Origin of the sequence: Blautia intestinihominis, assembly GCF_040096655.1 — a bacterium.
Classification (GTDB): domain Bacteria; phylum Bacillota; class Clostridia; order Lachnospirales; family Lachnospiraceae; genus Blautia_A; species Blautia_A intestinihominis.
In genome coordinates, this window is sequence record NZ_JBBMEI010000025.1 from 1 (window position 1) to 50,424 (window position 50,424).

Genomic DNA, 50,424 nt, shown 5'->3' on the forward strand with positions numbered 1-50,424 from the left:
TCTCGGCAATGGCTGTGGATGCGGTAACAATGACAACTGCTGGATCATCGTGGTTCTGCTTCTTCTTTGCGGCAACAACGGCTTTGGCTGCGGTAACGGCTGCGGAGGATGTGGATGCTGATCCCGCCCCTTTCAACAAACTACAGTCTGCAGACAAAAAGCAGAGGATCATTTCCTCTGCCTTTGTCTGTTTCTTTCTGCCCGTCGCTCTTTTTCTCTCTGCATATTTTCCCTTCTATGCTTAAGACATTCCAGGTCCAGTTCATAAAAAGCATTTCCGTCCAGCACAAGCTTTTCTTTTTTGTTTTCCATGGTTGCTGCCTTTCTGATCTTTCTTACTATTTATCTTATGTCAAATCATCCTCCCACGTCATAATCTAAAAGCAAAAAGCATATCTTCGTAATAAAAAAAGGAGCTTTGCCTTATGGAAGAGGAAATTATCGCTCAGACAAAATTCGACCAGCTCATTTCCGACGACCAGTCGCAGATGCTGAAAGCTTTTATTCCTTATCTTTCCCCGAGAGGCCAGCAGCTTCTCTCCGTGTTCACCAAAACCAGAGAACTCTCAAACACCTTGGCATTATTCCGCGGCAGACAGCCTGATATGCAGATCTGCAGTTCTTCTGTTTCCAGTCCTTCCGAACTTCTGGATGATCTTCGGAAATTCAGCTATGGCAGGAGCCGCAGGCAGCTTGACCAGATCAGCAACTTTCTTGTCATGATGCAGCTGATACAGGTTATGAGCCACTCTGACCAGGAAGAAGGTGATCCAAATGACCCAGGAATGGCAGAATGACCCCAAACTCCAAAATATCGATCCGTCAAAACTTGCCCTCCTACAGAACCTCGCAGACCAGAGCGGAGGCAGATCCCCGTCTGATATGCTTCCATTTCTGATGAGTGCCGCTGCACAGGGGCGGCAGAACGGACTTCAGTTCTCGTCTGATGAGATCGGAGCAATCCTGAATGTCCTCAAAGCCGGAAAATCGCCAAAAGAGGCGGCAAAGCTTGATCAGATCGTCAGCCTGATGCGGATGATCCGATAGGCAGCAGACACACCACTGACATCTTCTCAATAAATCAGACAAAAAAATCCCCCACTGTCCAGCTCAACAGCGGGGGATTTCTCATATGGATCTTAATTATTTTCCTTATCAGCGCGTTCCATCATGCAGTCGCGTAAGAATGCCAGTCCGTGTGCAACGGTCTGTTCTCTCACTCTTGCACGGTTGCCCTGGAAATGGAATTCTCTTACCTGCGTGCAGCCCTTATAGGAGCATCCCATAAAGACGGTTCCGACCGGTTTTTCTTTTGTTCCACCGCCCGGGCCTGCGATCCCTGTCACGGAAAGGCAGATATCTGTCTTGGAGGCTTTGCGGCCTCCCTTTGCCATTTCTGCTGCACATTCCTCGGATACAGCTCCGTGTTTCTTAAGTGTGGACTTACTGACATCGAGGCATCTTCTCTTGGCTTTGTTGCTGTAAGTAACCATGCCCTGCAAAAATACCTCAGAAGCACCTGACACATTGACGATCCTTGCGGCGATCGCACCGCCTGTACAGGATTCTGCCAGAGAAAGTGTCATTTCCTGTTCTTTCAGCATATCTACCACAGCTTCCTCCAGAGACTTGGATTCTTCTGTCGCAAAAATGTTTCTTCCGAATCTTGCCTTAAGTTCTTTGACAACAGGTTTGATGAGTTTCTTACATTCCTTCTCATTCTTGCCCTTGGCGGTAATGCGAAGATGTACCTCACCGGTCTTGGCATATGGTGCGATCGTCGGATTGGTCTGGCTTTCGATCAGATCCTCAATCTCCTCTGCAACCTGACTCTCACCGATCGAGCAGATCTTCACCATCTGGGAATAAATGATCTCCGGCTGTTTCTTGCGAAGATATGGAAAAACGGACTCCTCAAACATCGGTCTCATCTCACCTGGAGGTCCTGGAAGAAGGATGGCTGTCTTGCCTTTTTTCTCAAGGACCAGTCCCGGTGCGGTGCCATTGTGGTTATCGAGAACGATCGCTCCCTTCGGGACCATTGCCTGCTTGTAGTTGTTGGCTGTGATCTTGCGCTGAGGGTTGTTTTTCTTATACTGCTCGAGGTATGCTTCCATCAGTTTCCTGCTGTGGCGATCCTCCACCAGTTTCATTCCCATGACTTCAGCGGTAACTTCCTTCGTCAGATCATCCTCGGTAGGTCCAAGTCCACCTGTGAGGATCACTATATCAGAACGGTCCAGTGCCGTCTGAATGGTCTCGCGCATACGTGTCTCATTGTCTCCCACAACTGTCTGATAATAGACAGAAAGCCCAAGCTCTGCACATTTTTCGGAAAGATATGCGCTGTTGGTATTCACAATATTTCCAAGAAGTATTTCTGTTCCTACAGAAATCAGCTCTGTTATCATTTGATATCTGCCTCCTGATTATAAAAACGGATTACTCCTGCATGGACAGAACGGAACGGTTCTGCCAGATATAAGTGATCAGTGAAATGATGGTCAGTGCAAGAGAGATCCAGATAAAAATCTGCTCCAGGATCACAAATGCAGCAATGTTATCAAAATGCAGGATCAGCAAAATGATCATGACCATCTGTGATGCTGTCTTGAATTTGCCCCAGTAATTCGCTGCGATGACAATGCCATTCTCTGCAGCGATCAGACGAAATCCACTGATAATAAATTCTCTTCCTATAATAATGATAACAAACCAGGCCGGAAGTCTGCCAAGTTCGATCATACAGATCATTGCAGAACACACAAGAAGTTTGTCCGCAAGAGGATCCATAAATTTACCAAAATTTGTTACTAAATTATTTTTACGGGCCAGGTATCCGTCAAACCAGTCTGTGATGCTGGCTGCTGCAAAGATAACGAGAGCGATATAGCGATTTGCCTCTCCGCCCCATCCTGTCAGCAGAAATACAACAAGAAACGGAACCATGATCATTCTGGCCACTGTCAGTTTATTCGGTGTATTCATCAGCTAATTCTCCTATTAAATCGTATTCCAGCGCACCTGTCACACGGACACGTGCAAAGTCACCTGTCACAAGAAGTTCCCCTGTCTGAACAAAGATATATCCGTCAACCTTCGGCGCATCTGCATAAGTTCTCGCAATATAGGCGCTCTCGCCGGATACTTTACCCTCGATCATAACAACAAGTTCCTGTCCGATCCGCTCATCACCCTTCTCCAGAGAAATCTCCTGCTGGAGAGACATGAGTTCATCTCTTCTCTCTTCCTTAACTTCCTCCGGAACCTGTCCTTCCATGGTTTCTGCCGGTGTTCCTTCCTCCGGTGAGTAAGTGAACACGCCGAGACGGTCGAATTCCATCTCATCCACGAATTCCATCAGTTCTTCATGATCTTCCTGGGTCTCACCCGGGAAGCCAGTGATCAGAGAAGTACGGAGCACAATGTCCGGGATCTCACGGCGAAGTTTCGCGATAATGTCTTCGAGCTGCTTCCTTGTCGTGCGGCGGCCCATTCTCTTAAGGATACGGTCGCTTGCATGCTGGATCGGAAGGTCAAGATAATTGCAGATCTTCTTTTCTTCTTTCATGACCTGGACCAGCTCATCGTAGATCTCCTCCGGATAACAGTAGAGAACACGGATCCAGCGGATTCCTTTGATCTGACAGAGCTTCTTAAGCAGGATGTGGAGTGTTTTTTTGCCGTAGAGATCTGTACCGTAAACGGTGGTCTCCTGAGCTACAAGGATCAGCTCCTTGACTCCCTGAGATGCCATGTATTCTGCCTGTGCAAGAAGTCGTTCTTCCGGAACACTTCTGAATCTGCCACGAAGGGACGGGATGATGCAGTAGGTGCAGTGCTTGTCACAGCCCTCTGCGATCTTGAGATAACCAAAGTGGCCGCCCGTTGTCAGCACACGTCTGCCGGAGTCCTCCGGAAGTTCATTGATATCGCGGAACTCCTGGAAAACATTTCCTGCCTGTGCTTCGTTTAATGCCTTTACAATGTCGCCGTAAGATGTGGTTCCGAGAACGGCATCCACCTCCGGGATCTCCTGTGTGATTTCTTCTTTGTAGCGCTGTGCCATGCAGCCAGTTACAATCAGTGCTTTGCAATTGCCTGTTTTTTTATATTCTGCCATCTCAAGGATCGTATTGACACTCTCCTCCTTGGCATCATGGATAAAACAGCAGGTATTGATCACGATCGCATCTGCTTCCTCCTCGGAATCCACGATCTCATGCCCGCTTCCGGTAAGAAGTCCGAGCATTTCCTCTGAATCCGCAAGGTTCTTGTCACAGCCCAGTGATATAAATAAAATTTTCATATAATCTCCTGATACACATAATCAGAAGACAAGCTGTCTTCTGATCATGGTAGTTTACTGGTTATTTTCTTCGGTTGTTTCTTCTGCAGCAGTCTCTGCTGTCTCCTCTACAGCTTCTTCGGAAGCAGCCGGTGTGGTTTCCTCTGCTTCTTCCTCAGAGGTTGCTACGATCTTAACTTTGCCTTTGTATAACTCGTCGATCGCGATCGCAAGCGGTTTCTTGCCTGCCGCACCATCAACAAGCGGTTCTGCTCCTGCGATCAGCTGTCTTGCTCTCTTGCTGGTTGCAAGTACCAGAGAATAACGGCTGTTGAGCATCATTGTGTTGTCGTCTTCCTCTGCGTTGTTGTTGATTGCCTGAATCAGTTCTGTATATGACGGATGTATCATATTAAAATTCTCCTTTCATGTTTCAGTTTATATTATAAGGGTGACCTTACTTACTTAATTAAAAAATTCCCGGGATTCCTTCTGGATCGTTCGGATAAATTCCTCGTTACGACTTGCGCGGCGGCGCTCACTCAGGATGATCTCATGAAGTTCATCCACGCAGTCCTCCACAACGTCATTCACAAGAAGATAATCATAAGACTCGATTCCCTCTGCTTCCTCAGAAGCTCTCTTAAGACGTGATTCGATAACTTCCTGTGTCTCGGTTCCTCTTCCTACCAGACGGTCTTTCAGCTCCTGGATCGTCGGCGGTGTCACGAAGATAAGGACTGTATCCGGGATCTTCTCCTTGATCTTCATTGCCCCCTGGATCTCAATCTCCAGGATCACATTCTTGCCCTTGGAAAGCATCTCCTCTACGTAAGAGCGCGGAGTTCCGTAATAGTTCTCTACATACTGCGCATACTCCAGAAGCTCATCAGCCTCGATCATCGCCTCTACTTCTTCTTTTGTCCTGAAAAAATAATCCCTGCCGTCCACTTCACCTTCACGCGGTTTCCTGGTAGTAACAGAGATAGAAAGTGCACAGTCGTCATACTTCTCAAGAAGACGCTTCATCACTGTGCCCTTGCCGGCTCCGGAAAATCCGGACACTACTGTCAAAACTCCCTTACTCATGTTCTTCTTCCCTCTCCTCATAATCATATGCCTCTGCAAATCTCCTGGCTATCGTCTCCGGCTGGAGTGCTGACAGAACAATATAATCGTCGGATGTGACGATCACTGCCTTCGTCTTGCGCCCCTGTGTCGCATCGATCAGCGAACGTGTGCCCTTGATGCTCTGTATCATTCGCTTTACCGGTGCGGCATCCGGACTGACCACTGCCACGATCTTGCGGGAATTTACCACATTACCAAATCCTATATTAATTAACTTAGCCACAAAAACTCAGCTGCCTCCATTACTCAATATTCTGAATCTGCTCACGGATCTTCTCGATCTCTGTCTTGAGTCCGATCGCGATATCGGAAACTTCAAGATCACTGGATTTCGACAGGATCGTATTCGCCTCACGGTTCATCTCCTGCGCCATGAAGTCCATCTTGCGTCCCACGCCTTCCTGTTCATTCAGGATCTTCTTCATTCCAAGGATATGGCTGTGCAGGCGGACGGTCTCCTCATCATTGCAGATCTTGTCAGAAAAAAGGACCACCTCTGCCGCGATACGGTTATCGTCGATCTGGCTGTCCTCCAGAAGATCATGAACCTTCTGCTCCAGCTTCTCACGGTACGCACGGACTACTTCCGGTGAACGGGTCTCTACTTTGCAGACCATTTCATCCAGACCATCCAGCTTCGCAAGAAGATCTTCTTTCAGATGTGCACCCTCTCTGGCACGTGTCTCCACAAATTTCTCGCAGGCTTCGCGAAGCGGCTCCTCCAGAGATTTCCAGAGTTCCTCCTCATCTACGGACTGTTCTTCCATCGTCAGAACTTCCGGATAACGGGAAAGTGTTGACACCCGGATATCATTCTCAAGCCCGAACTCCTCTGACATCTGTTTCAGATAGCCGAGATAAGCGGCTGCCAGATCATGATTATATTTAAGGGCAACATTGCCTCCTGTATAATCCTCATAGGTAATAAAAACATCTACCTTGCCACGCTGCATATACTGCTTCATCAGGTTACGTACCTGTCCCTCCAGCATATTGAATTTACGCGGCATCTTGATGTTCAGATCCAGATATCTGTGATTGACAGATTTCAGTTCTACTGTGATCTTCTGCTGCTTTGTTACTTTTTCTGCATGGCCAAAGCCTGTCATACTTTTTATCATAGGTTTTCTCACTTTGCAAGTCTTTTCTACATACAGATTTATTATAGTGCATTCTAAAATTCTAGTCAATTCGTTTTTTTTATAAATATTTTATCAACTACCGGCAGGTGCGTTGACATTTCCATCTTTAAAAGGTTACAATATGGCTATATCGTACTTAATTCACGGAGGAGATAAATACAAAAATGAATGAAAAAATCAAACACTTTTCGCTGCTGACAGGAAGCACCCTGATCATGGCAGTCGGTACTTATTTTTTCAAATTTACAAACAACTTTACCTTTGGCGGCATCACAGGTCTGGCGGTCCTTGTCGCTGATAAGACAAACATTTCCGCCAGTGACTTTTCTTTCATTGTAAACATGCTGCTTCTTGCACTCGGTTTCGTCGTGCTTGGACGTAAATTCGCTGCCAAGACAGCCTACTGCAGTATCCTGCTTTCCGTAGCACTGTCTTTCCTCTCACGTGTATGTCCGATGGAGCATCCGCTGACTGACCAGACGATGCTGGAACTTTGTTTTGCCATCGCACTTCCTGCACTTGGTTCTGCGATCCTTTTTAACATCGGTTCTTCCAGCGGCGGTACGGATATCATTGCGATGATCCTCAAGAAATACAGCAGTTTTGATATCGGCAAGGCACTTCTCGTGACAGATATCATGATCACGGTTGCAGGCTGCTTCGTGTTCAACATTGAGACAGGTCTTTATTCTTTCCTTGGTCTTGCGGTCCGTTCTTTCATGATCGACAACTTCATCGAGAGTTTCAACCTTTCCAAGTATTTCAATGTCGTCTGTGACAACCCGGATGATATCTGTGACTTCCTTGTTCACGATCTCAACCGAAGCGCAACTGTGGTCCACGCACAGGGTGCTTTTTCCGGAAAAGACAAATACATCGTCTTAACCGCACTTAACCGTCCTCAGGCAGTCCGTCTGAGAAACTACATAAAAGAAAATCAGCCAACCGCCTTTATTCTGATCTCCAACACCAGTGAGATCATCGGTAAGGGATTCCATAATGTCTGATTTAACTAAAGGAGATTTTTATTATGGCTTTTGATGGAATTACCATTGCCGCAATGGTTCAGGAATTACACCGTAATCTCGATGGAGGGCGTTTCAACAAGATCGCCCAGCCTGAATCAGATGCTCTTATGATCACAGGAAAGGGAGCAAACGGACAGTGCAGGCTTCTGATCTCTGCCAGTGCCTCTCTTCCTCTGATCTATTTCACTGACAAAAACAAACCAAGTCCGCTCACCGCGCCGAACTTCTGTATGCTTCTCCGTAAGCATATCGGCAGTGCCCGTATCAGCAGCATCCGCCAGCCCGGCATGGAACGTGTTGTAGAATTTGAGCTGGAACACCGCAATGAGATGGGCGATCCCTGTAAGAAGTTCCTGATCGTAGAACTGATGGGCAAGCACAGCAACATCATCTTCTGCGACGAAAACCGCATGATCCTCGACAGTATCAAGCACGTTTCTTCTCATATGAGTTCTGTCCGTGAGGTTCTTCCTGGAAGAGATTATTTTCTTCCGCACACACAGGAGAAATCTGACCCGCTGACGATCACAGAGACAGAATTCATCGAAACGATCTGCCATAAACCATGCAACATATCCAAGGCACTCTACACCTCTCTCACCGGCTTAAGCCCGCTGATCGCAGAGGAGATCTGCTACCGTGCCTCCATCGACGGAAGCGATGCCGCACAGTCTCTGAACGAGACTGCTGCCACACATCTCTACCACACTTTCCGCCGGCTGATGGATCAGGTCGTAGAAGGAGATTTCACACCGAACATCATCTACCGTGACAACGAGCCGGTAGAATACGCTGTACTTCCTCTGACACAGTACGGAAGCGAATACCACAGTGAAACTTTCCCGACCGTTTCTTCCATGCTGGAAACCTATTACGCATCCCGCGATACCCTGAACCGTATCCGTCAGAAATCTTCTGATCTTCGAAGGATCGTACAAACTGCCCTGGAGCGTAACCGCAAGAAATACGCCCTTCAGCAGAAACAGATGAAAGACACTGCCAAGAAGGACAAATACAAAGTCTACGGCGAACTCATCAATACCTACGGCTATGGCCTGGAAGAGGGATGTAAATCCTTCAAGGCACTGAATTATTACACCAATGAGGAGATCACGATCCCTCTTGACCCGACCCTGACTCCTCAGGAAAATGCAAAGAAATATTTCGACCGCTACGGCAAACTCAAACGTACTGAGGAAGCTCTTACCGAACAGCTTGCCGATACAGAATCCGAGATCGAGCATCTGGAATCCATCTCCAACGCCCTTGATATCGCCCTCGCAGAGAGTGACTTGAGCCAGATCAAGGAAGAGCTGACCGAATATGGCTACATCAAAAAACATTATTCCGGCAAAAAAGGTGCAAAGGCGCAGACCAAGTCCAAACCATTCCACTATGTTTCCAGTGACGGATTTGATATCTTCGTCGGCAAAAATAACTTCCAGAATGATGAGCTGACTTTCAAACAGGCAACCGGAAACGACTGGTGGTTCCACGCCAAAAAGATGGCAGGCTCCCATGTCGTTGTCAAAACTCCGGACGGAGAACTTCCGGACCGCACTTTTGAGGAGGCAGGCCGCCTCGCAGCCTATTACTCCAAAGGCCGCACTGCCCCAAAAGTCGAGATCGACTACATTCAGAAAAAACATGTCAAAAAACCGGGCGGTGCCAAACCGGGATTTGTCGTTTACTACACGAACTACTCCCTGATGGCAGAGCCGGATATCACAGGAATCCAGGAAGTTCCTTCCGGGAAATAACCAGAAAAAAGGCTGCAACTCAGATCATTTCTCTGAGTTACAGCCTTTTTCGCTGCATGGCGTGTCTCCTGAACAGTTATAGTATCTCACAATGTGGAAAATATAATATCAGTCTGAAAATGTCTTTTTCCTGACTGACAGTGCATTTGCCTCCCATTTTTGTCATCATGTTTTTGATACTCTGGATTCCCACACCTGTACTTTCCTGAGGATCTCCTGTGCAGGAGATCCTGTTTTCAAAATAAAATCCTCTCATGCCATTACGTCTGGCTGTTCCTATTGTAACTGGTGCTTTTTTATCTGCATATTTCTGAATATTGGAAGTGATGTTATCCAGGATGCGGGAAACATAGTCCGTTGATACCTGCATTCTGGAATCTGACCATTCTACCTGAAAATCCACCTGGAACCCCTGATGTTCTAGATAACTGATCGTCTCCGAAAACAGATCATAAAACAGAATTTTTTCGCTTTCAGGCTCTTCCATGGAGATTTCCTGATCACTGCTTACCAGTGAATACTCAAACAGATTGTCTGTGAGCTGTTTCATCCGTCTTGTTTTGCGGTGGATTTTTTTTATATACTCGCAAAACTGTTCCTCGTCTTTATAGGTTCCCTTTTCAAGAAGTTCTGTATACAGCATGATCGAAGTCAGAGGAGTCCGCAGATCATGGGACATCTGTGTGACTATTTTCTGATTTTCCTTCACGATCTCTGCTTCCTGCTGCACCTGTTTCTTAAAAGATTTCCTCATGCATTCCAGCCCCTGTGCAAGAGCTGTAAGTTCATCTTTCCCGGAAACAGTAACAGAATAGTCAAGGTCGCCCCCTTCAAGGATCTCAATTTCCCTGCTCAGTTTCCAAATGTAATTCATCTTTTTTCGAATCCCCATCAGGACGAGAATAACAAATACTACCGCTGAAAGAGCCAGTGCTGCAAATATCATATAATTGTACAGCTGGTAATCATAGACTCCTGAGAGGGAAATTTCTGCCTCCCCATCTGAAAACTGTACAGAATAAAACGCATTCCATCCGTAATAGTTCTTGGGGATTTTTTCATTGCGAATATTCAGCTCTTCCGGATAATCGGAATCATAAACCAAGATATCATCCTTAAACACCAGCATGGAACTCAGCACTTTCTCTTTATCCATCCATTTTGACAGTACCAGAACGTCAGACGTACTTAATTTTTCCTGTGAAACATACTCCTGCAGTCTCGAAACATACAGTTCATCTTTTCGCTCGGAATAATCAGAATTGACATAGTACTCATAAACCATTTCTTCGCCAATCCAGTCTGCCCCATAAAACACGCCTACTGCAGCCAGCATGGAAAACAGTAGCAGGATCAGAAGCTGAAAATAGAGAGAATTTCTTCTAGGAATACCTTGCGTCAAATTTATACCCCTTTCCCCATATGGTCGTTATATATCTGGGATTCTGAGGATTCTTTTCGATCTTTACCCGGAGTTTCCGGATATGGACCATCACAGTACCGTTGCAGGAATAAAAATATGGTTCGTTCCAGACACTTTCATAAATGTTCTGTGCAGAAAATATTTTACGCGGATGTTCCATCAGAAGAAGCAGGATCCGGTACTCAAGTTCCGAAAACTCTTTCTCCTTTCCATCCACAAATACTTCATTATAATTGCGGTTGATCCGTATATTGCCGATCTTTATGTAATTATCCTCCTGACCCTCTGATGTTTCATTTTTGCCCATATAAACTTTATATCTCCGAAGGAGTGCCTTGACTCTCCCCAGAAGTTCTGCATAGGAGAACGGCTTGGTAAGATAGTCATCTCCTCCGGCCATCAGTCCGATCAGCTTGTCAGATTCCTGTACTTTAGCCGTCAGGAATAACACCGGGACATTCGATATCTTTCTTATTTCCTCGCAGGTACGAAGTCCGGAGATTCCCGGCATCATAATATCCAGAATGACAAGATCTGTGTCATCCCGAAGATTCTCAAGCCCCTCTCTGCCATCCTCTGCCTCATCTACCATATAATCTTCACTTTCCAGAAGGATCCGGACACCCTCTCGGATATCTGCGTCATCCTCAACGATCAATATTCTCTCTTTACTCAATGTTCAGCTCCCCGCCTTTACTTTCTTTTTTGCCTGTTTTTCTGCATTTTGCGCCGCCTCCCGGTACTGTATCAGAGATTCATTCCAGGATCTGTATGTACTTTCACTTTTTCTGCTCTTTAGATGATACTCTTTTTTCAGGTATCTGCCAAGATAATCTGATACTTTTACAGCCCCAAGTATGTTCAGATGATCACCTTTATCAAGGCTGTCCTCCGACCAGTTTATACCCAGTTCTTTAATTTTCAGGTTCAGATCCAGATATTTAAGTCCGTTTTCTCTCGCATATGCTTCCATGGTATTATGTTTCCGGAAAGAGTAGTTCTTCGGAGACGGCGCACTGTACAGAAAGAGCTGGATATTATTTTTTCTGCACAGGCTGACGATCTGATCCATCATAAATCTTGTAATGCGGGACATCCGTTCCGTTTTGGCGGTTTTTTTCATATAAGATCCACCTGTATAGGCTTCCACAACATCTCTGAGAACAAATCCTTTATAAAACGTCTGACTCCTTTTGTCTTCTCCTGTCACCCATGCTTTCCAGGAATTATGAAGACGGAATACAGGGAAATAATAAAGCATCGTCTGTACCAGAGTCTCTTTGATACCACGCACTGCGCTCTGCGGTCGGAATATCATATTTGTCTCGATCGCGACAACTTTGGGTTTCTGGGTTTTGAGTGCTTTTTTGAGCATGTAGTAGCTCTCCTGTATTTTCTGACCGGTCTGCCCGCCTACATAGGAAGGAATGCCTTCCTTGTCCCAGATTTCCATTGGAGAAACGGTTGTATAGCTCTCACTGTCTCCGATCACAAGAACATCGATCGTGTCTGCCGGTTCATTTTCCAGCTCAACCATACTCTTGTTTCTGTTCTGTACCAGATCTGTATTTGTCCGTGCCAGAGCAGACATCACCGCAGAAGCTGCCATCAGAAGGCACAAAAGAATCGCACAGAAAGCCACCGGCCTTACTATTTTTTTCCTAAAATCCTGCATAGATCAAATCTACCTGCTGATAACCGGTGCCATATGCTCCAAACAGAATTACTGCAAAAATAAGTACATAGTACAAAAGCCACCGTGACGGAACTTTCATCTGCTGCAGTTTTGACCAGTTCAGCATTTCCCTTTCTTTCAGAATATCATAAACAGTGACCACAAGGATGCCCACGACAGTAATTCCAAGGTCAGGTACAGACAGACCTAAGCGAAGCAGACTTCCATCCCAGAGTCTGTGCAATTCAAATCCATGAAAAATACTTCCAAACATATGCAGACCCGCTCTCAGTCCATTTGCCCGGAAAAACATCTCTCCTGTAAAAATGATCACCCAGGTTTTTAATATCTGCGGAACTCTCCAGTACAGTGCCTTTTCGTTCAGGTTAAACTTCTTAAGGATTCCTTCCCTGACAGGTGCCACCGCTTCTCCTGCAAGCAGGATCACAAAATAATACATTCCATAAAAAATATAATTCCACTGTGCTCCATGCCACAGACCGTTACTGAGCCAGACCGGAAACAGCGTCAGGGCAAAAATGCCCATCTTTGTAAGATATTTTCCTGCATGTTCTCTTCCAAAATGATTCCATTTTTTTACGATCCCGGAGACAGAAACCGGATAAAACACATAGGCTTTGAGCCATGCGCCCAGAGTAATGTGCCATCTTCTCCAGAATTCCGAAGCATTTCCAGAAAAAAATGGCTGACGGAAGTTTTCGGGCAAAGCCACACCAAACAGATTTCCGCTTCCGATCACAATATCCATGCAGCCGGAAAACTCCATATAAAGCTGCAGCGTATAGGAAACTGCCCCGACCAGGATCATCACGCCATGGTAATTCTGATAATGTTCAAAGATCATCTGTACGATCATATAGAGTCTGTCTGCAACTACGATCTTCTTGAACATTCCCCATACAATACGTATGGCTCCCTGTGCAAGATTTTCCATGCGTACTGGTGCACATTCCCAGAGTGCATCAGCAGTCTCATTCCACGTACCGATCGGTCCCTCCATGATCTGCGGAAAAAATCCAAGAAACAATGCTATTTTTGCCCAGTTTTTCTCCGCATGGATCCTGCCCCAGTACACATCTGCCATGTATCCGACAGCTTCCAGTGTGTAAAAAGAGATTCCAATCGGAACCAGCAGTGTCTGCGGCTGAAGGAAGACTGATCTTCCTGACATTTCAAGGATATGATTTATATTTGTCACAAAGAAATTACAATATTTCAGATATCCAAGGATCCCCAGAAGGAGCAGGATCCCTGCGATCAGCGTTCTTTTTTCTCTGGACTTATACTGCTTCTTTATGAAAGTACGGGGCTCTCTGGCTCCCTGTTCTTTTGCCTTCTTTTTTCCCTCAGCTTTCAGATGATCCATATGACGTCCGATTCCATAGATCAATGTCGTTACTCCGATCAGGTAAACGACAAGCCAGCGGCTGAAAGACCAGAAAAAGACGTATCCTGCCAGTATCAGGACCGCACGCCGGATTTTCCTGGGAGTCAATGCATAAACAAGTACAACAAAAGGAAGAAAGCAGAACAGGTAGATTCCCTGATGATATGCCATATTAGTTATCCTCCATATTTAAAATCGCAAAAGTTCAGTATGTCATGTTTCTAACTTTCACCTGCCCTTACGTGTCATATTTTTACACAGTCTCTTTAACATTTCCTGAATCATTTCTTAAAGTTTCTTAATTTTCCATCTTTCCCCATAAAAAAATATCCTGCACAGACCACACTGCTCAATAAAACAGAGGATCTGTCAGGATATCTTTTATTATTACTTCGTTATTTGATTATAGTTTATTCTCAGTGGATTCCAAGGATGTCCTTAACTGCTGCCGGCATATCCGGTGCATCTACAACTCTGTCATGAAGGACAGGTGCTGTACGGATCTCCTCTACTGCTCTCGGGATCTTGACACCGGAGATCTTGGTCAGCTCATCTGCCAGTGCGAAGTCATCCAGTCCCTCTCCCTTGTTGGAGATTGCAGCCATAACACTTCTTGTGAATTTGTACGGGCTTGCTGTGGATGCGATCACAGTCGGAAGAGTGTCATCTGTGTCTTTGACATATTTCTTGTAAACGCCTGCTGCAACTGCTGTATGCGGATCGATCACATAGTCTGCCTTCTCAAATGTCTCATGGATCGCTTCTTTGGTCTCTGCTTCGCTGCAGTAGTTTCCGTAGAAGTCAGCAAGTCCTGCTTTCATTTCGTCTGTGATCGTGTATTCCCCACCCTGACTTAATGCCTGCATCAGTTCTGCACATTTCTCTGCATTCTCTCCTGTGAGACGGTAGATCAGACGCTCCAGGTTACTGGAGATCAGGATATCCATGGATGGAGAAGTTGTAAGGATAAAATCTCTCTTTCTGTCGTAAGTTCCTGTACGGAAGAAATCAAACAGGACTTTGTTTTCATTGGAAGCACAGATCAGTTTGTGGATCGGAAGTCCCATCTGTTTTGCATAGAATGCAGCAAGGATGTTTCCGAAGTTTCCGGTAGGAACAACAACATTGATCTCATCTCCTGCCTTGATGGCACCTTTCTTGACCAGTTTCGCATAAGCATATACATAATATACGATCTGCGGTACCAGACGGCCGATGTTGATGGAGTTTGCGGAGGAGAACTGGAAGCCTGCCTCATTAAGCTCTGCGGCAAGTTCCTTATCGTTGAACATCTTCTTGACTGCGGTCTGTGCGTCGTCGAAGTTTCCTGTGATACCTACAACGGCTGTGTTGGCACCTTTCTGAGTTACCATCTGCTTCTCCTGGATCGGGCTTACACCGTGCTTCGGATAGAATACGATAATCCTTGTTCCCGGAACATCTGCAAAACCAGCCAGTGCAGCCTTACCGGTATCTCCGGAAGTTGCAGTCAGGATCACGATGTCGTTCTTGACCTGGTTCTTTCTCGCTGCTGTTGTCATAAGATGTGGAAGAATGGACAGTGCCATATCCTTGAAAGCGATGGTAGAACCGTGGAACAGTTCCAGATAGTAAGCTCCATCTGCCTCATGAAGCGGTGCGATCTCTGTGGTGTCGAATTTCTCATCGTATGCATTTACAATACAGTTCTTCAGCTCTTCTTCTGTAAAATCTGTAAGAAAACGGCTCATAACTTCATAGGCTGTTTCCTGATATGTCATCTGAGCAAGTTTCTCTACAGGAACATCCAGTTTCGGAATAGAAGTAGGTACGAACAAACCTCCGTCTTCGGAAAGTCCTTTCAAAATAGCCATAGACGCTGTTACTGTCTCGCCTTTGCCTCTGGTGCTCTTATATAATACCTGCATGTATCCTTCCTGCCTTTCTTTGGTTCTTTTTTGATTTTTGTCATAGTATACCACGGTAACGTGTAAAATTCCATAGTAAAATTCAAAAAGCTCCGAAAGATTCTCATTCTCTCGGAGCTGTATACGTTGTCCCTGTATTCTAGTGTGCTGCAAGCACCTCATCCGGATATGTATAAAATTCATGTACACCGTGCTTGAACAGCTTCTTGAGGTTCTTGTCAAACCAGGAGATATTGTCCCTGGCCGCGGCTGATTTCTGGATAAAGAACAGCGCACCCTGGGAATAATCCGTTCCCTCAAGGACCTGTCTGACGGCATCCTTCGTCTCCTGTGAAACAGTGACTTCTGAAATCCGTCCGTCCTCGACCGGCGAAAACTGAGCTACGCCATTATCATACTCCCAGATGACATCTGTGACATTATCTGGAAATTCACTGTATTTCACACGATTCATGATCACATTGGCAACCATGATCCTGCCCTTGATATCCTCTGTTCCTGCTTCTGCCTCCACGATCTGCAGAAGGTTCTGATAATCCTCATCGGACATCATCTTCGCAGAAGATACGACCTTGGAATCAAAATCGTCGATGGTCGTTGCCATGGATTCACTGACATTCATCTCAACTGCCTGGCTGGTGATCTTCTGTACGCGCTGGCCTACGATCACGTCCTCGCAGGAAGTTCCGATACGGTTGATCGTCATTCCCGCAGAAGGAGTCCCACTCACGCCGGAAGCCACACCTGCGATCCCTGATGGCAGATCATAATTCGCACCTTCATAAATACTGCTTCCTGTGCTGTCTGCTGCCGCATAGACTCTGTTCTGCTTATTAAGGCTGTCCGCGATCTTAAGACCGCCGGATACGGTCAGTACGGTAGCGGCACATACGCTCAGTGAAACAAAGGCTCTCAATGAGGCTGGCAGTCTCTTCCTGTTGTTCGTCTTATTCTTACCCTTAACGGGCTCCGGGTTCTGATTCTCTGATAATTCTGATTTCTTCATACTCTTATAATCCTTGCAATTTCATTATGTCTTCTTTTCTGAAATTATTTTTTCTGTAATATTTTCGTAATTTATAAGAAAATTATATTTAATAATCGTGCTCCTGTCAAGTATTTTTTCTTGATAGGGCTTTGGAAGACTTGGTTGTTATGGATCGATCTGCAGATATCATTATTATAAGAGTATTCTCTGCGAGGGTCAACAATTTTCGTTCGACACGATTTTTATCGCTGTTTAACCTGAATAGCGAAGTGCGTCGATCGGCTTTTTCTGGCTGCTTTGTTGGCCGGGTACAGGCCGAAGATGATACCGATCAGACCTGTAAATGCTACGGAGACCCATACCACACGCATATCCATCGTAAACTGCATGGACGGGGTAAAAATCCCCACAAGCTTCAGGATCACCCACGAAAGTCCGATTCCGGCGAAGCAGCCCATGATACTGACGATCAGCGCTTCCAGAAGAAACTGCATCATGATCGTTCTCTTGCAGGCCCCGATCGCTTTTCGGATTCCGATCTCCCTGGTACGCTCTGTCACGGAGACCAGCATAATGTTCATGATCCCGATGCCGCCGACCAGAAGGGAGATTGCTGCAATACCACCGATCATCAGTGCCATCGTGCTGTTGACACTTTCCATCGTATCCATGATCTCCGACTGATCTGAGATAGAAAAAGCATCCTCATCGTATTCAAACCGCTCCATAAGGAGCTTTGTCAGGGCATTTTCGGCTTCATCCAGAGTCTCCTCGCTGGTCGCAGAAGCACAGAACTGTGTCACATTCAGGATATTATCTGCAAGGCGTGTCATGGTAGAAAACGGAATGTATCCTTCAAGGACCACGGAACTGCCGGAATCCTCGTCGTCAGAACTGCTGCTCATCATATTTGTTCCCTTTGTAAGTGAAGAGGAACTGTCCTCCGTCAGCACTCCGATAACCAGGAAGCTTTTGCCGTTGAGAGAAATCTTTTCGCCTTCGACATCTGCCCTTCCCAGAAGCTCTACCGCTGTATCGTAAGTGAGGACCACGACATTGGTGTTGTTTTCCACATCAGCGTTTTTGATAAAACGTCCGTATTGTATCTCCATCTGCTGGATGTCCAGATAGCTGCCCGTTGTTCCGATCAGGGTCATGGATTCGCTTGTGTAGCCGCTTTTTGCTGTCACGCTGGTTCTTGCCATCGGTGCAGCCGCATCCACTTCATCCGGCTCGGCAAAACCGGAAATCTCACTTAATTTGAGTGGATTTTCCTTGTCATCGCTGATCGTAACGGTCAGGTAGCTGGAGCCCATCCCGGAAATCTCATCGGTAACAGAGGTTGTCGCGCCGTCCGCAATGGACACCAGGATCACCAGTGCAACCACACCGATCATGATCCCAAGCATTGTCAGGAAAGTACGGAGCTTATTTGTGGAAACTGCATACCATGCCATCTTGAAAGACTGCAGAAGTCTCATTTTCCGTCACCTACTTTCCCGGTCCGCCCTGACCGCCTCCGCCGCCAGGACCTCCACTCATATCACCACCGCCGTTTCCGTCCATCTGCGGCATACCGCCGCCATCCATGCCGCCCCCGCTCATATCCGGCATCTGCATGTCTGGCATATCTGTACTGCTGCCGGAAGAGCTGCTCTCTGAACGGAGATAATACACCGTCGTACCCTCTTCCAGTCCGTCTGTGATCTCCACGGTACTTCCATCAGAAAGCCCCGTCGTCACTTCTGTCTCGCCGAAAAGATTTCCATCGTCATCTTTTTCGGTATATACAAAGGTGCGGTCCCCTTTTTCCTGCAGTGCATTCATTGGAAGGGTAAGGACATCTTCACGGTCTTCGATCGTGATCGTCGCGGAAGCGTTCATGCCCTGTTTCATTTTGTCATCTTTTGGAATTGTGATCGTGATCGTATATTTGGCAACTCCGCCGCTGACGCTTGCCGTGTTTCCGATCTTTGTCACTTCGCCTTCAAATTCCTGATCCTCGATCGCGTCAAAAGTCACGACTGCTTTCTGACCGTGTTCTACAGAGTTGATATCGAGTTCATCCACACTTACAGAAAGAAGTCTGTTCTCGTCCGGTGAGATCGTAAAAGCTGTGACATCGGTGCTGTACTGACTGGCGGAATCTACAGCGTCCTCCGTGCTGTCTTCTTTGGATGTGGAAGTGCTGTCTGCTGTGCCTGCAGTTCCACTGGCACTTGCACCTGTGCTTCCGGTGCTTTGCCCCGCCTTTGCACTCTGGCTGTTACCGTTTCCTGCTGCGGCTGAATTTTGTGTAGTGCTGCTGTTTTCGTTATTCTGTGTGCTGCCTGTTGTATCCTGCTGTTCATTTGACTGCTGTTCATTCGATGAACTCTGTGATGTACTTCCATCTGTTACAGTCGAATCTGATTCCTGTCCGGAATTACCATTATCGCCGATCTGGTCACCTGAATTATTGTTTTCCGCTGCTGTTTCCGGAAATACCATCTGAAATTCCAGTGTTTTTCCATTATCAGAGATCTGCACACCGGATACTGTTCCTGTCTCAATCCCCTGAATGCTTGCCATGGTAAAGCAATAGCCCTCTGCTGCCGAAAGAACGACCAATGCCTTATATCCTGTCCCTGCTGCAAAGACACTGTCAGCCGGGTTCCAGGTGATCACTCCCGAATAGATACCGCCTGAAGCAGAAATGTCTGTCACTGGTGTCTGACCGGTCACCGGCGCCGGAATCACTGCAAGAGAGCCTGTCGAGTTTCCACTTCCCACTATGGAAAAAGCAATCTGCTGATCCTGTACGGTATCCTGCGTGTCATCGGAATTATTTTCTGTTTCCTCCACAATGACCGGTGTTGTCCCGTCATCAAAAGAGAGCTGTGTAAAGGTAAGATCCGAAAGATCCTGCCCTGTATATGCCATCTGTGATGCATTTCCCGCACCGCTGGTGGTACTGCTCTGCGCAGAAGATTCTGAGGAAGTCGTTCCGCTTGCTGCCACATTTACGTCCTGTACGATTCCATCCTGCTCTGCAATGATCTGCGGCGATCTGGCAAGCTGTGCAAGTTTCTGTAGTGTTTCTGTCCTTGCTTTACGGACAAGCAGCAGTTTTTCATATTCCGCACTGCTCTCCGTCCCTTCCAGGACCAGAAGCTCATCATCTGCACTGACGGATGCATTTTCGGTCACAGATACCGAAGATACGGTTCCTCCTGCCGCTGTGACTTCAAATGCCTGATGAATATAAAGTGTACCACTTCCAAGCACATTTCCGTTACTGTCAGATACACTCACCTCATCACCCAGAGTCGTCCCATTATCTGTGACGGTAATGATCGTACTGCCACTTTCCTGTGTATCTACAGTTCCTGTAACTACGGTTCCGTCGGATAAAGTTACCGAAACGCTGTCTCCTGCCGCTACAGAATCTGTTTTTTCGATAGATACTGCCATATATCCGTCCAGTGACAGCTCTATCAATGCGCCTTTTTCTGTTATGATATCTGCAACATCCGATCCTTCTTCAACATAGATCGCCTTCACTCTGCCTGACACCGAGCTTACAACTGCATTTGCATCCTCGTCTTCCTGGCAGGTGCGGATTTTCTCATCCAGCTCCTCCAGTTCGCTCTGGATCTCATCTATTGCAGTCTGTACGGATGCGCTGTCAACGTTTGCCAGAACCGTTCCCGCCGAAACGTAGTCTCCGCTTTCAACCAGAACGTCTCCAATCGTCAATCCTGATGGGATCGACACCGCCTCTGCATCATCCAGCTCCAGATTTCCGGTTCCTGTGATCGTATTTGAGATATTTCCTTTTTTTACTTCTGCTGTCTGTACCTTGCTGACTTCTGTGGCTGCTGCCACCGGCCGTCTCACTTTCCTGTAGACTACCGCTCCTGACGTTCCTGCCACTGCTACGACAACGATCAGACTTATTATTTTTTTCTTTTTGGATTTTTTCACTTTTCTTCCCTTATGAAACATCTTTACCCTCCAAGCCGTCCGTGTGATCGGATCTCCTGTTCTCTGTCTCTGGGATATACTTTAGCAAAAAGGTGTGTTCACTTATTGTGCGATCTGTGAAAGCCCGGTGAATTAAACTTAAATGAACCTTAAAATTCATTTTTTCTATCTGATTTATTTAATTTATACAAATAATTTTCAATTTATTTTTAGTGTATTGTAGATATTTTCTAACTATTATGTTATAATATTTACAAAAAAGAAAGTCCATCGAAAGGAGGATTCACTATGAGTAAACGTATTATCACAATCAATCGAATGTATGGAAGCGGTGGACATGCGATCGGCAAGGCTCTCGCAGAAGAACTTGAAATCGGTTTTTATGATAAAGAACTGATCGAGATCGCAGCCAGGGACAAGAATATTCCTTTCGGCGATCTTGCTGATGTGGATGAGAAACGGCCAGGGGCATGGAGTTTTCCTGTAAATCATGAGATTCAGATAAGCCAGGATTACCGGGCAATTCCGATGAATGATGTTCTGTTTGAACTCCAGCGCGATATCATCCTTTCCCTTTCGGACAAGGAAGACTGCGTGATCGTAGGAAGATGTGCCAACCATATCCTCCAGGATCGTACTTTAAGCGTATTCATCTACGCACCGTTTGAGACCCGTGTCAAAAATGTCATGGAGCGCCTCGACCGTGAAGAAAAGAGTGCCCGCAAACTGGTCAAGAGAATGGACAAAGAACGTAGATCCTATTACGAATTCTTTACCGATGAGAAATGGCTGGATATGGGACAGTATGATCTGTGTATCGACAGCAGTAAATTTACTACGGAAGAGATCGTGAAGATCCTTAAAGAAGCTTATGAAAGATAGTTAGATTGTCAAACGCGTCATTGGTGTTTTCCTGATATGTAATGTAATAATGTGGGGGAATGTAGCTGCATTCCCCCATAGATTTTATTTTGAGATATATTCTTTTAGAAATTCATAGATCTGGTTTTCGGTCGGCGGGCAGCCTTCTGCATGATGTTTGAAGTTTCTGGTGCAGTGTCCGACTCCGAGTTCTCCGCTCTTGCCTCTGTATCCCTGTCCGATGCAGATTTTTTCATGCAGTTTTTCAAGAAGCCCTTCCTGTTTGAGCATATCCAGTGCCGGGATGAGGTATCCGTAGCAGGCACTACAGGAATCTACTTCCTCGACAGCATCAGCTACTTCTACAACTTTGCGGCGTTCCGGGATGTTCTGCTGAACATTTTCACCCAGTACGTGGATGTCCGCTTTGGAAATGTCGGAACAGCCAACGCCAAGTTCTCCGGCAAGTTTTACATAGGGAACGTCAGAAACCTTGTAGTGGAGCTGCTGACAGACATAGGCATCTACGAGTACCGGATCCATTGCTGTCCAGATGCGGTTCATCACAACCGGATTTCCACCATCCTCAAAATCCAGGTCGCCGCAGATATTGTCGACTACGATAAAATCCTGATGGATGCCTGTATTTAAGTGCGCGATTGGTTTGTGCAGCCCCATGGAATGGAAATGACGTTTTTCTGTGTTCGGGATCAGTCCCTTCATATTCTTGAGGGCACAGGTAATCTTGGTCTGGCAGTGTCCTTTCATGACCGGTACATTGATCAGGAAATCGACATCCTTTACGCTGTTGCAGATCTTGAGTTCCAGACCGCTACAGTCTTTTGTAAAACTCTTGTCTTTCTGGGTGTCGTGGAATTCCACGTCATAGTCATCGCAGATCTGCTGATAACCGCATACTTCAAATACATCCGAAGTACGGTCCCCCACCCAGGATCCCTCAAGGATCATCATCCTGCGGAAACCGTGTTCCTTGAGGTATTCAAGGATTCCAGCGATGATCTCTGTATGCGTCGTTGCACCATTGGACGGGTCAGATGCCGAAACCATGTTCGGCTTGATACCAACCATCTTGTCCTTATCACCGATCAGCTCCGCAAGATTGCTCTCCTCCAGAAGTTCTTTGGTGATTTTCTTGTATTCCGTGCCAGTTTTTATGAAAATTTGGTTTTTGTTCATGAATGACCCTCCTGTTTGTGTAGTTCTGTATATTTCTCTTTTTACAGGATAACGCATTTTGGGGAAATGTGCCAGTTAATTATTTTAAGAGGAGGAGTAGTTTTTCTTTTATGTTGCTGCAGTTATTTTTTAATTTCATCATCATCCATTTTAATTTAGTCATTTTGGCCTATTATGACCAAATTAAGTTAGTCTAAAGTAACATGTGTTTTTTCCTTTTCCCTCTTTTTTCAGTTCACCTGCAGCAACCAGTTTTCTTAAAGCTCCCTCAATAGAACTGTCACTGAGTGTAGGACACAATTCACGAATATCCTGTTTATTAAAACGTCCGATCTTATTTTGGCTTGCTCTGCGTACCATCTCAAGTGCAGGAAGTTTCGTTTCAACCAGGCTCATTCTGTCTTCAAAATCCTTATAGGCAGCAAGGATCGTTCCAAGGAGATATTTAATAAATGGCACTACATCTTCTGTTCCTTCGCGCCAGCCTGTCTGCGATGCAGCAAGCGCAGAATAGTACAAATCCTTATTCTTTGCAATCTTCGCTTCCAATGAAACATACTTTCCAACATAAAATCCATTTCTATATAAAAGCAATGTTGTAAGAAGACGGCTCATTCTGCCATTTCCATCATTAAAAGGATGTATACACAAAAAATCATGAATGAAAACAGGAATAGCAATCAATGGTTCCAACTCCATATTTCCTATGACTCGATTATATTCTTCACAAATCCTGTCAAGTGCCTCCGGCGTTTCATATGGTGCAAGTGGTGTAAAAAGGACTTCAACATGACCATCTGGATAAGTCGCACTGATATAATTCTGCACATTCTTTGTCTGTCCTGCGATCGGATTATTCATATGGCTATACAGTATCTTATGAAGCTGCAGAATATAATTTCTTGTGATGGGAATGGCATCAAAACTATCATGTATAATATTCAAGACGTCACGATATCCTGCAATTTCCTGCTCGTCACGATTTTTCGGCGTAGTTTTTTCTTCGACAAGCTGTCGGATTCTCGTACTGGTTGTAACAATTCCCTCAATTGCATTAGATGCCTCCGTACTTTGTATTTTGGCAATCTCCACTAACTTTTCAAGTTCCTCCGGACGCTGCTTCAGATATAATTCCTGTTTTCCAGCTTCTTTATAAATCGCAGCAACCAGCCCCAAGACTTCTGAATCCCATTTTTGCTCCTTGATCGCTGAATAATTAAAGTCTCGCATTCCCTTACCCCTCCTTCCTTTCCCTTAAATAATAGTATAAAATAAGGGAATATTCAATAATTTAAGCGAATATTCCCTTATTATTCTACCCCAATTACGAGAATGATATGCACGAGTAAACTCGCATAGATGATTTCCACTTCCGGACATCTGATTTCCAAATTTCCGGAAGTGCGATCTCATCGCACAAGAATATCCATCCTGCTCCCCTTATCTTCAACTCGTGACAATTTGTCACAGTTTATTACCTTCATTTTATCATTTTTCTTAAAGCATTTTATTTTCTTTGTACGATTCGAATATATATGAAGGATTTTCATAATATACACTGCTGTTATAGTCATCGATCTTAGCGCTGATAAACGAATTGTAAACTTTAATTAATGCATCAATAATACTTATATTTTCGTACTCTGCTACCTGTTTTATAAGACGCTTATATACTTTTCCGATATCCCAATGAGATGGAATGGAATATTTACATTCTCCAACATTGTCAAATGTACCAATACCTATCTGTGCTTCTTCTATAAAGTCACCACTTACTCGATCAATGTTATCACAATGATAAACATCTGCAAGATCATATATCTTTTCCAACCGTTCTTTGCCCAGCTGATTCACGATATATGCACGGATATTCTTAGTCTTTCTTGCAATATAATCAATCAAACTACAGGTAAAAAACAAATCGTTATCCTTCTGTGTTTCTCTTCCGATTCCAATCATTAAAGCACCTCACAATCTCGATATTTTAAGCATTTCAGCGCTGCCTCTGTACAGAATACAATTTGATGTGTCGGATATTTGAATTTAGCAAGAACCCAGAATTGTTCTCGTGTGATCACACCATCTATATAATCTGAAATAAAGTTATAAATCTGATCATCAGCCATAGCACCGATGACAATGTCATAGTCATGTTCCTGTCCACTTCGGCATGAAATAATAAAATCAAGCCACTCTTCTGTCATTTCCTTAAATTCTTTTATCTTCAGATTGGAATTCAAGCGTACATTATAAATCGAAACTACCTTAGTGTCGTAACGTCTCGCCCATCTTTGCGCCTGTTCTTTAATAATGGTACAGTAAAATCCTGTTCCAAAATCTTTTGTGTTGCGTCCTTTTCGTATTTCCGGTTTTTCTACCGGCTGATAGCCACCGTGATATACTGTCATCATTGCCATTCACAAATTACCTCATCAACAATTCAATTTTGTCATCATCCATTTTAATTTAGTTAACATCAAAAAATCATTTCATTTTCCACAGAAACTTTTATTGGAGAATCTAATTGGATAAATTTTATTCTATTAGATCCCGTTTGTTCAATCACAAACTCTTTTCCAAACATATTAAATAAGCTAATCACTAATTGTTCATATGCATATTGATTATGATAATAAATTGTAATTTCAGAGACATATTTACCATAAAAAAACTCTTTTAATATCTCCTTGTCTGTCATACCAAGAGAGTGTCCCATTATAAACACCTTAATCGGGGCATCTTCTACAGATCTACGTATTTGTGGTATCCATGCTTTATAAAATGCACCTGTTCGTTTCTGAATTCTTTGAAAGAATTTTTGAAAATATATATAATCCCAATTTTCAAATGCATCATCTCTTACTCCCAATACCATATCATCTTGTTGAAGAGAGCCATGAACTTGATGATGCTGATTTATGTTTCTATTTCCATATATAATATCATTCAATTCTTCTAAATTTCGACTATTTAAATTAGCAGCATGATTTGCAAAATCTTGTAATGCCCTTTGTGTCAACCTTCCATTTTCACCTAAGCTTACACTGAATGTTTCTCTCTCAACTTCATTTTCTGTTTCTTCTATTTTGATGTTATTCCTATATAACGTCCAAAACTCTGCCCAGTTTTCAACTACAACCAAAAAATCTGTATATCTTGTTGGCAATTTATGATACAAATCAAATCCATTGCCAATTATTAACACATCATTATTCATAATACCTTCCTATCTTTCTACCTTTAAATGACCGAATATTGTATATCATTACTCTCGGCATAGTCAATTACTTCTTTTCTCATCTCCACTGTACACTTTCTACCTATAATTATTCTTGAAATACTCAATTCAAAATCTGTATATGATTTCGCAATTCCTTTATATGCTTTGCGTTCTTTTATATTATATTGAATCTGACCACCATTAAACTCAGCCAAATCATATGGACAATACAGCATCCTTACTTCTTTTTCTTTCGTGGAATCTAATTTTGCAGTTTCATTATACGGATTTTTCACTACCCATGGAATAATCGACAATTCAAAACTCTTTCTTTTCAATGCATTTATAATCATTTTCGTAAAATCAAGTGTATTTTTTTCGCAATACTCTACAGGATATAACTGATCATAATTTCCAACATTATATACTACGCAAATACCATTGCCTTCTGACGCATACGCATCCCACATATACTCTTCATATGTATATGTAAGCGAAAAAACATCATACATTTCTGTAAGATAATTAATGATTAACTCTATATATCCTTTTTTATACCCTGTTTCATTAACAATTTTCTTTATTCTATAATCAATCTGAAATTCTGTCTCATCATTTAAAGTTTTATAAAAAGAAAACCATATTTTTCCTTCTTTTAATGTCTTAAGCTTTGTTTCTGCATTTTTTTGAAATGATATAAATTTATAAACTTCATTATTTTTTATAAGCTTCTTTAAATATGCAATTTTATATGGTGTAGCTAAATCTGGTTTATCCCTTAAATTTCCTAATCGTGTTATGTATTCATCATAAAATCCGATTCCGTACATATAGCCTCTCTTTTCAATACAATTTATAGCTTTTGCCAACACTTTATCTACTATTCATTAATCCTTTATATCCAGATTAATGAATAGTAGAATATTAACAGCATCATCCCAACAACGGAAGAATATTTTCCATCAATTCATTTTTGAATTCCCTTACAACAGACTGCTTAAATTGCAATTTTGTCATAGGATGATCAACGCTTACCTTATACTCGGAGTATTGCGCCTCCTCTTTTAGATTTGTTTCGTTAGCAATAATTCCGTTTTGGAAATGTTGTACATGATACCTCACCTTTTCCGGACTAATAAACCATTTCTCTGCAAAAGCTAATATCTCTTTATTAATTGCTTCATCTCTCATACGGTTAATAATTGCTGAAATATCCTGTCTAAAATATTTACGGCTGTCATTTTCTATTTCCTCAACAATTATACTCAACAGATTTCCCATTTTCTGATTGGACTGTGAAAATTCATTGACCATTTCACGAATTTCTTTTATTTTATCCTGAAAATCTGACTGTTTTTGGTTATTTGTTTCAGGATGTAGGGAATCTACAAATCCCTGTAAAAGTTCAACAAGATATTCAAAATCAATTTTTATTTTGTGGTATGCAATCAAATCATAATCATTCACAATTGGCTCATCACCAGTAGACGGATCTCTTTCCGATCGAAGTTCCTCTACTACATTTCTATACATAGCTGCATAATCTTCATATTCCTCTTCTGAAAACTCATAACTATCCAATATATCTTCAGAATATCTGGAAAATGCTTTTAAATGAGCAAAGTCATGATCCAATGTACGGAATAAATGCACAAAAGATTGTTTTTGTTTTTTGGATAATGAACTAACATCGGAAGGTTTTTCCGCCAAAGCATGAACAGCATTTACAGATATTTTAAAATCCTGACTGACCTTTTCCCAGTCTTCTGAAAGGGCTACATCTGCACCGTCTTTTTCAAGAGAATAGAGTCTCAAAGCATAATCAATTGCAGATTTAAAGTCATTTGGTGACTGAAAAGTCACAATCTGTCCATACTGTTTTGTATCATCCAGAAGTCTGTTGGTTCTTGAGAATGCCTGTATAATATTTTGAGGTTTCATTGGTTGCTTGTCTATAAACAAAACCGATAATTGCGGAGCATCAAACCCTGTCAGCAATCGCTCTACTACAATAACCAAATCAAGCTGCTGACTTCTTTCCAGATATTTTTTCTCTTTTCGTGCCAGTCGATTATTCAAATTTTTATTATAAGTAGCAATCTCTTCAATTTTATAATAAGTTCCAAACATATCTCCATAATCCTTGAGAGATTCCTGCATTTCAATCTGATTAACTTCAGACCCCTCTTTATTTTCAGACAGAGAATATGTAATGGCAAATTTAGGAAAATCCGGCAATGCCTGATGAATTTTATCAGAAATTTTCAATTCATCATTTCCTTCTTTTATGCGTTTCAATAACTTATAGTATTTTTGAGCAATTGGAATAGATTTAACTGTTAAAATTCCCTCAAAAGTTCTACCCTTTCCTTTTTGAAGTCCAAATTTAGAGGCCGAGCGATTAAGAATAATATCCAATACCTGTCTCATATGAGTTTCACTTTCGAATACTGCTGAATCCTCAACGTTTTCTTTTGGTCCGAGATTCTCAACCATAAATCCAAGTACAGCTTCATCATGAATAGCTTCTTTGATTGTGTAACTATGAAGACATTCACCGTATAGCTGTTTCGTAGTCTGTGGAAGATCTCCTTTTTTCTCATAAGGATTTTCATCCGTTATAGGCGTTCCAGTGAAACCATACCATAAAGAACGACTGAAAAACTCTTCGATTTTCCTTTTCGTGCCAGGGGTTACTGCCCTGTGACATTCATCCACAACAAAAGCAATACGAAGATTTCTTATTTTCTGATAAGCCCTATCGCCTTCTTTTAAGCGTCTTTTTATCATGATTTGCAGTTTTTGTATAGTAGTAACAATCATCTGACGATTTCCATCAGTAAGCCGATTTATTAATGCATTAACATTATCGGTATCGTCAACATCGATTGTATCATTATCTGCGTATGACTGAAACGCCATTTTTGTTTGTGTATCTAAGTCTTTTCTATCAATCAGAAAAATCGTCTTTTCTATAGCCGGAATATCCATCAAAAGATTTCGTGTTGCTTTATAAGAAGTCATAGTCTTTCCTGATCCGGTTGTGTGCCAGATATATCCAGATTTTCCTTCTTGTGAAGCAGCACGCATAGCTTCTATGGCATGAATCTGATATGGACGAAGTAGTAACAATCTTCTGACCTCATTATCCAGTACGGTATACTGAGCAACCATCTTGTGAGCCTGAGGTATATGTAGTACAGAATCTGCAAACTCTATATAATTACAAACGGGATTATTCTTTTTATCCAACCAGCCACTAATAAATTTCTTATTTAATTCCGTATCTCTGGCTGCTGAAAAATATTTGGTGTCTACCACATTGCTTACCACAAACATCTGTATATTAGAAAAAATACCGTGGAATTTTCCTTCAGATATATATTTTTTGATTTGACGGTATCCATCCATATAGGAATGATTTTTGTTTTTCAGTTCTATGTGAATCACAGGAATACCATTTATAAGCAGAGTAACATCAAATCTTCGATTACGAATATCCTCATCCTCACCAGTTGCAAAAGCCTGATATTGATTAATTACTTCATATACGCTTGTACCACCACATATATGCTCATTGTTCATTACCAACAAATGCAGCATTTCATTCCCACGTTGTATATGCACATATACTTTTCCGTTTTCACCAACAAGCCACTTTCCTGCTTCATAAAAAGAAGCATGGGAAATGTCATTTTTTATCTTGGCAAATTCTGATTCTGATAATGGAACATCATTTAACTTGGCTTTATTATTCTGCTCTAATATATATTTGAAGTTATTCCAGAGTTGTTCCTCTGTTTTTATATCTGCTCGATAAGTCCATTGTGATTTATCGTGACATAATTTATCAATCAGACTTTTCTCAATAGCGGATTCTAATTCTGCCATAGTTTATCCTTTCTGCGGAAACATATTCTGCAACATGTATTTTTTTAGTTCCTTAAGTTCGGTACATTTACGCTGGTGAAGAGTGATGAGGTGATCCAAAGACTTAAAGTACGTACCGATTTTCTTTTGTTCTTCTAATGATGGTATAAAAAACTCAGTCTTTAAAAAGTTGTCATTATACAATCTTTTTATTGTACTTCCTTCGATACCTTCCCATTTTACGATTCTATATACACATTTCAAAAATAAATTATCGATTCTATCATCGTGTTTAAACCACACAATATTTGAATCCTGAAAATAAGCTTCCTCGCCTTTATATTCAACAGCTCTACCGATTGTTCCAGAAGCAGAAATCAATATATCTCCGACACTTGGATATTGAAATTTTTCTTTGTATTCTTCAAAAAGATCTCTTGAAATAAAAGCATCCGGATTGGCTCCAAAAGTACCTATTTTATAAAATGGAATATCTCCTTCAAAAGAAGTTTGTTCTTTGAAAACTCTTTTACACATTGCAACTGATCCCAAATCCCCGAACTTACATTGTTCCCAATCTTCAGTATATTCTTTAAATCTTATTTCTGGAACTTTCTTTCCATTCTGCGGAAACATTTTTTGGAGCATATATTTTTTCAGAAGCTTAATGTCGTTACACTTTTGCTGGTGAAGAGTGATGAGACAGTCGAGTTCTCTAAAATAGTCACCTATCTTCTGCTGTTCTTTGAGTTTTGGCATGATTAATTCAATATTAAGCATGGATTTTTGAACAAGTTTTTTCCTGCTTGCACCTGCTAACTGAACCCAATTTCGTATATCTTTATGTGCTAAAATACTATATAAAAAATATGCATTTCCTAATGGACGTAATACATGTGCATGGTTATTTACCCAAGTTTTTCCGCATATATACTGGGCAATTTCCTTTGTTCTAAAATCATCAAATGCATCTCCATCTTCCAATAAAAGAACAAGTTCCTCATCAAATAAAAACTTATTTATATACCCTTGTATATTACCAGCCCCATAATATGGAATCTCTCCAGATATTTTTTCTCTTTCTTCAGCATTTATTGGAATTCGTTCAGAATCTAAGCACTGTGCAACGTCCCCCAACTTACGCTGTTCCCAATTATCAGTGAACCCCTTAAATCTTATCTTTGGTGTACTTGACATTTCAGGCCTCCTCTAGAATTCGAATAAATTCAGAGATAGCATCTTTAGCATCTTCAGTACCGCATTCTAAATCCCTGAGCATATTCAGCAGAGAAGCATTTTCTTCTTTAATTGCTTTATCAGTCTCACGAATACGTCGAGTCAGGTCTTTCATATCAATTTCCGGTTCTTCTTCCATGGTATCCACATATCGTGGAATGTTTAAGTTGAAATCATTGGATACTACATCATCATAAGAAGCCAGATATGCTTCCTTTTCCACCGGCTTTCTATTTTTATATAGTTCCAGAACTCGGTCAATATGTTCTTCCTGCATAATATTCTGTTTTTTCTCTTTTACATACAGTTTCGATGCATCAATAAATAGCACATCCCTTCCATCTCTATGCTTCTTCAAAACTACGATACAGGTTGGAATAGAGGTATTATAAAACATATTTGACGGAAGCCCGATTACAGCATAAATAGAACCATTTTCTAACAGTTTCTGTCGGATTGTACCCTCAGATGCTCCCCTGAATAATACTCCATGTGGAAGAACAATCGCCATTGTTCCCGTCTGTTTAAGATGATAGAAACCGTGTAAAAGAAAAGCATAATCAGCTTTTGACTTAGGTGCAAGTTTACCTCCATAATCCATGAACCTTTCATCCTGCTTAAATCCTTCCGCTGCAGACCATTTTGCAGAATATGGCGGATTCATTGTAACTACATCAAATTCTGTTTCTTCATCATGCGGCCAGTCTGCATCTAATGTATCTCCATTTCTTAAATGCTGATGTTCCGGATGCACTCTATGTAAAAACATATTCATTCTCGCTAGATTGTAAGTAGAAGGCATTAATTCCTGACCATAATACTGAATATAATCTGGTTCATTTGAATAATGCTTGCAGCTCAACATTAAAGAACCAGATCCCATACAAGGATCATATACCAGAAGTCCCTTCTTATTTTCCTGACCGATCATTGCTATTCTGCATAAAAGCTGCGCAGGACCATGAGGTGTGTAGAACTCTCCTGCTTTTTTTCCTGTTTCTGATGCAAACTGCCCAATTAAATATTCATAAGCATTTCCCAAGACATCGCCCTCTGCATGAATAAGATCTGCATTAGCCAACACCTTAATTAAGTCGGATATAGTATCGCTCTGTTTCTGATCTCCAGTACCAAGACGTGTAGAATATAAGTCTACATCTGCAAACAATCCATTAAACAACTCATCTGATTCGTGAATACGATTAAATGCTGCCTGCAACTTTTCACGGCTAAAGCGATTCTCTTTTGCAGCATTAAGCATAGTAACATATGTCATATCCGGATCTAAGGTATAATGCAGAGAATTTTTTAATTCATTTAATAATTCTTTTTTTTCGTCACTATGGAAAGCTTCTTCATATGCTGCTTGGGCTTCGTCCAAATCAGCTGGAACTTTGTCATTCAGTAAATCATATGCTGTCGCCAGATAATCATCTGATAAATATTTATAGAATACTAAGCCAAGCAGATATGTTTTATACTCATTTGCATCCATTTTCCCTCTAAGTACATCTGCCCCATCCCATAAAATCTGTAATAAGTCTTTTCCCTCTGTCATTTTAGTCCTCCTCAATTTTCTTTATAACTGTAAATACCATAGATTCCATATTCTCTGCCTGCTGCAACATTAAATCTTTTTGAATAATTGCTTTTTTATAAAGACTCCCAATCAGCCGCTGGCGTTGCATATCCATTAATGGAATTTTCAGTTTCCCTACAATCTGGACATTCAGTTTTTTTACACTAAGTGTATTCCCCTGATGGAAACGATAAATCTGTTCTTCTATTTCTTTTCCTATATTAAATTGGTAACAAAAGTACCATGGATCCAGGATATTAGTATCAAAGAAGCATCTTAAAAAGTTTGAAGTTATACATTTTTCTTTTGTCCCTTTAGATAACGGTGCTGCCTTAGATTTCATAAGATTAATAATGCATTCATCTGGTCTATCCAATGTAGTGATACTATGTAAATCTTTTTCAAAATCATCCGGCGTATAAATATCTGTAATCCGCGGATCTATACGTGTTGTATTTTTTCCCAACGTAAATTGAATGACATCTTCTAAAGATATGAGCATCATTCGTCCTCCCAAACAAGTACTTTAATTAAATTACATTTATATATTATACTTCAAAATCCCGCTTGTCAATATGTACTTTAGGTAAATTACATTTACATTCTTAAATTTTTACATAATAAAAAGGATCACGTATATCTTCCACGATCCTTCTCATTCTCTCTATATATATTTCAAATTTCCAGTTCGCATTTCATCAATCTTTCCGGCAAATATTTCATCAAACACCTGCTCACACGGTACTTTACATATACGTTTTTCTTTTGATGTATCCTGGATTCTGAATGTAGTTTGATTTTTCCCCAGACAACAGCTCATATATGATTTAATGTATGGTTCTGCATCTTCCCTGCTGAAATGAATCTCCTTCTGAAGTCTTACAAAAGAGGATAAAACACTAATACAGTTAGCTCCTCCCATCGCAACAATTCCATTTCGGGCATTTTTATCATCTGAGCAGAATACATAAACTCGTTGTCCAAATTTCATATTTAAAGCCTGTAGTAATACATATGATTTTAACTCGCCAAGATTCTTCCCTGCTCCAATAGTCTCACAATCTAAGGTTAATTTTTCAAGAAATTCCGTTCTGCCTACATATAAGGCATTTATCTTAGACATTTCTGTGAAATTTTCTTCAAAGTATCTATCCTTATAAGCATCACAGGCGGTTTTCAGCATATCAACATACATTGCTAATGCTAAATCTCCATAAATAGCTGTCAATTCATCCAGAATCATTTCATCATTATAAAGATATATCAATTTACTCTTAACCTTACCCTTAAACCATTCCAATGGTCCAACAGTATTATGACGCAAAAGTTCAACACTTATCTGCTCATGACAATAAAAAGTATAATTTGGCATTACCATAATCTTATCAATCAGCTTATTTTGGTCATCTTTACGTATGAGATGCATCTTGGAGATAAAATCTGTGTCAAGCAAAGCATATTTTTCATTTGCCATACCTTCACCTTATCTTTCCTTTCGAAATTCTCTGCTGATTTTTTCCAAGTATGCTCTGTCTGACTTTTCTCTGGTATTGACAAGCAGATCATGTTCTGAATTGAACTTTAAATTTTCGAGCAGACTTCCATAATAAATCAGATCATTACTATCTTTTTGCCATCGCTCTGCTTTGCCTGTCAATTTTATTCTATCAGTGATGTATTTTGAATCTGCTTTCAGTAATTCCCTGGCCTTTTTTTCTTCAATTATTCCACTCTCAACCAATCGCAAAATAACTGCTTTATACGGAAGTGCAAAAATATCCATCAAAATAATTACACCATCAACGTCCAGTTTTTCTTTTGAAAGCCCAAACATTTTGAACTGTTCTATCACGCTTGCATCTGGCATTAGCAACAGACCGGCAAACGCATTTGCCTCCAGATCTTCTTGCGAAGTTGCCTCTTCGTCTGCCGTTCTTGAATCTAATAAAGAACCACCTGTAATTGTGTTAGTATTAATATCTTCTGCATAACAATGAATATGATACAGTTCATGTGCCATTGCAAAAATCTGTTTACACACAGGCAGATCGGAATTCACACAAAGAAAAATAGTTCCTTTTTTTATGAATGTAAAAGCCCAAAGTTCATCATCTTTAAATGGATATCTGAGTATTTCCAGGGATAATTCCCGTTTTCTTGCATAATTGGAGGCAATTCCAAATATTGAGTCTCTTATTATCGTGTTTCCGCAATAATTAGCCGCAAAGGCTTTTGCTGCTTCATTAGTTCTTTCAAATTGCATGTTCTGCTTTTTGTATAAGCTTTCGTCAATAATATCGCCCATTAGAAATCTCATACCTCCATCATTTCTGTGCCATTTTCCCTTACTCTACTGTGGAATAGAATCATATCCGAAAGTTTATCTGCGATCTGCAGTGCATTTTTTGCCTGTTCAGATTCAACTTTTCCCATAAATACATGTATAATATCTGTGTCTGGAATATGTGCTGGAATTTTAGTCAGTTCTTCCATTTTAACACCAAGAAAATCTGAAACTTGTTTCAGCTCTATCGCATTGATCATACGTGCTCCGTTAAGCATTTTACTAATTGTCTGCTTATTGGTCTGCAACGCTTCTGCAAGGTCAACCTGCTTTTTATTCTGCTTTTTAAGAATTGTAAGGATGTTTCTGGCAATTATCATATTAATATCATTCATCCTGCGTCCCTCCTTAATGAACAATTCTATTTTCTTAATTTATTATACGCCAGTTTTCCTTATTTAGTCAATATTTTAGTTACTAATATTGTTTTTAGGTGTTGAATATATCTTTTTTAGCTATTCCTACTGTAGTCTCAAAACTCCTTCCTCTCCATAATCCCCTCACTGACCTTCACGGACACTGCCATACAAATCACCATAACCACGATCATCGCAATCGCTATCTGCCATCCGGCAAATGTATTCAGGAGATGGAGAGTTGCACTTCCTTTGCAGAGTTCCAGTGCTTTCTTTCCGCCGGCGGCGAGCAGGAAAATGACTGCTATCAGTGCGACCATGAGGATCCGGCTTTTTTCGATTTCGTATTTCAGACGCATCGGGAGCAGGATTGCCAGAAAGATACCGGCACAGATCATAACAGCACCTGTACTTATGAGGAATTCTTTCCGTGTACTGACAGACTGCGCTTTGAGAAGTCCCGGGATCATGGAAAGAATGCCTGCTGCCAGTGTGACGCCTGCTGCGGTCAGATATTTGGATATCACGTATTCTTTTCTGGTAAATGGCAGGGTCATCAGGAAATTCATTCCATGATGATAACTGTCATAGGAAATCGTTCCGACGGTGACACTGAGACTTACAAAGATCATATAGCTTATGAAAAAAATACTTCCGTCTGTCTGGACAAACAGATAAATGATCCCAACCGCAAAAACAATGAAATACGTTTTTATATTTACCTTGAGTAATTCCAGGTCTTTCATTAATAAACCGCTCATAATCTCTCTCCTTTCACCAGCATGGAAATCACTTCATCTACGCTTCCTTTTTCGACTACGATCCCCGGGTGGTTTTCCAGATAATAGTTCTTCTGGTCTGTCAGATAGCTGTAGCCGAAGGGCTCTTTTCTCACACGCAGAAGATATTCTTTGTCAAGGGCCTCGTATTCCTGATCTGATACTTTGAGGAATCCATATTCCTCAAGAATACGGTCTGTCTCTTCATGAAGGACGATCTTGCCTTCATAGATCATGTACAGGTCATCACAGAAATGTTCCAGATCGCCGGAAATATGTGAACTGATCACGATAGAGCGTCCCGGGATCTCCATATATTCCCGCAGAAGATCAAGGATCTCTTCTCTTGCGACCACATCCAGCCCCGCCGTCGGCTCGTCAAGGAGCAGCAGCCTACTGCCATGGCTGAGCGCAAGAAATACATTCAGCTTCGCTTTCATTCCTGTGGAAAACTCTTTGATCTGTTTATTCAGCGGGATCTGGAATCTTTCGCATCTTTCACGAAACTCTTTTTCCTGAAAATCCGGATAAAAGCGGCTCATGACCGGAATAAGCTGCTGTACTTTCAGATATTCGGAAAAGCCGCTGTCAGAGAATACAGCTCCTATCTCCTGTTTCTCCTCTGCGCCAAGATCGGCAGCATTTCTGCCAAATATCTCCACGCTTCCCTGGTCCGGACGGATAAGTCCAAGCATCAGCTTGAATGTCGTACTCTTGCCTGCCCCGTTCGCCCCAATCAGCCCGATGATCTGATTCTCTGGGATCTGCATATTCAGTTCCAGTGTAAAACTGCCATATGTTTTCCTTACATGATCCAGCTGCACTAACATATCTCATCCTCCATTATGATCTCAAATGATTCACGTATCTCCTTTGCCGTTAAGCCTCCAACACGCGCTTTACGTACCGCTTCTTCCAGCTCTTTCTCCAGTTCCTTGCGACGCTCCTCCATCAAAAGTTCCTGATTGGTATTCGCGATAAAACTTCCCTTACCATGGACAGTCACGACCAGTCCTTCTGCTTCCAGACTGTCGTAGGCTTTTTTTACTGTAAGAGCACTGATCTTCAGTTCTCTGGACAGTGCACGCACCGAGGGAAGTGCATCCCCTGCTGTCAGCGTCCCCTCGATCACTTCTGCCTTGATCTGTGCCATGATCTGCTCGTAGATCGGTTCCATGGAAGTATGGTTTATGATAAGATTCAACTTCATCCCTCCTTCTATAAACAGTATATAACAGTATAGCACTGTTGTCAACTGTTATATACTGTTTATTATAATAAAAAAAGCCCTCTCCTCATCGAATTTCAATCTGTTTCGATGAAAAAAAGGCTTTTTAAACTCTAATTCCTGCTATATCTCAATATTTGATCTTTCTTGTTTCTTCTTTCAGATATCTGTGCTTAATATAATGAAGTAATTTTTCCTCGCCATGATCATTCAAAATGCGAAGAAGCGCCTCCAGTTCCTTCTTTGTCTGTGGGTGGATGAACCAGAGTTTTTCTTTGCTCTTGAGAAAATAATCCAGCGGCTGGCTGTCGTCATAGGCATCTCCAAGGTAATTCCTGGATGCGCTGATCCGGTCCATGACCATCTCTGCCACATATTTACGCGGCATCTGCGCCCCCATGATCACATGCTCCCCATCAAGAGAATAGTCGACCCAGTGCTCAAAATGATGCTTGTTCCTGCCCTTGTGATGGAGCCAGGAAGTGGACACTCCGATATCTTCCCTCTCTGCATTATTCGGGCTTCTCGTTCCCTGATAATATTTACATCCCACCAGAAATTCTGCCGGTGTATACTTGGAAAGGTCGTGAAGCAGTCCCTGTTTATATAAGCCGATCCGGAAACAATACTTCATTACCAGTAATTTATGCTTTGTTATCGTCTTGAAGTGCAGCCACGGATGCATGCTCTATCTCCCCCTGCCTTGCCACCAGTACCACAATGGTACGTGGATTGATGTCTATTGTTTTTTTGTAAGTTTCTTTGCCTTCCTGGAACCAGTTCTTCTCCTCCTGATCTGAGGTGTCGGCGATCTTTTTCCAGGTCATTCCATCCGGAAGGTTTGGCAGCGCGATATTTCGTTTCTCCCAGTGGAAATTGTATCCTATATAAAGGAAGTCGTCATCCGTTCCATCCGGCTTCTGTGCATATGCTCCGCAGTACATGATGCCAATGAGGCGACTGGTGTTTTCCATGTTTAAGAACCAGGCACGCTCGCCGTGGAAGGAAACATCCGGGAAGCCTTTTGCCATATAGTCTACGCTCCGCAGCTCATTCGGCATATGGAGAATCGGGTGATCCTTACGAAATGCGATTGCCTTTTTGACAAAGGAAAAAAGCTTCTCCTGCTTCTTCATGCATTTCCAGTCCGTCCAGCCCACACTGTTGTCCTGGCACCAGGCATTGTTGTTTCCATTCTGAGAATTGCCAAACTCATCTCCGCCATAGATCATCGGTGTTCCCTGGCTCAGAAGCAGCATCAGGAACGCATTTCGAAGCTGCTGTTCACGCAGGCGGCGGATGGCCTGCTTCCTGGACGCACCCTCTACTCCACAGTTCCAGGAATAGTTATAATCACTTCCATCGTGATTGTCCTCACCATTTGCCTCATTGTGACGGTAATTGTAAGTCACTGTATCATACAAGGTAAAACCATCCTGGCTTGCCATATAGTTGATGGTCCCGAAATTGCCTGTGTTACGCTTGATATGGAACTGTGCCCCCGCGACCATTCCCTCGTCACTCTTGAGAAGGCGGCGCATATCCTGCATAAACCCTCTGTTGTACTCTGCCAGCATGTTTTCTTTCTCCGGCTGTCCGGAAATGTCGGAAAACATCTTTTTGACACCATAGAGGAACGGATCTCTCTCGATCAGTTCTCCCGGAACGCCATCACCCAGCAGATGAAATCCATCTACATGATAATATTTCTTCCAGAACCACAGCGCATAAAGTGCCTTCATCGGAGCGGTATCTGCCGGGAAATACATTTCCATAATGCATTCGATCCCCGCTTCGTGGAAAGCTCTCACCATGTCACAGAATTCTTTGTGTGGTTTCTTCGTCGCACAGTAGGCACTTTTGGGTGCAAAATAAAATCCCGGGAGGTAACCCCAGTAGTTAACTTTATCCTTGTGATGTTTCTGGCGGATCATCGCCTTACCCGGCTCCACTGTGGACCTCTCCATAAATTCATATGCCGGCATCAGCTCGACTGCATTGATCCCAAGTTCCTTCCAGTAAGGGATCATCTCCTTAAGCCCTGCAAAAGTACCTCTTTTCTTTGGTGCCACCTTCGCCTGTCTGGTGTAGCCTCTGACATGGACTTTGTAGAGGATCATATCCTGATAGGAGATCCCTGGGGAAACGTCGCCTTCCCAGTTGTATTCTCTCAGATTCGGAAAACTGCAGCGGATCCTGTGCTCGTCCTTATCCTCTGACACTCTGCCAAATGTCTCTCTTCCAGCCAGCCCGCGGGCATATGGGTCCTGACAGATCTTTGTATCTATCCGAAAATTATATTCATACTGCTCCGGCTTAAACCCGGATACCATCATCGCACACATCCGACCGGTCCTGTTTGATTCTGCAAAAGGAATCTCAGCCTCCGGCTCCTTCTCTCCCTTTCGGTACAGGATCAGCGAGGCCTCTGTATCACAGGGAACCTCCACCGCAAAATTCATTCCCCCAGAAACTTTCGTAGCACCAGGCAGCATCGGATTGCCCTCGTGCACCAAAAGCCTGCTTTGATCGTACATAACTTTTTCTCCTTCTTGTATTTACTCTCAGAATGATTCCATGTCCAGCTCGATCGGACAATGGTCTGAGCCCATGATCTCTGCGTGGATCGATGCATCCTGCAGTTTATCCTTCAGTGCAGGCGAAACGATAAAATAGTCGATTCTCCATCCTGCGTTCTTCTCACGCGCCTTGAAGCGGTAGGACCACCAGGAATAGCTTCCTTCCTGATCCGGATAAAAATAGCGGAATGTATCGATAAATCCACTCTCAAGAACCTTTGTAAAGCATGCTCTCTCCTCGTCTGTAAAGCCGGCATTCTTACGGTTTGTCTTAGGATTCTTGAGGTCGATCTCCTGATGTGCAACATTCAGATCGCCGCAGCAGATGACAGGCTTCTTCTCCTGAAGCCCGAGAAGATAAGCAAGAAAATCTCTCTCCCACTCCATTCGGTACTCAAGCCGTCTCAGCTCGCTCTGTGAATTCGGCGTGTATACTGTCACGAAATAAAAATTCTCAAATTCAAGTGTGATCACACGGCCTTCTTTGTCGTGTTCCTCTATTCCAATTCCATAAAAAACCGAAAGCGGCTCCTGTTTCGTAAAGATTGCCGTTCCGGAATATCCTCTTCTGTTTGCGTAGTTCCAGTACTGATGATAGCCCGGAAGCTCAAGTTTGACCTGTCCCTCCTGGCATTTCGTCTCCTGCAGGCAGAAAATATCTGCATCCAGTTCCTGAAACCTCTCTTCAAAGCCTTTGGTAAGGCATGCACGGATTCCATTTACATTCCATGAAACAAATTTCATTGTGTATCTCCTTCATTTCCATCTTCATAGTCTGTCTTTATTTATTATACATGATTCCAGAGTGAGTTGAAATACATTTTTTTATTTTTTGCACAGAACAACCGTTGTAAATCCCCGTATTTTCTGATAAAATGAATAAAATAACCAAAAGAAAAACAAAAGTGAGGAATATCAATTATGAGTGACGAATTTACAAATTCTGCATGTGCACCGAGTGACTGTGCAAGCTGTGGGTTGGACTGCGGCGGTAATGCTTCTGAGGAACAGCACAACACCATTACTCTGACACTGGACGACGATACCGAAGTAGAATGCGCGATCCTTACGATCTTCCCGGTAGATGCACAGGAGTATATTGCACTCCTTCCACTGGATGAGAATGGTCAGAACCAGAACGGTGAAGTTTATCTGTACCGTTTCTCCCGCACAGAGAAGGGCGATCCGATGCTTGCCAACATCGATGATGATGCTGAATATCAGGCAGCAGCTACAGCTTTTGACATTGTTCTTGACAATGCACGTAAGGCAGAGGCAGCAGGCGCACCGTTAGAATAACAGAGACTTCTATTCATTCAATTTACTATTTCACAGCACAAAATAAGCGGAGTATTCGGGATATTCAAATCCGGAAACTCCGCTTTTATATTTGCTGTATCTATATCTTTATTTCTGGGTGGTGCTTCCAAATCCACCGTTGCGGACACCCTTTGCGTCATCATCTACAGTGATTCCGTATTCTACAAAGATTCCCTGCATGAAGCCTGTGCCAGCCTGAATGCTGACAGATTTGCCTTCGTTGCTGTCATTGGTGATCTTTGCAAAAATATGTCCCTCATTGTCAGAATAGAAATAATCGCTGTCAATGATTCCAACCGTATTGTTGAGCTGCAGACGGTATTTGAATCCCAGTCCGCTTCTCGGATAGCATTTCAGAACCCAGTCCTGCTCCATCTCGACGCGGATACCGGTAGGGATCTTGACAGTCTCTCCCGGGTTCAGTGTCAGATCGACAGGTGCATAGAAATCATATCCTGCACTTCCTGCAGTTGCTCTTGCCGGAAGTTTAATCTCATTGTAAATGTCAGTGATCGCGCTTTCCTGTGTCTCCGGAAAAGTATCCTTCCAGTCTGCCACAAAACGCTCTTCACTTACTTTGTGAAATTTTGCGATTCTCTTCATGTTTTCCTCCTGGATCTCTCAGTCTGCATGAAGAACGATCTTCTGCTCCCGAAGTGTCGCCGGAACGTTGATCACGCGCTGGTTCGAAGATCCTTTCCATTTCAGACTCTGATCCAGCTTGTCCACCTGGAATTCACCATCTACGAGCACATCCAGATAACGGACGATCTCTTCCTGCTGGATTTCTTCCCAGCGTGAACCTGTATAAAGCCAGATGGTCTTGTCTGGATATTTTGTTCTGATCTTGCGTGCAAGGGCGGTTACGGCTGAAATATTGGACGGATGAAGCGGATCCCCTCCTGAGAAAGTGATTCCGCTGATATAATCCTTATCCAGTTCGGCAAAAATCTCTGCTTCTTCTTTTTCGGTGAAAGGAAGGCCTCCGTTCGGATCCCAGGTGATGGGATTCTGGCATTCCCGGCAGCAGTGATTGCAGCCTGCAACCCAGAGTACCACACGGAGTCCGTCTCCGTTCAGCATATCGTCCTTGGTTATATTATGATATCTCATTTTTATGCTTCTTCCGGTACATCCTTGATACTGAAACTCATTCTGCCCATCTTGTCTTTGCCAAGGCAGATTACTTTTACTTTGTCGCCAAGAGTAAGAACGTCCTCTACTTTGTTGATTCTGTGGTCACTGATCTTGGAAATGTGGACCATTCCTTCTTTGCCAGGAGCAAACTCAACGAAAGCGCCAAATTCCTTGATGCTTACGACAGTTCCCTCAAAGATCTGTCCTGCCTCGAAATCTGTTGCGATGGTCTTGATCATCTTCTTGGCTTCATCCATTCCGTGCTGGTCAACACCGCAGATAGATACGGAACCTTCATCTGTGATATCGATCTGAACGCCTGTACGCTCGATGATCGCATTGATGGTCTTTCCTCTCTGTCCGACTACATCACCGATCTTCTGAGGATCGATCTGGATCTGAACGATCTTCGGTGCATATTTATTTACATGGTCACGAGGAGCTGCGATGCATTTCTCCATAACCTCTGTAAGGATGTACTCTCTTGCTTCTTTTGTTCTGCGGATCGCTTCTTCTACGATCTGTCTTGTCAGACCATGGATCTTGATATCCATCTGGATTGCTGTGATACCGTCATGTGTACCTGCAACCTTGAAATCCATATCTCCGAAGAAGTCCTCAAGTCCCTGGATATCTGTCAGTACAATGTAATCATCGTCTGTTGCGCCTGTAACAAGACCACAGGAGATACCGGCAACCGGTTTGCGGATCGGTACACCTGCTGCCATAAGGGACATGGTAGATGCACAGATACTTGCCTGAGAAGTAGAACCGTTGGATTCAAATGTCTCAGATACAGTACGGATCGCATATGGGAACTCTTCTGCTGACGGAAGTACCGGAACAAGAGCTCTCTCTGCCAGTGCACCGTGACCGATCTCACGACGTCCCGGTCCTCTGGATGGTTTGGTCTCACCTACAGAGTAGGACGGGAAGTTGTAGTGGTGCATATATCTCTTGGATGTTTCAAACTCGTCAAGTCCGTCAATTCTCTGTGCCTCAGAAAGCGGAGCCAGAGTTGTCATGGTGCAGATCTGTGTCTGTCCACGGGTGAACATAGCGGAACCATGAACTCTCGGGATGATGTCTACTTCTGCTGCCAGAGGACGGATCTGTGTGATCTGACGGCCGTCCGGACGTTTGTGGTCCTTAAGGATCATCTTGCGGACAGTCTTCTTCTGATACTGATATACTGCTTCTCCGAGAACAGCCAGCCATTCTTCATTGTCTGCAAATGCTTCCTGAAGTCTTGCTGTGATCTCACGGATGTTTTCTTCTCTTGTCTGTTTATCGTCTGTGAAGACAGCTTCTTCCATCTCTTCGGACGGAACGATCTTCTTGATCGCCTCGAACAGTTCTTCCGGAACTGCGCAGGAAGCGTAGAGATGTTTCTCTTTGCCGCACTCTGCTACGATCTTGTCGATGAAACGGATGATCTCCTGGTTTACATCATGAGCTTTGTAGATTGCTTCGATCATGGTATCTTCCGGTACTTCATTTGCGCCGGCTTCGATCATGATAACTTTCTCTCTTGTGGAAGCAACAGTCAGCTGAAGGTCAGAAAGTTCTTTCTGAGCCAGGGACGGGTTGATGATAAACTCGCCGTCGATCAGACCTACCTGCGTGGTAGCGCACGGACCGTCAAACGGGATATCGGAAATGCAGGTTGCGATGGAAGAACCAAGCATAGCCGGGATCTCCGGGTTGCACTCAGGGTCTACGGACATAACCATGTTTACCAGAGTTACATCATTTCTGTAGTCCTTCGGGAACAGCGGACGCATCGGACGGTCAATAACACGGGATGTCAGGATCGCATGCTCGCTTGCCTTTCCTTCTCTTTTATTGAATCCTCCTGGAATCTTGCCTACTGCATACATTTTTTCCTCATATTCAACGCTCAGAGGGAAGAAATCGATTCCTTCTCTTGGCTCCTTGGATGCTGTTGCAGTAGAAAGCACAGTTGTATCACCATAATGCATCAGAGCTGCGCCGTTAGCCTGTTTTGCAACACGACCGATATCTACAGTCAGTGTTCTGCCGGCTAATTCCATAGAATAACTTTTGTACATACTTTTTCTCCTTTTATTTCTTGCGTTTTAATTTTACAGAAGTCCGAAACAACTGAAAAAACCACCCGGATCCTTCCTGATGAACTTTTCAGTAGTCTCGGAAATAACTTCTGTCTATTTTGTTTTGTGATTTAAAAATGGGGCGGATGGTTTATCCGCCCCGTCCGTATACTAATTATTTTCTTAAACCTAATTTCTCAATCAGTGCACGGTATCTTTCGATGTCTGTTTTCTTCAGGTATGCCAGAAGTCCACGTCTCTGACCAACCATCTTCAGAAGACCACGTCTGGAGTGATGATCTTTGTGATGTGTCTGTAAATGCTCTGTCAGCTCCTGGATTCTTGCTGTAAGAACTGCTACCTGTACTTCCGGTGAACCTGTGTCACCCTCGCATCTTGCATATTCTTTCATGATTGCCTGTTTTTTTTCTTTTGAAATCATTGTGATTTCCTCCTTAAAAATATTATTATTAATGAACCGCCGCATATTAAGAAACGGTTGGAGATTCCAATCTCTGAATATGGGCTGATTTACACCTCAAATAGTATAGCATAAAACATCTGGCGTGTAAACAACATAATTATTTATTTTTTGAACTTATTTTTCAAAAAAAGCATGGCCTGCCTCGATGTCCCTCGCGATCTGTGCTTTGAGCGCCTCAAAAGAAGCAAATTTGTGCTCCGGGCGCTGGAATTTGCGGAAGAAAACGATACAGTCCTTCCCATACAGATCCTCATCACAGTCAAAAAGATAGGTCTCAACACCCAGGAAATCCTCTCCGACGGTCGGCTTGTATCCGACATTGGTGATTCCCTGATACTCTGTGTCGCCAAATTTTGACACTGTCACATAGACACCGTTCGGCGGCATCAGCTTCTGTTTCGGCGGGACCAGGTTTGTGGTCGGGAAAAATTTCTTGTGTCCCAGACCTTTGCCATGCTCTACCTCACCTGCCACAAAGAAATCTGTTCCAAGAAGCTCTGAGATCTTGTGCATATTGCCCTTCTTCAGTTCTTCACGGATGAAGGTACTGCTGATCTTGCGGCTTCCGTCCATTTCCTTCGGGACGATCTCTGTTTCATAGCCATATTTCAGACCGGCTTTCTTAAGAAGGTCCGGCGTGCCTTTGCGTTCATATCCGAATCTGTAATCCTCTCCGACTACCACGAAGGATGCCTGCAGAGAACCGATCAGAATCTGGCGGATAAACTGATCCGCTTTCATATGTCTGATCTGCTCATTCAACGGGCATTCCAGAAGGACATCCACGCCCATATCTTCGAGAAGCAGTCTCCTCTCTTCCCCTGTGAGGATGGTCTGACGGTCGGACACAAAAGCTACAACTACGGAAGTTGTACCATATTCTTTTTTGTGTTCCAGAATCTTCTGGATCAGTTTCCTGTGTCCGCGATGAATTCCGTCAAATTTTCCCAGCGTTACCGCACAGTTGGAAAACTTTGGAAACTGTCCTTCGATCTTGATGTATTCCATGTGTTCTGACTCCTGCTTATCTCCGATGTTTCAGAGGAACATTTTCTGAGGCTGATAACGGTGTTTCTTATTGTCCCACTCGTAGATCCCCAGGAAATTCCCCTCGCTGGTGCACATCCGCACCCAGCCTTTTTTGTGCTGTGTTTCTGTCATATTATCTGGAAGCGCATTGCCATTCAGAAGAAGCCTGTCTCCGAATTTATTGCAGCGGATCTCCGGATAAGCCTTGAGCACTTCTGAAATAGAAAGAATCCTCTTCTCAAGGATTCCTTCTTCCATTTCTTTCTGTACTTCATCCAGTGTGATGCTGTCTTCCCAGCGATACTCACCGGATGCTGTACGGGTAAGCTCTTCCATGCAGGCACCGCAGCCCAGTTTCTGTCCAATATCATGGCACAGAGTCCGGATATAAGTTCCCTTGCTGCATGTAACAGAAAAACGTACCATCGGAAGATCCATTTCAAGGATCTCTATCTCATAAAAGCAGACCGGGCGGGTTTTGCGCTCGACGGTCTTGCCTTCTCTTGCGAGTTCATACAGCTTCTTTCCGTTTACCTTGAGCGCGGAGTACATCGGCGGGATCTGCTCCTGCTCTCCAAGGAAACTCTCGATTACAGCTTTTACTTCTTCTTCAGAAACAGTGACCGGCTTTTCATTCAGAACCGTTCCTGTCATATCCTGTGTGTCTGTCTCGATCCCGAGGTGAAGAAGTGCCTCGTAGGTCTTGCGCTTTTCGGTCAGAAGATCGACCAGCTTGGTCGCTCTGCCGAGAACAACAGGAAGAACTCCCTCCGCATCAGGATCCAGTGTTCCGGTATGACCGATCTTTTTCATGTGGAGGATCCCACGAAGTTTTGCGACCACATCATGAGAAGTGTAGCCTTTCTCTTTGCGAATGACCAGAACTCCGTCCATTATGCCTCCTCTTCGCAGAACTGTTTCTCGATCTCTGCGGTCAGATTATTGATAACGTCATACATGGAGCCCTCAAGGTCACAGCCCGCTGCTCTTGTATGGCCGCCGCCGCCAAAGAATACGGCAACTTTGCTCACATCCACCTTGCCGTTGGAACGGAGGGAAACCTTGAAATGCTGTGTCTCAGTCTCATAGATAAAGATCGCGACTTCCACGCCCCTTGTCAGACGAAGCTGGCTGACGATCCCGTCAAGGTCACTTCCCTCAACTCCATAAAATTCCATATCTCTTCTGCGGAGGTAGCCTACGGTGCATTTGCCGTTCTGGAGAAGAATGCTCTCTGCCAGAACACGGCCCATGACCTGAAGCTGAAGATATGTCTTCTCATAAAAAGATTCATCAATGATCTTGCTGAAAGGGATCTCCTGCTTCATCAGTTCTCCTGCGATACGCATCGTATCCGGGGAAGTGGAAGAATACTGGAATACTCCTGTATCATGGATCATTCCTGTATAGACTGCTGTCGCGATCGGACGGTTTACTTTGTCCGGATCCAGGAGTCCGTAGAGGACTTCGCAGCAGGAGCTGACTTCTCCGCGGATATAGTTGACATCCGCAAATCCCGGATTGCTCACATGATGATCGATGCAGACGGTTTTTGCCGCATGGTCAAAAGCATCTCCCGCAACTGCCAGGCGGTCACGCGCGCTGACATCGCAGGTAATGAACAGATCAAATTCTCTGCCCTCTTCTACTTCTGTTTTGATATCATCGATATGATCGATATGTCCAAAGATCGGCTTCGGATGGTCGAGATATACGCTTACATCCACATCCGGAAAATAAGTTCTGATATACAGATACAAAGCCATACAGGAACCGACACAGTCACCATCCGGTCGGACATGACCACCAATTCCTATTGTTTTCACGCCTTCCAGCACTTCTGAAATATTTTTCATGATATCCTCTCTTATTCTGTATGCACTGCTCTTGTGGTCAGGATCCGGACTGGCTTATTCTTCCTCGTCCGGTTTTCCTGCCTGAGCATCTTTTCTGGTTACATCGTCGATCAGCTTGGACATGTTTACACCGTATTCAATGGATTCGTCCAGGATGAAACGGATCTCCGGTGTATTCCTTAAATTCAGGTTCTTTGCAAGCTGTCTTCTGATATAACCTTCTGCCTTGTTAAGACCCTGGATGGTCGCATCCTTGGCCTCTTTGCTGCCAAGGACACTGATAAATGCCTTGCAGGTCTTGAGGTCAGGTGCAACTTCCACAGCCATGACAGAAGTCATTGGATGAATGCGAGGATCTTTGACTTCATTTCTGATGATCGTACTGAGTTCTTTCTGAACCTCTCCGTTGATCCTTGTATTCTTAATGCTGTTCTTTCTCATTTATTTTACTCCTATCTCGGTAAGTTACTGCTCATTATATTCGCTGTAACTTGGTCAAAATGCATTCCACATCACCTTCGGTGATAGCATTTTGCCCCGCATGTCTCGGGATTTTGGCATATTTATGCCAAAACACCTCGCGGGATATTCTCTATTACCAATTACCTTGGTACTTCTACCATGATATAAGCTTCTACTTTATCTTCTTCTTTGACATCATTGAATCCGTCAAATACAAGACCACACTCGTATCCTGCTTTGACTTCTTTGACATCGTCTTTGAAACGTTTCAGGGATGCAAGCTCGCCCTCGAAGATCTGATCTCCCTCTCTGGTGATACGAACCTTACAGTTTCTCTGGAAGATACCATCGAGGATATAGCTTCCTGCGATCGTACCAACGCCGGATGCTTTGAAGAGCTGGCGGACTTCTGCATGACCAATGACTTTCTCTTCGAATACCGGGTCAAGCATACCCTTCATGGCTGCTTCTACATCTTCGATCGCCTGATAGATGACTCTGTAGAGACGCAGGTCTACGCCTTCCTGATCTGCAAGCTGTTTTGCCATTGCGTCCGGACGAACGTTGAATCCGATGATGATCGCATTGGAAGTTGCAGCAAGGGATACGTCAGATTCATTGACTGCACCAACGCCGCCATGGATCACGCGGACAACAACTTCCTCATTGGAAAGTTTGGTAAGACTCTGTTTCACAGCCTCAACAGATCCCTGTACGTCTGCTTTGACGATGATCGGCAGTTCCTTGAGGTCACTTGCCTGGATCTGATCAAACAGGTTATCCAGAGAAAGTTTGCCTTTGGTTTCTTCAAGCAGATGTTTCTTGTTCTCTGTAACGAAGGTAGCTGCGAAGTTCTTGGCTTCCTTGTCGCTCGGGAACGCCATCAGGATCTCACCTGCATTCGGAACATCACTGAGACCAAGGATCTCAACTGGTGTGGACGGTCCTGCTTCTTTGACTCTTCTTCCTCTGTCGTCCATCATGGCACGTACTTTACCGCTGCATGCACCTGCTGCGATGAAATCTCCGACATGGAGAGTACCCTTCTGTACGAGGATCGTAGCAACCGGTCCTTTACCTTTGTCAAGCTGTGCTTCGATCACGAGACCTCTCGCTGCACGGTTCGGGTTTGCTTTGAGTTCCAGGACTTCTGCTGAAAGAAGGATCATCTCAAGCAGAGTGTCGATTCCTTCTCCTGTATGTGCGGATACCGGTACGAAGATGGTGCTTCCGCCCCAGTCTTCCGGGATCAGTTCATACTCGGAAAGTTCCTGTTTTACTCTCTCTACGTTTGCACTTGGTTTATCGATCTTGTTGATCGCAACGATGATCTCAACGCCTGCTGCTTTGGCATGGCTGATCGCCTCTACTGTCTGCGGCATGACACCATCATCTGCTGCTACGACGAGAACTGCGATATCTGTGGAGTTTGCACCACGCATACGCATAGCGGTGAATGCTTCATGTCCCGGTGTATCCAGGAATGTGATCTTCTGTCCGTTGATCTCTACAACAGATGCACCGATATGCTGTGTGATTCCTCCGGCCTCACCTCTTGTTACATGGGTATCACGGATCGCATCCAGAAGGGATGTCTTACCATGGTCAACGTGACCCATAACACATACTACAGGCGGTCTGGAAACCATATCTGCTTCGTCTTCTTCCTCTTCTTTGAGGAGTTCGCCGATAACGTCTACTTTTTCTTCCGGCTCTGCGATGATATCGTAGTCCAGAGCGATCTCCTGAGCTTTCTCGAAGTCGATCTCATGGTTTACAGTTACCATGGTTCCTTCCATGAAGAGCTTCTTAACGATCACGGACGGCTGCATCTTCATTGCTTCTGCCAGTTCGCGGATGGTCATCTTCTCTGGAAGTGTGATCTCTTTTACTTCTGGTTTCTTCTCTTCCTGTTTCGGCTGAGGAGTTGGTTTCTGCAGAGCCTTCGGGATCCTGGAAAGGTTTCTTCTTCCACCCTGATTCGGGCGATTATGTCCTGCACCGGATTTCTCGAAGTCTTTCTTCTTGTTCTTGTTCTCTCTGTCACGCTCTCTCTTGCTGTCCTTGGATGTCTTGGTCAGTTCTGGTGTGAATACAGC

At 43.4% G+C, this 50,424-nt stretch carries 50 protein-coding genes; 6 read left to right on the forward strand and 44 right to left on the reverse strand.

Annotation, left to right across the window (positions count from 1 at the left end):
* Window positions 1–140 precede the first annotated feature (140 nt).
* The gene (locus tag WMO75_RS09255; RefSeq protein WP_264466899.1) at window positions 141–266 is read right to left on the reverse strand and encodes a hypothetical protein; all 126 of its coding nucleotides are present in this window, start codon (window positions 264–266) and stop codon (window positions 141–143) included.
* Window positions 267–425: 159 nt separating this feature from the next.
* Between WMO75_RS09255 and WMO75_RS09260 the strand changes: the two genes are divergently transcribed.
* Entirely contained in the window at window positions 426–797 is a 372-nt protein-coding gene (locus WMO75_RS09260) for a hypothetical protein (protein WP_022214848.1), read from the forward strand.
* Entirely contained in the window at window positions 775–1,047 is a 273-nt protein-coding gene (locus WMO75_RS09265; protein ID WP_022214849.1) for a hypothetical protein, read from the forward strand. The genes WMO75_RS09260 and WMO75_RS09265 overlap by 23 nt, the downstream gene beginning before the upstream one ends.
* Before the next feature lie 92 nt (window positions 1,048–1,139).
* On the opposite strand, the gene WMO75_RS09270 is transcribed toward WMO75_RS09265, so the two are convergent.
* Genes WMO75_RS09270 through WMO75_RS09300 form a run of 7 tightly spaced genes read right to left on the reverse strand, consistent with a single transcriptional unit; the run spans window position 1,140 to window position 6,540 of the window.
* The gene (locus WMO75_RS09270; RefSeq protein WP_349077932.1) at window positions 1,140–2,411 is read right to left on the reverse strand and encodes a competence/damage-inducible protein A; all 1,272 of its coding nucleotides are present in this window, start codon (window positions 2,409–2,411) and stop codon (window positions 1,140–1,142) included.
* Window positions 2,412–2,442: 31 nt separating this feature from the next.
* Window positions 2,443–2,988 (reverse strand): CDP-diacylglycerol--glycerol-3-phosphate 3-phosphatidyltransferase, encoded by a 546-nt coding sequence (gene pgsA / locus WMO75_RS09275; protein ID WP_118698385.1) that lies wholly within the window; start codon window positions 2,986–2,988, stop codon window positions 2,443–2,445.
* Entirely contained in the window at window positions 2,972–4,309 is a 1,338-nt protein-coding gene (rimO, locus tag WMO75_RS09280) for a 30S ribosomal protein S12 methylthiotransferase RimO (RefSeq protein WP_291581077.1), read from the reverse strand. Before rimO ends, pgsA begins: the two co-directional genes overlap by 17 nt.
* Window positions 4,310–4,363: 54 nt before the next feature.
* Window positions 4,364–4,699: a DNA-directed RNA polymerase subunit omega gene (rpoZ, locus tag WMO75_RS09285; protein WP_022214853.1), complete on the reverse strand. Its 336-nt coding sequence runs from the start codon at window positions 4,697–4,699 to the stop codon at window positions 4,364–4,366.
* 54 nt (window positions 4,700–4,753) lie between these two features.
* Window positions 4,754–5,377, reverse strand: a complete 624-nt coding sequence (gene gmk / locus WMO75_RS09290) for a guanylate kinase (protein WP_118698387.1) — start codon at window positions 5,375–5,377, stop codon at window positions 4,754–4,756.
* On the reverse strand, window positions 5,370–5,642 hold the full coding sequence (locus WMO75_RS09295; RefSeq protein ID WP_022214855.1) for a DUF370 domain-containing protein: 273 nt from the start codon (window positions 5,640–5,642) through the stop codon (window positions 5,370–5,372). The genes gmk and WMO75_RS09295 overlap by 8 nt, the downstream gene beginning before the upstream one ends.
* Window positions 5,643–5,661: 19 nt before the next feature.
* Window positions 5,662–6,540: a YicC/YloC family endoribonuclease gene (locus tag WMO75_RS09300; protein ID WP_291581436.1), complete on the reverse strand. Its 879-nt coding sequence runs from the start codon at window positions 6,538–6,540 to the stop codon at window positions 5,662–5,664.
* A 185-nt stretch (window positions 6,541–6,725) separates the two neighbouring features.
* Between WMO75_RS09300 and WMO75_RS09305 the strand changes: the two genes are divergently transcribed.
* Together WMO75_RS09305 and WMO75_RS09310 are read left to right on the forward strand one after the other, a co-directional pair.
* On the forward strand, window positions 6,726–7,568 hold the full coding sequence (locus WMO75_RS09305; RefSeq protein ID WP_173906539.1) for a YitT family protein: 843 nt from the start codon (window positions 6,726–6,728) through the stop codon (window positions 7,566–7,568).
* A 23-nt stretch (window positions 7,569–7,591) separates the two neighbouring features.
* Entirely contained in the window at window positions 7,592–9,349 is a 1,758-nt protein-coding gene (locus WMO75_RS09310; RefSeq protein ID WP_349077933.1) for an Rqc2 family fibronectin-binding protein, read from the forward strand.
* Window positions 9,350–9,425: 76 nt separating this feature from the next.
* On the opposite strand, the gene WMO75_RS09315 is transcribed toward WMO75_RS09310, so the two are convergent.
* The 8 genes from WMO75_RS09315 to WMO75_RS09350 all read right to left on the reverse strand — a co-directional run bounded on the left by WMO75_RS09315 (window position 9,426) and on the right by WMO75_RS09350 (window position 20,737).
* Window positions 9,426–10,751 carry a sensor histidine kinase gene (locus WMO75_RS09315; protein WP_227222411.1) on the reverse strand — a complete coding sequence of 442 codons (1,326 nt, stop codon included), beginning with the start codon at window positions 10,749–10,751 and terminating at the stop codon, window positions 9,426–9,428.
* Window positions 10,732–11,448 carry a response regulator transcription factor gene (locus tag WMO75_RS09320; protein ID WP_118698389.1) on the reverse strand — a complete coding sequence of 239 codons (717 nt, stop codon included), beginning with the start codon at window positions 11,446–11,448 and terminating at the stop codon, window positions 10,732–10,734. Before WMO75_RS09320 ends, WMO75_RS09315 begins: the two co-directional genes overlap by 20 nt.
* Before the next feature lie 3 nt (window positions 11,449–11,451).
* A complete protein-coding gene (locus WMO75_RS09325) occupies window positions 11,452–12,447 on the reverse strand; it encodes an SGNH/GDSL hydrolase family protein (RefSeq protein ID WP_349077934.1) in 996 nt (331 codons plus the stop codon).
* Complete coding sequence (locus WMO75_RS09330; RefSeq protein ID WP_227222410.1) at window positions 12,434–14,026, reverse strand: MBOAT family O-acyltransferase; 1,593 nt, start codon at window positions 14,024–14,026, stop codon at window positions 12,434–12,436. Before WMO75_RS09330 ends, WMO75_RS09325 begins: the two co-directional genes overlap by 14 nt.
* Before the next feature lie 245 nt (window positions 14,027–14,271).
* Window positions 14,272–15,762, reverse strand: coding sequence for a threonine synthase (gene thrC / locus WMO75_RS09335; protein ID WP_227222409.1), 1,491 nt, complete (start codon window positions 15,760–15,762; stop codon window positions 14,272–14,274).
* A 139-nt stretch (window positions 15,763–15,901) separates the two neighbouring features.
* Window positions 15,902–16,768, reverse strand: coding sequence for a cell wall hydrolase (locus tag WMO75_RS09340; protein ID WP_022214864.1), 867 nt, complete (start codon window positions 16,766–16,768; stop codon window positions 15,902–15,904).
* 224 nt (window positions 16,769–16,992) lie between these two features.
* A complete protein-coding gene (locus WMO75_RS09345; protein WP_349077935.1) occupies window positions 16,993–18,231 on the reverse strand; it encodes an ABC transporter permease in 1,239 nt (412 codons plus the stop codon).
* A 10-nt stretch (window positions 18,232–18,241) separates the two neighbouring features.
* Window positions 18,242–20,737, reverse strand: a complete 2,496-nt coding sequence (locus WMO75_RS09350; protein ID WP_349077936.1) for an HlyD family efflux transporter periplasmic adaptor subunit — start codon at window positions 20,735–20,737, stop codon at window positions 18,242–18,244.
* 267 nt (window positions 20,738–21,004) lie between these two features.
* Between WMO75_RS09350 and WMO75_RS09355 the strand changes: the two genes are divergently transcribed.
* Window positions 21,005–21,598 carry a cytidylate kinase-like family protein gene (locus WMO75_RS09355; protein ID WP_022214868.1) on the forward strand — a complete coding sequence of 198 codons (594 nt, stop codon included), beginning with the start codon at window positions 21,005–21,007 and terminating at the stop codon, window positions 21,596–21,598.
* Window positions 21,599–21,682: 84 nt separating this feature from the next.
* Here the strand turns inward: WMO75_RS09355 and WMO75_RS09360 are convergent, their stop codons facing one another.
* The 19 genes from WMO75_RS09360 to WMO75_RS09450 form a co-directional block, all read right to left on the reverse strand.
* Window positions 21,683–22,774 carry a DUF362 domain-containing protein gene (locus tag WMO75_RS09360; RefSeq protein WP_227223040.1) on the reverse strand — a complete coding sequence of 364 codons (1,092 nt, stop codon included), beginning with the start codon at window positions 22,772–22,774 and terminating at the stop codon, window positions 21,683–21,685.
* Between the two features lie 183 nt (window positions 22,775–22,957).
* A complete protein-coding gene (locus tag WMO75_RS09365) occupies window positions 22,958–24,004 on the reverse strand; it encodes a Fic family protein (protein ID WP_118251454.1) in 1,047 nt (348 codons plus the stop codon).
* A 267-nt stretch (window positions 24,005–24,271) separates the two neighbouring features.
* On the reverse strand, window positions 24,272–24,733 hold the full coding sequence (locus WMO75_RS09370) for a hypothetical protein (protein ID WP_349077937.1): 462 nt from the start codon (window positions 24,731–24,733) through the stop codon (window positions 24,272–24,274).
* Complete coding sequence (locus WMO75_RS09375) at window positions 24,733–25,191, reverse strand: DUF3990 domain-containing protein (RefSeq protein ID WP_118251452.1); 459 nt, start codon at window positions 25,189–25,191, stop codon at window positions 24,733–24,735. The genes WMO75_RS09370 and WMO75_RS09375 overlap by 1 nt, the downstream gene beginning before the upstream one ends.
* Window positions 25,192–25,250: 59 nt before the next feature.
* On the reverse strand, window positions 25,251–25,991 hold the full coding sequence (locus WMO75_RS09380; protein WP_349077938.1) for an AbiH family protein: 741 nt from the start codon (window positions 25,989–25,991) through the stop codon (window positions 25,251–25,253).
* Window positions 25,992–26,014: 23 nt separating this feature from the next.
* Window positions 26,015–26,824 (reverse strand): hypothetical protein, encoded by an 810-nt coding sequence (locus tag WMO75_RS09385; RefSeq protein ID WP_118251450.1) that lies wholly within the window; start codon window positions 26,822–26,824, stop codon window positions 26,015–26,017.
* A 103-nt stretch (window positions 26,825–26,927) separates the two neighbouring features.
* Window positions 26,928–29,885 (reverse strand): type I restriction enzyme subunit R domain-containing protein, encoded by a 2,958-nt coding sequence (locus WMO75_RS09390; protein ID WP_349077939.1) that lies wholly within the window; start codon window positions 29,883–29,885, stop codon window positions 26,928–26,930.
* 3 nt (window positions 29,886–29,888) lie between these two features.
* Window positions 29,889–31,061: a restriction endonuclease subunit S gene (locus tag WMO75_RS09395; protein WP_349077940.1), complete on the reverse strand. Its 1,173-nt coding sequence runs from the start codon at window positions 31,059–31,061 to the stop codon at window positions 29,889–29,891.
* A gap of 1 nt (window position 31,062) precedes the next feature.
* Complete coding sequence (locus WMO75_RS09400) at window positions 31,063–32,658, reverse strand: type I restriction-modification system subunit M (protein WP_349077941.1); 1,596 nt, start codon at window positions 32,656–32,658, stop codon at window positions 31,063–31,065.
* A gap of 1 nt (window position 32,659) precedes the next feature.
* Window positions 32,660–33,184 (reverse strand): restriction endonuclease subunit S domain-containing protein, encoded by a 525-nt coding sequence (locus WMO75_RS09405; protein ID WP_349077942.1) that lies wholly within the window; start codon window positions 33,182–33,184, stop codon window positions 32,660–32,662.
* A gap of 159 nt (window positions 33,185–33,343) precedes the next feature.
* On the reverse strand, window positions 33,344–34,153 hold the full coding sequence (locus WMO75_RS09410) for a hypothetical protein (protein WP_349077943.1): 810 nt from the start codon (window positions 34,151–34,153) through the stop codon (window positions 33,344–33,346).
* 9 nt (window positions 34,154–34,162) lie between these two features.
* Entirely contained in the window at window positions 34,163–34,984 is an 822-nt protein-coding gene (locus tag WMO75_RS09415) for an ImmA/IrrE family metallo-endopeptidase (protein ID WP_349077944.1), read from the reverse strand.
* An 8-nt stretch (window positions 34,985–34,992) separates the two neighbouring features.
* Window positions 34,993–35,358, reverse strand: coding sequence for a helix-turn-helix domain-containing protein (locus WMO75_RS09420; RefSeq protein WP_349077945.1), 366 nt, complete (start codon window positions 35,356–35,358; stop codon window positions 34,993–34,995).
* A 137-nt stretch (window positions 35,359–35,495) separates the two neighbouring features.
* On the reverse strand, window positions 35,496–36,140 hold the full coding sequence (locus WMO75_RS09425; protein ID WP_349077946.1) for an ABC-2 transporter permease: 645 nt from the start codon (window positions 36,138–36,140) through the stop codon (window positions 35,496–35,498).
* The gene (locus tag WMO75_RS09430) at window positions 36,137–36,988 is read right to left on the reverse strand and encodes an ABC transporter ATP-binding protein (protein WP_349077947.1); all 852 of its coding nucleotides are present in this window, start codon (window positions 36,986–36,988) and stop codon (window positions 36,137–36,139) included. The genes WMO75_RS09425 and WMO75_RS09430 overlap by 4 nt, the downstream gene beginning before the upstream one ends.
* Window positions 36,982–37,362: a GntR family transcriptional regulator gene (locus WMO75_RS09435; RefSeq protein WP_118698400.1), complete on the reverse strand. Its 381-nt coding sequence runs from the start codon at window positions 37,360–37,362 to the stop codon at window positions 36,982–36,984. Before WMO75_RS09435 ends, WMO75_RS09430 begins: the two co-directional genes overlap by 7 nt.
* A gap of 154 nt (window positions 37,363–37,516) precedes the next feature.
* Window positions 37,517–38,071 carry a DUF5662 family protein gene (locus WMO75_RS09440; RefSeq protein WP_118698401.1) on the reverse strand — a complete coding sequence of 185 codons (555 nt, stop codon included), beginning with the start codon at window positions 38,069–38,071 and terminating at the stop codon, window positions 37,517–37,519.
* Window positions 38,031–39,923 carry a Type II secretory pathway, pullulanase PulA and related glycosidase gene (locus WMO75_RS09445; protein ID WP_118698402.1) on the reverse strand — a complete coding sequence of 631 codons (1,893 nt, stop codon included), beginning with the start codon at window positions 39,921–39,923 and terminating at the stop codon, window positions 38,031–38,033. Before WMO75_RS09445 ends, WMO75_RS09440 begins: the two co-directional genes overlap by 41 nt.
* A 27-nt stretch (window positions 39,924–39,950) precedes the next feature.
* Window positions 39,951–40,709: an exodeoxyribonuclease III gene (locus tag WMO75_RS09450; protein WP_118698403.1), complete on the reverse strand. Its 759-nt coding sequence runs from the start codon at window positions 40,707–40,709 to the stop codon at window positions 39,951–39,953.
* 177 nt (window positions 40,710–40,886) lie between these two features.
* On the opposite strand from WMO75_RS09450, the gene WMO75_RS09455 reads away from it, so the two are divergent.
* Entirely contained in the window at window positions 40,887–41,264 is a 378-nt protein-coding gene (locus WMO75_RS09455; protein WP_022214883.1) for a DUF1292 domain-containing protein, read from the forward strand.
* Window positions 41,265–41,372: 108 nt separating this feature from the next.
* Here the strand turns inward: WMO75_RS09455 and WMO75_RS09460 are convergent, their stop codons facing one another.
* From WMO75_RS09460 to infB, 9 genes are all read right to left on the reverse strand, one after another.
* Window positions 41,373–41,888 carry a dCTP deaminase/dUTPase family protein gene (locus tag WMO75_RS09460; protein WP_022214884.1) on the reverse strand — a complete coding sequence of 172 codons (516 nt, stop codon included), beginning with the start codon at window positions 41,886–41,888 and terminating at the stop codon, window positions 41,373–41,375.
* An 18-nt stretch (window positions 41,889–41,906) separates the two neighbouring features.
* Window positions 41,907–42,398 (reverse strand): anaerobic ribonucleoside-triphosphate reductase activating protein, encoded by a 492-nt coding sequence (gene nrdG / locus WMO75_RS09465; protein WP_118251440.1) that lies wholly within the window; start codon window positions 42,396–42,398, stop codon window positions 41,907–41,909.
* 2 nt (window positions 42,399–42,400) lie between these two features.
* Window positions 42,401–44,494, reverse strand: coding sequence for a polyribonucleotide nucleotidyltransferase (locus WMO75_RS09470; RefSeq protein ID WP_022214886.1), 2,094 nt, complete (start codon window positions 44,492–44,494; stop codon window positions 42,401–42,403).
* A gap of 175 nt (window positions 44,495–44,669) precedes the next feature.
* Window positions 44,670–44,936 (reverse strand): 30S ribosomal protein S15, encoded by a 267-nt coding sequence (gene rpsO / locus WMO75_RS09475; protein ID WP_015542977.1) that lies wholly within the window; start codon window positions 44,934–44,936, stop codon window positions 44,670–44,672.
* A gap of 156 nt (window positions 44,937–45,092) precedes the next feature.
* On the reverse strand, window positions 45,093–45,986 hold the full coding sequence (locus WMO75_RS09480; RefSeq protein WP_118251439.1) for a bifunctional riboflavin kinase/FAD synthetase: 894 nt from the start codon (window positions 45,984–45,986) through the stop codon (window positions 45,093–45,095).
* A gap of 30 nt (window positions 45,987–46,016) precedes the next feature.
* Window positions 46,017–46,901: a tRNA pseudouridine(55) synthase TruB gene (gene truB / locus WMO75_RS09485; protein WP_118698404.1), complete on the reverse strand. Its 885-nt coding sequence runs from the start codon at window positions 46,899–46,901 to the stop codon at window positions 46,017–46,019.
* A complete protein-coding gene (locus WMO75_RS09490) occupies window positions 46,901–47,863 on the reverse strand; it encodes a DHH family phosphoesterase (RefSeq protein WP_022214889.1) in 963 nt (320 codons plus the stop codon). The genes truB and WMO75_RS09490 overlap by 1 nt, the downstream gene beginning before the upstream one ends.
* Window positions 47,864–47,917: 54 nt before the next feature.
* The gene (gene rbfA, locus WMO75_RS09495; protein WP_022214890.1) at window positions 47,918–48,304 is read right to left on the reverse strand and encodes a 30S ribosome-binding factor RbfA; all 387 of its coding nucleotides are present in this window, start codon (window positions 48,302–48,304) and stop codon (window positions 47,918–47,920) included.
* Between the two features lie 161 nt (window positions 48,305–48,465).
* Window positions 48,466–50,424 (reverse strand): translation initiation factor IF-2 (gene infB / locus WMO75_RS09500; protein WP_349077948.1); only part of this gene is annotated, 1,959 nt, incomplete at its 5' end.

Excerpts from the sequence above, each read along its gene's own strand:
- WMO75_RS09255 (WP_264466899.1), bottom strand. The coding sequence starts at position 266 with ATGAACTGGACCTGGAATGTCTTAAGCATAGAAGGGAAAATATGCAGA.
- WMO75_RS09260 (WP_022214848.1), top strand. The coding sequence starts at position 426 with ATGGAAGAGGAAATTATCGCTCAGACAAAATTCGACCAGCTCATTTCC.
- WMO75_RS09265 (WP_022214849.1), top strand. The coding sequence starts at position 775 with ATGACCCAGGAATGGCAGAATGACCCCAAACTCCAAAATATCGATCCG.
- WMO75_RS09270 (WP_349077932.1), bottom strand. The coding sequence starts at position 2,411 with ATGATAACAGAGCTGATTTCTGTAGGAACAGAAATACTTCTTGGAAAT.
- pgsA (WP_118698385.1), bottom strand. The coding sequence starts at position 2,988 with ATGAATACACCGAATAAACTGACAGTGGCCAGAATGATCATGGTTCCG.
- rimO (WP_291581077.1), bottom strand. The coding sequence starts at position 4,309 with ATGAAAATTTTATTTATATCACTGGGCTGTGACAAGAACCTTGCGGAT.
- rpoZ (WP_022214853.1), bottom strand. The coding sequence starts at position 4,699 with ATGATACATCCGTCATATACAGAACTGATTCAGGCAATCAACAACAAC.
- gmk (WP_118698387.1), bottom strand. The coding sequence starts at position 5,377 with ATGAGTAAGGGAGTTTTGACAGTAGTGTCCGGATTTTCCGGAGCCGGC.
- WMO75_RS09300 (WP_291581436.1), bottom strand. The coding sequence starts at position 6,540 with ATGATAAAAAGTATGACAGGCTTTGGCCATGCAGAAAAAGTAACAAAG.
- WMO75_RS09305 (WP_173906539.1), top strand. The coding sequence starts at position 6,726 with ATGAATGAAAAAATCAAACACTTTTCGCTGCTGACAGGAAGCACCCTG.
- WMO75_RS09310 (WP_349077933.1), top strand. The coding sequence starts at position 7,592 with ATGGCTTTTGATGGAATTACCATTGCCGCAATGGTTCAGGAATTACAC.
- WMO75_RS09325 (WP_349077934.1), bottom strand. The coding sequence starts at position 12,447 with ATGCAGGATTTTAGGAAAAAAATAGTAAGGCCGGTGGCTTTCTGTGCG.
- WMO75_RS09330 (WP_227222410.1), bottom strand. The coding sequence starts at position 14,026 with ATGGCATATCATCAGGGAATCTACCTGTTCTGCTTTCTTCCTTTTGTT.
- thrC (WP_227222409.1), bottom strand. The coding sequence starts at position 15,762 with ATGCAGGTATTATATAAGAGCACCAGAGGCAAAGGCGAGACAGTAACA.
- WMO75_RS09340 (WP_022214864.1), bottom strand. The coding sequence starts at position 16,768 with ATGAAGAAATCAGAATTATCAGAGAATCAGAACCCGGAGCCCGTTAAG.
- WMO75_RS09345 (WP_349077935.1), bottom strand. The coding sequence starts at position 18,231 with ATGAGACTTCTGCAGTCTTTCAAGATGGCATGGTATGCAGTTTCCACA.
- WMO75_RS09350 (WP_349077936.1), bottom strand. The coding sequence starts at position 20,737 with ATGTTTCATAAGGGAAGAAAAGTGAAAAAATCCAAAAAGAAAAAAATA.
- WMO75_RS09355 (WP_022214868.1), top strand. The coding sequence starts at position 21,005 with ATGAGTAAACGTATTATCACAATCAATCGAATGTATGGAAGCGGTGGA.
- WMO75_RS09360 (WP_227223040.1), bottom strand. The coding sequence starts at position 22,774 with ATGAACAAAAACCAAATTTTCATAAAAACTGGCACGGAATACAAGAAA.
- WMO75_RS09365 (WP_118251454.1), bottom strand. The coding sequence starts at position 24,004 with ATGCGAGACTTTAATTATTCAGCGATCAAGGAGCAAAAATGGGATTCA.
- WMO75_RS09370 (WP_349077937.1), bottom strand. The coding sequence starts at position 24,733 with ATGATTGGAATCGGAAGAGAAACACAGAAGGATAACGATTTGTTTTTT.
- WMO75_RS09375 (WP_118251452.1), bottom strand. The coding sequence starts at position 25,191 with ATGGCAATGATGACAGTATATCACGGTGGCTATCAGCCGGTAGAAAAA.
- WMO75_RS09380 (WP_349077938.1), bottom strand. The coding sequence starts at position 25,991 with ATGAATAATGATGTGTTAATAATTGGCAATGGATTTGATTTGTATCAT.
- WMO75_RS09385 (WP_118251450.1), bottom strand. The coding sequence starts at position 26,824 with ATGTACGGAATCGGATTTTATGATGAATACATAACACGATTAGGAAAT.
- WMO75_RS09390 (WP_349077939.1), bottom strand. The coding sequence starts at position 29,885 with ATGGCAGAATTAGAATCCGCTATTGAGAAAAGTCTGATTGATAAATTA.
- WMO75_RS09395 (WP_349077940.1), bottom strand. The coding sequence starts at position 31,061 with ATGTCAAGTACACCAAAGATAAGATTTAAGGGGTTCACTGATAATTGG.
- WMO75_RS09400 (WP_349077941.1), bottom strand. The coding sequence starts at position 32,658 with ATGACAGAGGGAAAAGACTTATTACAGATTTTATGGGATGGGGCAGAT.
- WMO75_RS09405 (WP_349077942.1), bottom strand. The coding sequence starts at position 33,184 with ATGATGCTCATATCTTTAGAAGATGTCATTCAATTTACGTTGGGAAAA.
- WMO75_RS09410 (WP_349077943.1), bottom strand. The coding sequence starts at position 34,153 with ATGGCAAATGAAAAATATGCTTTGCTTGACACAGATTTTATCTCCAAG.
- WMO75_RS09415 (WP_349077944.1), bottom strand. The coding sequence starts at position 34,984 with ATGGGCGATATTATTGACGAAAGCTTATACAAAAAGCAGAACATGCAA.
- WMO75_RS09420 (WP_349077945.1), bottom strand. The coding sequence starts at position 35,358 with ATGAATGATATTAATATGATAATTGCCAGAAACATCCTTACAATTCTT.
- WMO75_RS09425 (WP_349077946.1), bottom strand. The coding sequence starts at position 36,140 with ATGAGCGGTTTATTAATGAAAGACCTGGAATTACTCAAGGTAAATATA.
- WMO75_RS09430 (WP_349077947.1), bottom strand. The coding sequence starts at position 36,988 with ATGTTAGTGCAGCTGGATCATGTAAGGAAAACATATGGCAGTTTTACA.
- WMO75_RS09440 (WP_118698401.1), bottom strand. The coding sequence starts at position 38,071 with ATGCATCCGTGGCTGCACTTCAAGACGATAACAAAGCATAAATTACTG.
- WMO75_RS09445 (WP_118698402.1), bottom strand. The coding sequence starts at position 39,923 with ATGTACGATCAAAGCAGGCTTTTGGTGCACGAGGGCAATCCGATGCTG.
- WMO75_RS09450 (WP_118698403.1), bottom strand. The coding sequence starts at position 40,709 with ATGAAATTTGTTTCATGGAATGTAAATGGAATCCGTGCATGCCTTACC.
- WMO75_RS09455 (WP_022214883.1), top strand. The coding sequence starts at position 40,887 with ATGAGTGACGAATTTACAAATTCTGCATGTGCACCGAGTGACTGTGCA.
- WMO75_RS09460 (WP_022214884.1), bottom strand. The coding sequence starts at position 41,888 with ATGAAGAGAATCGCAAAATTTCACAAAGTAAGTGAAGAGCGTTTTGTG.
- nrdG (WP_118251440.1), bottom strand. The coding sequence starts at position 42,398 with ATGAGATATCATAATATAACCAAGGACGATATGCTGAACGGAGACGGA.
- WMO75_RS09470 (WP_022214886.1), bottom strand. The coding sequence starts at position 44,494 with ATGTACAAAAGTTATTCTATGGAATTAGCCGGCAGAACACTGACTGTA.
- rpsO (WP_015542977.1), bottom strand. The coding sequence starts at position 44,936 with ATGATTTCAAAAGAAAAAAAACAGGCAATCATGAAAGAATATGCAAGA.
- WMO75_RS09480 (WP_118251439.1), bottom strand. The coding sequence starts at position 45,986 with ATGGAATACATCAAGATCGAAGGACAGTTTCCAAAGTTTTCCAACTGT.
- truB (WP_118698404.1), bottom strand. The coding sequence starts at position 46,901 with ATGGACGGAGTTCTGGTCATTCGCAAAGAGAAAGGCTACACTTCTCAT.
- WMO75_RS09490 (WP_022214889.1), bottom strand. The coding sequence starts at position 47,863 with ATGAAAAATATTTCAGAAGTGCTGGAAGGCGTGAAAACAATAGGAATT.
- rbfA (WP_022214890.1), bottom strand. The coding sequence starts at position 48,304 with ATGAGAAAGAACAGCATTAAGAATACAAGGATCAACGGAGAGGTTCAG.